Origin of the sequence: Flavobacterium sp. YO64 (genome assembly GCF_004119505.1) — a bacterium.
Classification (GTDB): Bacteria; Bacteroidota; Bacteroidia; order Flavobacteriales; family Flavobacteriaceae; genus Flavobacterium; species Flavobacterium oncorhynchi.
On sequence record NZ_NRQV01000030.1, the window covers coordinates 1 to 48,671 of the forward strand.

The window sequence follows — 48,671 nt, forward strand, 5'->3', positions numbered from 1 at the left end:
CCTTGTAAACCTTTTACATAAGCGGTTCCCATTTTTCCAGTTAGAAAAGGATCTTCTCCATAGGTTTCTTGTCCTCTTCCCCAACGCGGATCTCTAAAAATATTGATGTTTGGTGACCAGAAATTAAGTCCCATATATTGTAAACGACGATCTTTGGCTACAGCCATATTATTTTTGGCTCTGGCTTCGGTTGAAATGGCATTTGCTACCTCATTTAATAAATTATCATTAAAAGAGGCTGCCATTCCTAAAGCTTGCGGAAAAACAGTTGCTTTTCCTGCTCGTGCTACTCCATGCAGCGATTCATTCCACCAATTATACTGCGGAATATCTAATCGTTTAACGGCTTTGCTTTCAAATCCTAATAAAGAAATTTTCTCTTCAATCGTCAATTGTTTTAGTAAATCGTCTACTCTTTTATCTATCGATAAATTTTGATTTTTATAAGGATATGTTTTTTGCTGTGCAGAAGTAATTCCGACACAGAAACAAAAAAACAGTGCAAATCGGTAATTTTTTAAGCAATTCATTATTGAGATTTTAAATTTTATTATCGAGTTTCTTTTTTTACTAAATCGTTTTATCAATTAAAATAAATGACTGTACAATTCAGTCATGTCAATCGTTTTAAAAAACCATAACTTACTTTACTTCAAAGAATAAACATTCTTCTTTATTACTTAATTTGAAATATTTCAGAAATTTAAAGATAGAATATCTTTTTGATAAAATAATACTCCGATTTTATCTAAATTTAAGTTGCAATTGCCCTTACTTTAAATTAAAAAATAAAAAAAAAGATATCTCTTACGAAATATCTCACTTACATAAATACAATCCTAAATTAAGGTTCTATTAAATCCTACTCTATAAAAAAGGTGAAGTTGATAATTATCTTATCTACTTCACCTTTCTCTGATTTTATTATTTATTCAGATTTTCAAACATTACAATTGCGGTGTATAAAACTCCAGCCTCGCCTCTAAAAGTTCCTGATCCTCTTGGTTCATTTTTTATCGAATACCATTCGTAGAAACCGTTATTGTCTTTTACACGTTTCAGCATTGGCTGTACTTCTCTGTAAGCTTCTTCCACATATCCGTATTTAATTAATTGCTGAATTGTTCTTGCTCCAAACCAAGTCCAATCTCCGCCATTTTGATAGCTGTAAACTGGATTCATAATTTTGTTTACAAAAAAACCATTTGGATAAGGTGGATAAAGGGTTAAACCAATAGATGGTGCTCCCGCTTCTTTTACTCTTTTTACCATTTCGTCTAGCGAAGCTTTTACTTCTGCTTTACTCAATAATCCTGCTTCCATTGCTACAGTTGTCCCTCCGAAATAGAAGATATTATTCTCATCAAAATCTGCTGGAAATGGCGAGCCGTTTAAATACAAATGCGGAATGTATTTTTGATTTTTAGCATCCCAAAGATAAGTTCTTGTGTTTTTAGCAACGTCAGTTTTGATTTTTTGCCATTTGGCTTTAGTTGACGGAATCATTTCCATTAAATTGTTCAATGCCACAATAAACATTGCATTATCATAAATATCGCAAGCCATATGCGTATTTCCGTCAAGATCAACTCCGTAACCTTCTTCTGGCTGTACATCGCCCCAATCTGCTGTTGTTGCACCTGTAATTAAGCCGTATTTTGATGTATAGCGGTTTTTCATTAAAAAGTCCATAGACCATTCTAACCTTTTTGCAACGGTTTTATCTCCAACTTTTTCTGCTAAGATAGATTTATCGCCAGTTAACTGAATGTATTTGTAAACCGCTTGTACCAAAGATGTTTCCTGGTCAGTTTCAACTGTATTTTTATGAGCTGCATATCTTGGTTCTAATTTCGAATACGAAAAATCAGTTTCTCCAGCACCAATTTGTTCTTTAGGAGTATAACCGTCAATAATGTTTCCGTCATCGCCCTGCATTCTAAAAAACACTAGTAGATTCTCTTTTATATCTTCTTTTTTAGTGACTTGCGCGGCTAATTCGATAAAGGTATTATAATCGCGAATCCATACTTCACGGTAACCGTCACCAGCATTTACACCAGTTTTAATTACTTCTAAAGCTTTCTTTTTTACGAACGCCATATTTTGATCGTTCTTGATTTTCTCCGACATTTTTTTGTCAATCGGCATTTTTGGCTGTGCTGTAAGAGTCAGCATAAAAGCAAGTGCCGCTGCTGACGAAAGTATTTTTTTCATGTTTATTTAAATTGGAATTATTGTTTATTGTTTTTCGTTTATAGCATGTTGTTATTGTTGTAAACCAAACAATCTGATAGCTATCGAGATTGTAAATAATGAGTACAAAAAGAAATACATATTTTTCACATAATTGGTTTGTGAATTGTCACCCTCAGCGAAGTCGAAGGGCGTTCCAATTCGCACGTAGGCTTCGACTTCGCTCAGCCTGACAAATGATTATCAAAAAAGCTATGTTTCTATGTGTTTAAAAAAATTATGATCCAAATTCACTTGTACTCATTGACGGTGGCGGTGTCTTAATTCCCCATTTGGTATTTGGTTTTGCTCCCATTTCAAAAAATAAGGTTCCACCATCGGTTAGTTTTTTGCGATCAATCCAGGCATTTTCTATTTTTTCTCCATTGAAAGATGCTGACTGGATATATTTGTTTTTCTTCGAATTATTTTTGGTTTCGATTATCAGTTCTTCGCCTTTATAATATTTCGGATCGAGTTTAATGGTCACTTTATCAAATAATGGACTTCCAAACTGAAATGTTGGATTCATGGCTGCATGTCCCTGAACGTCAAACAATCCCATTGAAGCCATTACAAACCAAGCTCCTAATTGTCCCTGATCTTCGTCTTGTCCAAATCCGTAACCGTGAAGTGGTTCTGCTCCATAGAATTCTTCGCAAATAGCGCGCGACCATTTTTGTGTAAGCCAAGGTTTTCCAGAATAATTAAACAAAAAAGAATGATGGAGACATGGCTGATTTCCGTGATTGTACAACCTTTCCAAGCCTGAGAAACTGTCAATTCCTTTTCCTCCGCCAAAAGTCGATTTTTGACTTTCATTAAACGTGGTTTCCAAACGTTTGTTGAATAATTCCAAACCTAAAATTTTGATTAATCCTGCAGGATCTTGTGGTACGTACCAAGTATATTGATAGGCATTTGCTTCCTGAAATCCTCTCCAAGCTTCCATTGGATTAAAATTTTCTATGAATTTTCCGTTTTCATATTTTGGACGAATAAACTTGGTTTCAGGATCAAAAATATTCTTCCAGTTTCCTGCCTGTTTTGTTAGCTTTTTGTAATCTTCAGTCTTGCCTAAAGCTTTTGCAAATTGAGAAACTCCGTAAGAAGTATAGGCAAATTCCAGCGTGTGAGAGGCACCAAAATTAAATACCCAGCCATTTGCAAGCGTGGTATCTTTTGCAGGAATATATCCATCTTTTACAAAGTAAGCTAAGTCGTATTTTCCTGAACCAAACGGACGTTTGCTATAACCTGTTTCATTTTTATAGGCAATTTTATAAGCTTCTTCTACATCAAAATCTCGAATGCCACTATTATAAGCCGCTGCAATCATCAAACCAAAACAATTTGTTTGTACACCATTTGCGTGCGCTCCAGCTGCAATTCCATCGTGTAACCAGCCGGTTTCTTTTGCAAAATCAATATTCGATTGAAGGTATTCGCTCAAATAATCTGGATACGCCAAAGCCCAAAGCTGTCCTAAATTCCAGAATCCGCCCCAAATTCCGTCTGTATTGTAATGATTGTATTTTGGTTTTCCGTTTCCATCAAGCGGAATTTTACCAATTTTACCATCATGTCTCGGATAACTTCCGTTAGCATCACTGGCTAATCCACGTCCTAGAAGAGCGTGATATAAACCTGTGTAAAATTTTACTTTATTGATGCTGTCTTTTGTTTCTACTTTAATTCGTCCTAACTTTTCATTCCATTTTTCGTGAGCGGTTTCTTTTACAACATCAAAAGTTTGTCCAGTCGCTTCAGCTTTCAAATTCAATTTTGCGTTTTCAATACTTGTGTACGAAAGTCCCACTTGCATTTCGACAACTTCTCCTTTTTTAGTAGCGAAATTGATATACATTCCGTTTCCAATTCCTTTAGTTTCCTTTTGACCGTCAAATGTTTTATCCTCTACAAATGAGCCAAAGGATTGAGGTGTTTTACTAAGCTGAATTACAAAATACATTTTCACTCGTTTTTCTGGATCACAGAATTTTAAATACTCAGGAAACGTTTCGATCGTTCCTTCTAAAATATTCTTTCCAGAAAGTTTCATCGTAGCTTCAGTAACGCCACTACTTTCACCCTGACGATGTCCAATATCAAAAATAATATGTGATGCTCCAGATTCAGGAAAAGTATAACGATGAAAGCCTACTCTTTCTGTAGCTGTTAATTCTGCTTTGATTCCATATTCTTTTAAGAAAACGGAATAATAGCCTGGTTCAGCATATTCTTCTTCTTTATCAAATGTTGATCGATATCCTGTTTCTGGTTTTTCTAAAGTTCCTGGTGTAGTCTGCAATTTTCCCGTTATGGGCATTGCAACTAAACCGCCAATTTGAAACTCATGAAAATGTCCAAAGCCTTCAATCGAATTATGACGATCGTCGTAGCCGCAAGGCGCCCAGCTTCCGCCGCTTCCGTAAGCATTGGTGTGAGGAGCCAATTTTGCCATTCCAAAAGGCAATGAGGCTGGCGTATAAAAAAACCAACGTCCATGCACGGAACCTATCTGCGGATCGACCCAAGCTGTTGCATTAAAATCATCTTTTTTCTTTGAACAAGAGAAAAGCGAAATAAACATAGCAAACAATATTATTGTCTTTGAAATTGTTTTCATATATCTTAAATTTAATATCAAGGCATTTTTTTAAAATTGGAACTATAAATCTCTAACGCCGATTTTAACTGATTTTTACTTTATATTTTCAGTATAAATTCTGAAACTCCGCTTCCTGTCATATTAATTTCAGCTGAATTCGCTTTCTCAACTCCCGTTGTTTTATCTATAATTGCTTTTGGCTGCAAAGATTTCCATACAAATTTGGTTTTCTGTTCTGATTGTTCTGGATTGAACAAACGCATTAATATTGTACCATCTTGATTTGGTGTTAAACTAGTTACCACGATTCTAGAATTAGTCAATTCGAATAAATTTGCAGGCAGTTTTACATCTTCTTTTACCGTCATTGCAATCAGTGGCTGTGTAAACTCTGCGGCTTCTTTTTCCATTACTGCTCTATCTGTCGTTTCATGAGGTCGAAGTGCATATTTAAAGTTCACAATGCCGCTCTGATCCGCTTTGTAATTGGTGTGCCAATAATTGTTCATTACGTATGAGAACCATGTAGAAGTAGGTTTCTCTGTCTTTTTCCATTCTTTATAATTAGGTACAACCTCTTTTCGTTCGTCAACCATACTGTTTGGTTCGACCAAAGGAGATTCTAAAAGCATCCACTGTACTCCTTTATCTCCTGATGAAACATCAAGCCATCTTCTTCCATAAAGAAAATCCATATTTGATCCTGCCAATTGATCTTTCAAAAACTCAATGGTTCCATAACCCGCATCAAGGGTAGTTTTTGTTAATTGTGCATTAAATGGATATCCAAAATGAACGCCTTCTTTGGTACGAATGGCTTTCTTGTCTAAAATATTATGTATTAATACTTGATTACTTCCGCTGTAAAGCGAAATAATTCGTTCCAATTTATTGGCTCCCGGCGCATCAGATATAATTGAAACTGATGTTACTACAGGTCCGCTTTCCAACGTTTTTACTTGAACATTTTTATTTGTTTGAACTTCTTCTGGATTTAAACCGGGAACGTACCAATAACTATTTAAACCTTGTTTATTGAAATCACCCGCATAATTATAATCTGAAATCGTTTTTAGATTCGTAATACTTCCGTTGGTTTTATCCCAGCCAAATTCAATTTTTCCGTTCGACAAAGAATGATCTCCTAAAACAAACTGATTTGTAAAATCTGATTTTGTTTTATCTGTAATTTCATAAAATGCTGTTCCTAAAGCAGGAACATCGGTTGCGATAAAAGCATATTTTCCGTTGCTCAATTGCTGTAATGGTGTAATTTTTCCGTTTGCATCTTTTACCGATTTTCCTTTTACAGTTGTTTCAATAAGTACCAATCCAGTTCTTTTCCAAGATGATGTGTTGAAAACGGCAATTTTCTTAGATTTAGAATTACTTATGGTTTCAAATAGTTTTTTTTCTAATGCATTAATTTCAGTATCAGCATCAAGCATAAATTGTTTTTTTATGCGCCATTGTTCGGTTACAAAATGAGAATCTGGGTCAGATATACTATTGTGAGCTCCCCAAGTATGTTCATGAAACATTATAATATTTCTCCAAGCTTCATAAAAATTCTGTTGATCGTACTTTTTAGGCTGCAACATGGTATAAAGCGTCGTTAATTGCTGCAAACGCAAACTGTTAACTCTGTTTTTTCCTTCTTCATCAGCTGTCGAAAGTGCTCCATCTTCCCAATAAGGCGTCAAATCGCCTTTTACAGTGGGTATTTTATCGCCGTACTTTTTCTCAAATGCTTCAAACATTTTATCGGCAGTGTTGAGAATTAGTTTTGGAGAAGCATATTTTTCATTCCATTTCTTTACAAAATCAGAAGCATTAGGTTCTATTGGAGCATTGTCAGCAATAATATTAAAACGCCATTGCACCATATCATATGGATACTTATTGGCTGTTAATTCATTTAAATAATCTGCAATTTTCTTAGCTCCTCTTTCATAAATATCGCCCGGCTGCATACCGTGCCATGACGAATATCCTTTAGCTCCAGCCCAAAACAATACTTTATCTTGTCCAGATGGCGACGTCCACCAAACAGGTTTGTCTCCCCAGTTTTTAAGAAAATGACCCGCCCTATCTCCTCTATACGGATGATCTAATCCCATAAAATTAGAACCTATAGAGAAATATTTTACGCCTCCTTTTGAAAGTGCCGTTACGGTTGACCAAGCAAATCCAGGTACATCAGAAATCATTGCGCTGTTTATGGTAAAACCAAATTCTTTGCGCAGTTTAACAGCGTAATCTGTATAATGAAACATTTCTTCGGCCTGACTCATTCCGGTAAGCATATTTACATATAATGCCGAAAGCAGAATGTCGCCATTTTTTACTGCCGCTGTAAATTTCTCTTTTTGAGTCGGTGTTGCCACTTTCAAATAATTTTCGACTGCCCAGATGGATTCTATATTCCATTTAAATTTTGCTTCTTCTGGATATGATTTTGTCTTTTCGATCATTTCGAGTGCATCGTCAATATTTTTATTGTGCACTTTTACAATCTCTGGCTGTAAATGCGAATAACCAATATCTGTATGTGAATGATGCAGTAAGTGAAATTCTCTGTAAACAATAGGTTTAACAACAAAAAAGTCATCAATAAAAGTTTTACCAGCAAGTTTCACCTGAACTTTTATATTTTCGTCTTTTGTAACTGCCGCAATTGGAATATCAAAATTATTCATTCCGTCTTTTGCAGTATAAGTATAGTTTTCTTTTTCGTTGATTTTTACATTTACAGCTTCATCTTTACCAAAATGCAAAACACTTAAAGCCAGCGTTTGTGTGCCATTTTTTAAAAGAAAAGGCATTGGAGTAACTTTTACATTTTCTTCAAATGCAAATTTGAAAGTCATAAACCAATCGTTGCTGTTTTGCTTTTGACCAACAATTTTTATTCGAACAGCTTGTCCAGCTTTTACTTTATTGGCAGGAAGACGCAAGAATGCATATCCTTGAGAATCGCTTGCTCCATCTAATTTTATTTGCTGAAATGCCAATGCTGATCCGTCATTAGCTTTAAAAATCCAGTTTGTTTTTTGATTTTTAGGTAAAGTGGTAAAAGTCAGAATCTTTTTTCCATCCACATACAAATCAAAATTTCGGTCTCCGCTGCTAGATCCTGACGAATGTCCCGCAACCCAGCTAAAATATACATAATCGTCTTTTATTACTTTTGGAGCAGGAGCTGTTTCCCATTCTATTGTTTTATTTCCGTCTGTCGTTCTCGTTAAAAGTGCAACACTTGCATAATCCTGAAAAGCCGAATTATAGGTAATATTCTCTCCTGTAATTTCTTTTCCAAAACCATTAATCCAATTTATTTTTCCAAAAAAAGGAACTTCTTTTTGAGCAAAAAGAGATTGTGTTACGAAAAGCAGCAAAAAATAAAGAAATAGTCTGCTTATATTTTGTTTTCTTAAGTTCATATGTTTTAATCAATTATGGTCTTGTTATTTCCAATTCTTTGCTGGATTTTAGTAACGCTGAAAGATTTACTACGACATCAGGATATTGCGATGCTAAATTGTTTTTTTCTCCTATATCTTTACTCAAATCATACAACTGAGGCACCGGATCATTGCCTAATTCGATATTTACATCACGATCAATACGTGGGCCTTTTGAAGGCTCAATATATTTCCACTTTCCTTGAATGATCGATAACGGTCCGCCTTGTTCAATTAAATAAGGTCGGTCTTTTTTAGATTTACCTGTTAGTTGTGTTAGCATATCAAAACTATCTGGAGCGTCATCGTTTTGCAATGGCTGTCCTGTGAGTTTTGCTAAAGAAGAGAATAGATCTATATGACTTAACAATACAGATGTCTTTTTATCAGGCTGAACACTTGCCGGCCATTTTACAATAAACGGAACTCTGGTTCCTGCTTCAAACGCACTGTATTTTCCTCCGCGTAATGGTCCTGCTGGTTTATGACTTCCTAACATTTCAACCGCTTTATCCATATAGCCGTCATTTACCACAGGTCCATTGTCACTGCTGAAAATTATCAGCGTATTTTGGGTAAGTTTCAGACTTTCTAATGCCTTTACTATTTCGCCTACTGTCCAATCCAGTTGTAATATGGCATCACCTCTAAGTCCCATTCCGCTTTTGCCACGAAACATACTATGAGGATAACGAGGTACATGTATATCGCCAGTTGCGAAATACAGGAAAAAAGGATTTGAAGCATTTTTTGATATAAAACTGATGGCTTTTTTGGTTATGTCACCCGCTATATCAGCATCTTTCCAATAGGCACTATGACCGCCGCTCATATATCCAATTCGGCTGATACTGTCTACAATTGTTTCGTTATGTCCTTGATTTGGATCAGGTTTCATTCGCAAAAGCTCAGGATTTTCTTTACCCGTCGGATCATTGCCAACTTTTTCTTTATAGCTAACCGTTATAGGATCTTTCGAATCAAGATTTACTACTCTGCCGTTTTCTACATACACGCAGGGAACTCTATCTAAAGTCGCTGGCATAATAAAAGAGTAATCAAAACCAACTTCTTTTGGTCCGGGCTTAATTTCTTTATTCCAATCAATTCCGTTCTTTCCTAATCCCAAATGCCATTTACCAATTACAGCCGTTGTATAACCTGCCTTTTGAAGCAATGAAGGAAGAGTCGCTTTATGCGTGGGAATAATTAATGAGGCGTCTCCTGGAGCTATTCCAGTTCCTTTTTGTTTCCAAGGATATTTGCCTGTAAGCAATCCAAATCTTGAAGGTGTACAGGTTGCTGAAGTCGAATGCGCATTGGTAAACTGCAATCCTTGTTTCGCCAGTTTATCAATATTTGGAGTGCTGATTTTGGACATGCCGTAGCAGCTTAAATCACCATAACCCAAATCGTCTGCATAAATTACAATTATGTTGGGCTTTTGCTGCGCCCAAGTTGTAAGGTTAAAAACTAAAAAGATAAATAGTAGTACGTTCTTTTTCATACTATTTCGAATATTAAATAAGATTGTAAATAATGAAATTTATTGATTAAACTCGTTGCGTGTAATTATTCTAAACACATAGAAACATTTGAATTGCCTTCAGTTTTAACTGGAGGGTAAAATTGATTCCAGATTATGGCTTTAGCCTAACTTATACCTTTTGGCTAAAGCCAGCAATCTAAATCTTATTGTTTACATCCAGCTAAAGCTGGACGCTACACATTTTTATAAATACAATTTATGCTTTCTCAATTTCTTTGAGTCCTTCTGCTTTTACATCTAAATTCCAAGATTTCTCAATTTCTTCAAGGCTTTTTCCTTTGGTTTCAAATAGTTTCTTTTTGGCGTAAGCAAAAGAAAGAATACAGAAAAAGGAGAAGATGAAAAATGTAGCCGCAATACCTAATCCGTCTCGCATTATAGGAAACAACAAATTCACCAGCCAATCTGATACCCACATGGTCATAATACAGATAGACAAGGCTGTTCCTCGAATATGTGTTGGAAAAATTTCGGTTGAGATTACAAATTTTAATGGTCCAAGTGAGAAGGCAAAAAACAAAAGAAATAGAATGATGCAAAACAGCATTAACCAGCCTGTAATATTCATTAGGAAACAAAAACCTGTTAAAGCCAATGCAAAAGCTGCGCATAATGAACCTACAATATACAAAGGCCTGCGTCCCCAGCTGTCTACTTTTGAAATGGCAATAAAAGTAAAAAGTACATTCGCAGATCCTAATATTACTTGATAAAACAAAGCATCACTCGTTACGATACCCGCCGATTTCAAAATTGTCGGACCGTAAAAAATAACTCCATTAATTCCGCTGAACTGTGACAAAGCGGTAAGTACCATTGCCAAAATCAGTAGTTTGCGTAAAGGCAAACGAAGCAATTCCTGAATACCGCCAGATTTTTGACTTGCCATTTCTTTAATAGAATGCAGTTCTAATTGGGCTTTTTCGTTTCCATTTATTTTATTTAGTATTTTAAAAGCTTCTTCATCGAGTCCGAATTGCACCAGCCAGCGCGGGCTTTCTGGAACTATAAGCAATAACAAACAAAATGCTCCTGCAGGAATTACACCAACAATAAACATTCCGCGCCAAACATTTTCAACAAACAACCAATGAAGTAAACCATGACCTTCAGCTGAATGTGATACTGCATATTTTTGAAGGAAAAAATTGCTGATATATGCTGCTAAAACTCCAATGGTTATGGCAAGTTGATAAAATACAACTAATTGTCCGCGTTTATGAGAAGGCGCTACTTCTGAAATGTAAAGCGGTGAAACATTTGAAGCTACTCCTACTCCCATTCCAGCAAGAACACGGAATAAAATTAATATTGAATATTCTTCTGAAAATGCAAAACCTACAGCGCTGATTAAAAATAATATGGCTGAAACGAACAATACTTTTTTTCTTCCAATTTTATCACTTAAATAACCTGAAAAAGCTACGCCGACAATACAACCTAATAAAGCACAGGAAACAAACAATCCTTCTTGTGCTGATGATAAGCCGTACTGCATTTTTAATGGTTCGATAATTCCGCTGACAACAGCCATATCAAAACCGAATAAAAATCCTCCTAATGCTGCGATCAGCGTTATGAGCGATATGAAATAATTGGTTCCTTTGGTTTTCATAATAGTTTTGGTTCTTAGATAGTAGTTATAGTTAATTGTATTCCTATGGTTGTATTAGAAAAGGACTAAATGGTGGTTCATTTAATTTGTTGTCCTTACTGTTAACACCAGTTATCTTTTACATACGAAACCACTACAAAAGCTTTTTTACTGCCAATATGATTGATTTTGTATTTTGGAACATTTGCAGGAATAACAAAAGTTTCGGCATATTTGAATTTCTGGCTGTTTTGTCCTGCGCTTACATCAGCAATATCACCTTCTACAAGCATACAAATATGACATTGTCCTAAAGTTTCGATTTCTATTTCTCCAGTAAATTCGTATCGGTCAACAGCATAAAAATGTTCTTCATGAGTAGGCAGACTTACTTTTCTGCCATTCGGGAATTCTTTACTTACACTTGGTTTCGAAATAAACTCTCTTTCAATTCTTTCTCCTTTTCTATCAAAATAAACGTTTTTAAATCCGTGTTCTACATTGATCGGACGAGGTTTTCCGTCTAAACCGGGACGAACCCAATCGTACATTTTAAAAGTGAAAATATATGGCGTGCTGCTTATTTCCAACACCATATTATTCTTGCCAGAAGCATGAATGGTTCCGTTAGGAATTAAATACAAACCATGCTTTTCGGCTTTGAATTTTTGCACATATTTTACAATATCAATTTCTTCTGCTTTTTCTTGAGATTCTATTAATGCTTGTTTAAATTCGTCTGGATTAATATCTTCTTGAAAACCCAAATACACTTCGGCATCTTCTTCACAATCCAAAATATAATAAGTTTCGTCCTGTGTAAATTCTTCTCCAAAATTCTCTTTGATGTACTCTGGACGCGGATGACATTGTACGGAAAGATTCCCACCATCAAAAGTGTCTAGATAATCGAAACGAATTGGAAAATAATTCCCAAAACGGTCAGCAGCTTTTCCTAACACTTTTTTGTTATCCTGAAATAGAAGAAAATCAAAAGAAACTTCTAACAAATGGTTATTTCCCTCAAACACAATTCCGTTTTCTGGACTAATTAATTCAAAAGACCAAGCATAATTTACTTCGTCTTGATTTAGATCAGTAATATTCTTTTTCATCCAATCGCCGCCCCAAACTCCTGCTTCGAACCATGGACGCGCACGAAGCGGACTTTCGAGTATTAGATTCAAAGCGTTTCTAAAATCGCTGCCTTTCATCCAAGTGATTTCATCAATTCGCTGTTCGTCAATAATAATGTCGATTTTTGGAAGTAAATGTTCTTTGTGAATATTCAAAACTGGCCATTCTATAAAATACATTCTTTTATAAATCTGAGAATAAGCTAAAGTGTCGTTACTGCCCATATTTTTTGCAGAACCGGCTCTCATTCTATACTGAATTTCATTTTTTGGAACGTCAACATAAATCAGCTGTCCTTCCCAATTTGACAATGAAGCTCCAGTTCCGTAAACAATACATATATCAGCACTTGTGTCTGGCTTTAATTTATTTAATTTTTCGGCTTCAAAGAAATCAGAAAGTTCTCCTAAATATTTTTTTCCAAAAACAGGATCATTTCCATTAAGGTTTGGCTCAATCATTTTATTAATTTCTTCGCTTGATTTTAAGCAGGAATCAATATCGTACCAAAGCACATTTTTCTGTTTTTCGATCAAAGCCGAATTTAAATGATGTCTGAAATTTTCCCAAAGAACGCCCCCAAATCCATCAATAATAACAATCTTTTGTCCTGCTATTTGATTCGCCAAACTTTCAAATCCAACAAAAACTTCAGATTTCGAAGGAAAAGAAGGAAAAACATTGTATTCTCCATTTTCTTTAATAACAGCTTGTACAGGCAATAAAGGTTGTGTTGTTTTTCTTTTAGATTGAATAGATTTTTCCATTTGTATTTTATTTTTCTTATCTGCAATAATTGTCGCTCCTCTAAGAATACTCAGTTCGGCGTCATCACAGAAAATAATATTTACTTTTATTTTTAATTCTTTTAAGGCTTCTTCTAAAGCGGGCATAAATAGTGCTTTGGCTTTAGAAATATTACCGCCGATTACCAGTTCTTCGCATCGAAATTTTTCAAACCAAGGAAAAAGAAACGTTCCCATATTTCGACCGAAATTGGCAAAAACTGTTTTTGAAATTTCAGTATTTAAATTTGCAATTGCTTTTACCGATTTGATATTTTCGCCCGAAAGCCTTTTGTACTCTGCCAAAAGCCAGCGGACTGAGAAATAATCATCTGCTTTTTGTTCTAAAAAAGGCTGATTATAAAAAGCGCCGCCATCGGGAATGTCATGATGCTTTTTAATTAGCTCGCCATCTAACATTATAGCGGAACCAAATCCGGTTCCTAAAGTCACAAAAACAGTTCTTGCACTGCTTAAGTTGTGACGGAAATAGGCACCTTCGGCAAAACAATCTGCATCGTTTGCAAAAACAAAAGGAACATTTTTTAAACCTGTACTATTTTTTAGTGCCTGCTGAATATGGATTCCAAAAGTGGTTTCGAACTTTCCGCCAACTCCCAAAACTTCGCTCACCCCTTTTTCATAATTAAAAGGTCCAGGAAAAGCAATTCCAATCGTATCAATATTATTGGATTCAATCAAAGCTTCTTCGATAGAACTGCTAAGCACAGAAATAATACTGGATGCTTTTTCTTTTGAATTGATTTCTTTTCTAATTAAAGTCTGCGGCTGCTCATTAATAATATTCTCATAAATAATACTCACAGTAACATGACTCCCGCCAACATCAATTCCTAACTTTTTCATTCTATTTTAAATCGTACGTTTGATTTCGATTGTATAGGTAAACCAGTCGTTTCTATAGTAACAAATATTATATTCGATTGGTTTTCTGGCAGTGTCAAGAACAGCTCTTTTTCTTTCTAAAACTGGCTGATTCTTCTCGATTTTTAGTAAGCCCGCAATACGTTTACTTGCCGCAATAGCTTTTAGTTCTTCTTGCGAATACACAGGAACGACATTATACTTATTGCCCAATATCTCATATAACGGTGTTTCAAAATTTTCCTCGACAGAAAGTCCAATTCTTGGATGAAAATAAGATTCGAAATAAACCATTGGACTATCATCAATACTTCTTGTACGCTGTAGAAGTAAGACTTCATCACCTTCATTAATTTGAAGATATTTAGCAACTTTAGCGCTGGCTTTAACCATTTCTACATTCAAAGAAAGATTCTTAAACTCTAATCCCATATCCTCCATCTCGTGAGTAAAACTCATCCAATTGTTTAGATTGGTGGTAATTCGATTTTGAGAAACTCGCGTTCCTGAGCCTTTTTTTCGCACTAACAGCTTTTCATTTACCAAAATGGCGATTGCCTGACGAAGCGTATTACGAGAAATCCCCCAGCGTTTAGCCAAATCCACTTCTTTTGGAAATAACTCTCCATCTTTAAAATCGGGATGTTTGATCAATTCGCGCAGTAACTCCTCCACTTGTTTGTGCAGCGGAATTTTGCTGTCGTGATCTAATAACGGTATTTTGTTCATATGTTCATACATATAACAAATGTAATCGTTTTTTATTACGAACAAAATTATTTTTTAAAAAATGTAATTAATTGATTACTAAACATTTTTAGTAAAAACCTTTTTTTACTAAAACGATACAGTAAATTAACTGATTATCAAGTAATGAATCTAAAATTGAGCTATTTTTTACTAAAAAAAGTTAGTATGTTCCTATTAGAACCTAAAATTTTCTATCTTAGCTTTTGCGAAAAACGGTATACGTTTCAATTATACTTCTCTATTTTATAATTTTCAAAACACTATGAAACTGCATTTTAAATTCTGATTTCATCTTAGATTTGTAATTTTATTAAATCGATTTAGCAAATTGCCATATATTTGATTTTCAAACCAACCAATTTAGTTTCTTCAGGATTAAACCAGAAGTACAAATAAACCAAACAAACCATAACATGAAAAAAACATTATTTGCTTTCTTTATCTTTTGTACAACCACAATGTCTTTTGCTCAAAAAACAGCCAAAGCAATTAAAGTTACTTACCAAAGAAGCTACAACGGAAAAATCAGCGAAAACCAAGATGCTTTACTTTTGTTTGCTTCTAAAGACTTAAGTTTAGTAACATCTGATAAGATTACACAGCAAAAAGCAGATTTACCTTTTGAGCAGACTTTTGTAGATTTCAATTCCAAAACTATTTTGCAATGGGCGCAGCTTAAAGCAAATAAATCTATTCTTGGTCAGGACAGTGACGCTTTGGGAAAGCAAAAGTTTGAATTTAGTAATGAAACTAAAAAAATTCTGAATTATACCTGCAAAAAAGCTACTATATCTGTAAACTCAAATAAAATCGAAATTTGGTATACTAACGAATTGGGTTTAAAAGGGGGTCCAAGTATTCTTGGACAAGATTTAGGTTTAGTTCTAGAAACTAATCGTAATGGAAATTCTATTGTTTCGGCTTCAAAAATCGAGATTCTAAAAACGGTTCCTGCTATATTAAAAATACCTGCTGTACAAACTGTTGACCAGTTGACGTATAAAGACTTATTATGGAAAAGTCGTTTTACTAATATTTCAGTTTTCGAAAAAGAGCAAATTAACTTTTCATCTGATTCAAAATCAAATGACAGCATCCTCCGATTTGCAAGCGGTACTATTATTGTTCGAAAAGTGAAATTTCCTGAAATAAAAAACGGAAGCGCCATTTTTGTTGATGTAACACAGCAATCTAATGGTGATGCTTACGACAGAACCGGCTCTGTTTTTATGATTCCAATGGATAAAAAAAGTTCTTTTCTAGACGGACTAAAAAATGGTGCTAAAACGCTTCCTGTGTACGAAAACGGAAATGGTAAAAAATATCAAGGTGTTGCAGCAACAGACGAATATGCACCACTGTTAGAATTAATGCGCTTTTTTACTCCGTTTGGTGTAAAACATTTCAACTATTTACAGCTTAAAAATAAAGTTTGGCAAGACAGTGTTTTCTATCGTCAGGACATTTCATTATTACAGCCAAAATTGAGCAATCAGGAGGTTTATATTGGAATGTTTATTGGGAATTATGATGCAGGCGGACACAAAGCGAGTTTGAATATTTCTATTCATGAGGGTGAGGATAATAATGAAAAAGGCGATTTTATTTTGCCTTTATTCAATACCCTTAATGTAATGGAAATGGCGGGGCAAGATTATGCTACTATGTTTGATAACGAAAAAGGTCTGGAAATGACTTTTGAAGTACCGCAAGGATACAAAAACTTCAAGTTGAGCTATACTACAACTGGTCATGGAGGCTGGGAAAATGGTGATGAATTTTTACAGAAAAAGAATTCTATATTTATAGATGGCAAAGAAGTGTTTGCATTTACACCTTGGCGTACAGATTGCGGTTCGTACCGATTGAGTAATCCTGCTTCGGGCAATTTTGGAAATGGTTTATCATCATCAGATTTAAGCCGCTCTAACTGGTGTCCGGGAACAACAACGAATCCAAATTTAATTGATTTAGGAAATCTTACACCAGGAAAACATACTATTCGCGTTTCTATCCCAATGGGAAAACCAGAAGGAACCAGCAGCAGCGCTTGGAATGTTTCGGGATTTTTGGTTGGAGAAAGGTAATTGATAGTTAAACTTAGATAATATCGACTTATTGCTTAAAGAGAAGTCTTTATATATTTAAGTTTCAAAAAACTAAAATTAAATGAAGGATTTAGAATTATGACTTTTATTGGATACACTCTCTTTTAAATTGTCATTATTTTAAATCCTTCATTTAATTTTCACTATTAAAACTTTACTCTCAAACCACCTAACTTCAAAAAACATGAAAAAAATCACACTTTTCTTGCTGTTTTTCTCAATGAACTTGACGGCAATAATGGCTCAAACCTACTCTCCAACCGAAGGAAACCTCAAAAACAGAAAAGAATTTCAGGACGATAAATTTGGTATGTTTATTCACTTTGGTCCATACAGCGTTCTTGGCAACGGCGAATGGATTATGAACAATCAAAATATCAAAGTAACAGAATACGGCAGGTTGATTAATGTTTTTAATCCTCAGGATTTTGATGCCAAAAAATGGGTCGGTATTGCGAAAAGTGCAGGAATGAAATACATTACTTTTACTACGCGTCACCACGATGGTTTTAGCAATTTTGACACTAAATTATCGGATTGGAAAATTACAAATACGCATTTTAAAAGAGATTTACTAAAAGAACTGGCAGACGAATGCCATAAAGAAGGCATTAAATTATTCTGTTATTATTCGCTTTTAGACTGGACAAGATCTGATTACCAATACGAAACTGGAAAAACAGGAAAAGGAACTGGCAGAACTCAAAAAAGCGATTGGGAAAGCTATATTCGTTTTATGAAAGGTCAATTAACAGAATTGCTGACTAATTACGGAGAAATTGGCGGTATTTGGTTTGACGGTCATTGGGACCAATTGGATAATGATACGGATAAAACATTACAGTCAAAAGTAAACTGGCATTACGATGATATTTATAAACTGATTCATTCCTTACAGCCTAATTGTTTAATTTCAAACAATCATCATCTTACACCTATTCAGGGTGAAGATTTTCAAGCTTTTGAGAAAGACTTACCTGGAGGAAATTCTACTGGATTTGGCGGACAATCTGTTTCTCAACTGCCTTTAGAAACTTGCGAAACAATGAATAATTCTTGGGGATTTAATATCAATGACCGCAAATACAAATCGACTAAAGATTTGATTCATTACTTAATCAATGCCGCCAGTTTGAATGCTAATTTCCTTTTGAATGTTGGTCCAATGGCAGATGGAACTATTCAGCCTGAATTCGTAGAAACATTAAAAGAAATTGGAATTTGGATGAGTAAAAACGGACATACAATTTACGGAACGAGAGGCAATGTAATGAAGCCGCAGGATTGGGGTGTATTTACTGCTAAAGATAAAACTTGGTTTGCACACATTATCAAAGCTCCTAATCAAGCTGATTATATTTTTATTCCTGAAATGAAGCAAAAAATTAAAAAATGTTATTTGATGGACAGTAAAAAAGAACTGAAATTCAAACAGCAGCCTGAAGGAACATTTGTGTATTTAAATGGTGTCAAAACCGATGCAATTGATACTATAATCGAAATGCAGATACAATAATTCGATAAGCTCATAAGATCATTGAATTTTATGGGCTTATTTAAAATATCATAAAAATTAATTATTACAAACATGTTTAAAAAAGTTATTCTCTTTTCTGCAGTTGCTTTTATCGCAGCTGAAAAAGGAACTGCACAATCTACATTTTCTGCTGAGAAATTTCTTAAGCACGATACTTATTTGGCTTCAGATAAGCTGGAAGGTCGTCTTGCAGGAACAAAAGGCAACAATGAAGCTGCGGCTTACATTAAAAAATATTTCAAAAAATTTGGATTAAAAAAATTCAATAACAGCTATTATCAGCCTTTTAAAATATTCATGAAACCTGATATTAATAAAATAAAATCAGACAGTGTATCTACACAAAATGTTGTTGGATATCTCGAAGGTTCAGATCAAAATTTGAAAAACGAGTATATCGTTATTGGTGCGCACTACGACCATTGGGGATGGGGCGGAAAAGGTTCTGGCAGCAAGAAAAAAGACACGTTGGCCATTCACAATGGAGCCGATGATAATGCTTCTGGTGTTTCAGCTCTTTTGTCAATTATAGAAGAATTTCATCATAATAAAACTGCTCCTAAAAGAAGTATTATTTTTATTTCTTTCAGCGCTGAAGAAGAAGGTTTATTGGGCTCAAAATACTTTGTAAATCACTTACCTGTAGCTAAAAATGCTGTTAAAGTAATGATAAACATGGATATGGTTGGAAGATTAAACGACAAAAAAGAACTCTATATGGGCGGCGCAGGAACTTTTCCTAATGGAGTTGAACTAATGAAAAAACTAGGCGAAAGCAGCGGACTAAATCCAGTTGTTTTTGCTGGTGATGTTGGTGGTTCTGATCATGTTACATTCTACAAAAATGATATTTCGGCTATAGGTTTGCATACAGGCGGGCATCCACAATATCACACGCCAGAAGACGATACTGCTTTAATTAACAGCGAAGGTGGTGCTTTGGTCTCTAAGTACATTTATAATGCGCTTGTTTCGATTGCAAATTATGAACAGCCTTTGACTTTTATTAAGCAGAATTAAAACGCTTTAAACTTTATTTGACAGCCTATTTTTTTTAAACCGCTAAGAACGCTAAGATTTACGCAAGGTTCGCAAAGTTATAGTAAAACTTTGCGAACCTTGCGTTTTTTTTCTTTGTGTACTTTGCGGTTAAACTTTTGACTAATCCTTAACTTTTATACCTGACCTCCTATTTATGTTATGATTAAAAGAATCTAAAGGAAAACCATTTAAAACAAAAATCGGCGGACTATAGTTGAATTAACTACTAGTCCGCCGATTTTTTTTATAATAATATCTCCTTTGCAAAGATTTTTTCTCTTAAAAAAAGATTCATCTTAAAGTTAAAAACCCCAGAATCAAGAATATCCTGAATCTGGGGTTTACCAATTACTAACCAAACATTAAAAATGAAATTATTTTACGTCCCAGAAAATTTTGGTACTTAAATTATCTTTGTCTTTAACAGTATTGTAATTTGTTGTATTGTAAACACGCTCAGAGTTTGGATATGTCCAACGAGTTGGAGGTGTCTTTCTGATCGTACTTGTTTCATCTTCCATGAAACTAAGTGCTGGAAGTTTTAATCTTCTTTGTTCAGCCCAAGTTTCATCAGCCTGCATGATGTTGTAGTGAATGTACTTTTGGAAAGCAATCAATTGCAATTGAGCAGCAGCTGTTGTTGCTCCTGCAAAGTTAATTTTTGCAATATAAGCATCAATTTCAGCTGTTGTAGGTTCTGTAGCTGGCTTCCAAGTTAAAACATCAGCTTTATCTCCTAATCTTACATAATACTCAACAGATTGTCTAATCGCTTTTTCGAAAGACGTTTTTGCAGCACCACTATTACCGCTTCTTGAATAATACTCTGCAAGAAGTAAGTTTACTTCAGCAGCATTAATCAATGTTCCAGGAAGCCACTTGTTTCTACTAATTACAGATCTATTATAAATAGCTATTTTAGTATCAGCAATTAACTGATCTTGAGCTCCTGCTGCCATCAATGGATCAAGTCCTACATAACTTGTTGCACTTGCCCCTATTTCAAACAACCAAGGTTCACGTGGATCGCTGTTAGCATTCATATGATCAATCATTGGTTTTGGTGCAAGATTGTTATTTCCTGATTCTAAAGCATCAAAGAAACCAGAAGTATCTAAATCTGTATCTTGAGTATAAACTCTAAAGGCGATATTCTCTGAATTTTCATCCACAATTTTTGCTTCCGCAATGATTGCAGCTATTTCTGAATTTGCTCTAGCTGCAAAAGCCGGAACCGCAGAAACTCTGTTTAACAATTTCAATCGCAAAGAATTACAGTAGTTTTGCCACATTACCAAGTTTCCTTTGTTAATCAAGTCTTGGTTTTTGAATTCTACTACCACCTTAGGAGACAAAGTAATTGTATTCAATTCAGTAGAAAAAGCTTTTAATTCATCTAACATTTTGATGTAAAGCTCCGTTTGATTGTCATACTTAGCTGCTGCAGCGTCATAATTACCACCAGTAGTACTAATTTTACCTGCTTCAGAAAAAGGAATATCTCCAAAGTTATCAATCATTTTTGAAGTATGATCGTACAAATAAATTGTAGAAGTAACGGTATAAATTCTATTTTCTGCCTGCTCTGCTGGAGTTAAAGAAGCCATTACTTTTTCTAACTCTCTGTATTGAGTAATGAATTTATAATATCTATCCCATCTGTTCGTTACTGCTGCTCCAGGAACAAAACGTCCTGCTGCATTAACAATACCGTGAGCTTGAGTATAATTCAAAGAAGTTGTTCTAATCACCGTAAAGTAATTCCAATACGATGGGATAACATCCTCAAAGTTAATTTTCATGAACCCTGCAAACTGCTTAGGTACATTTGTTGCCGTTACAGTAGATGGATCTTTATACGCATTTTCAAAATCACTGTCTGAACAAGAGCCCAAAAAGATCGCTGCTGTCGTTAATGATATATATAATAATTTTCTCATGTTGTCTGTTTTTTAATTATAATTTACGTAATTAGAAAGATGCTCTTAACATTACTCCATAACTTCTTGTAGAAGGGCTTACTCCCGCATTGTTTACGTTTTTGTCCCATCTAGATCCAGATGTAGTTGCTTCAGCATCCATATCTTTAATAGTTCTGTAGATGTAGAATAAGTTACGTCCAAATAAAGAAAGACTTAATTTCGTAGCTCCAATTTTACTAGCGTAAGATGCTGGAACGTTGAATCCTAAAGATAATTCTCTTAACTTCACATAATCATTCTTTTGAACGTATAATTCGTAACGTGAGCTGCTGTATTGTGGTCCTCCCCAGTTATATGTAGTAACATAATACCCTGCTTGAGAAACCACATTTGTATTTGGAGTACCATCTACATTAACACCATCCATCAACATACCATCACGGAATACTGGTTGACCAGCAGGACCTGCAGTAGCACTGTTAGGAACCTGAACACCTTTTCCATTGTCCATGTAATACGTTAAACCACCACGCTCGTTTGTACTAGCATTCAATGATTCTTCCGTCAAACCTAAAGCTGTCATCCAGTTGATACCTGTTGGCATCAAAGAACCTCCGTAAGAATAATCGATATTTACGTCTAATGTGAAATTTTTATACGTGAATGTGTTTAACAAACCTCCAACACCTTTAGCCATTGCTGATCCGTATTTTTCCCATTTGTCACCATCAAGCATATAAAAACCATCAGAGTCCACCATTTTATTACCATTAGCATCTGTTTTAACTGGATGCGCATAAATACCTCCCATTGGATCACCTACAACAGATTTTAATTGAGCAGCAGATCCATCATAATCAGCATGTAATAATTCACTTGCACCGTTAGCTAATTTTACAATCTTGTTGATGTTTTTAGCCCAGTTTAAAGTTACATCCCAAGAAAAATCTTGAGTTCTAAAAGGAGAACCTGTTAAAGCAATCTCGAATCCTTTGTTATTTAATTCCCCAACGTTTGCTAAAATTTTACTAGCTCCCGTAGTTGGTGCTAAAGTCATGTCAAGAATTTGATCTTTAATTTTTGCATTGTAGTAAGAAAAATCTAACCCTAATCTTCTATCAAAGAACTTTGTTTCAAAACCAAGCTCGTACTCGTTTTTCATTTCAGGTTTAATTCCTTCATTTCCATAAATATCCTGAGAATTTGTAATCAAAACAGGATTTGCTGTACCTTGAGTTCCTAAAGTGTTTTGAATAAATGCAACGTTAGCTCTGTAACGATCTGGGTAGTTACCTACTATACCCCAAGAAGCTCTCATTTTTGCGTAACTAATAAATTCTGGTAATGCAACCGCATCAGACAATATAAAACTTGAGTTAACAGAAGGATAAGTAAAGGCATTGTTATTTGGATTCATTGTAGAAGTACGGTCTCTTCTGATCGTTCCTTCAATAAATAAATAGTTTCTAAAGCTACCGCTTAAAGTTCCAAAAATCGCATCTTTTACTGTCTCGTATCTTGTACTTTTACTAAGAGGTGTTCCTATAGATGAGTTCATATCATACCATCCTTCAACACTTAAACCTCCATTTGTATAACGAGATAATGTTCTTCCTGTTTCTTGAGTCCCTTGAAAACCAAGAACAGCATTTACACCAAAATCTTCATTAATTTTTTTATTGTATGTCAATAATACATCTCCATAAAGAATATTGTAATCTTGAGCATCCATTAAAAAAGATCCTGAAGCATCTCCATCTCCACCAAATTTATAAACTAAAGGAATTTCCACAGGGTTTTTATTCTCTGTATTTACTGAAGTCAAATCAGTCGAAAGACGGCCGCGTAATGTTAACTCATTTGTAATTGAAAGTGTTTCAGTAACGCTGGCAATTAAACGGTTTGTAATTTCCGATTGTCTTTTAGCATTTGTATTCCAAAAATAATCAGCAATATCATTTCTAAATCCATTGCGATAAATATTCTCACCCGGAGTTAAACTTTGAGTATCTTTACCCGTAACATATTTATATCCTAAGCTCGTTTTGTATCTTGCTTTGTACCAATCTCCATTAGAAAACGGACTAATCATACCAGTAAAATTATTAACCAAACGATCCATACCGTATGCACGGTTTGTAATGTTTTGATTCAAATAACTTACAATTACGTCTGTTTTTAATTTACCTGTTTTGAAAGATGCGTTTAAGTTAAAGTTGTTTTTCTTGTTGTTATTCCCCATACTTAAACCTTCCGATTCAATATGTGTGTAAGAAAAACGAGTGCTGCTGTTTTCTGTATTGTTTGTAAGCGCAATGTTTGTAGTCGCATCCCAAGCATTTTGAAACATATTTTTGTATCCATCTTTTTGAGGTGAATACGGACGAACTACTCCATCCCAAGTCATAACTGGTTGCCCGTCGAACCATGGACCGTAGTTATAACTACTATTAGAAACTCCTCTAGTGTCAGGTGTACCGTCTCCATTTGTATCATATTGCGTGAACCCATTTGGAGCTAAAAATCCTGTAGAAAAATTTGCATTCGACCATCCTGGTCCTCTCGCATATTGAAATCTTGGCAAGTATGCAATTTCGTTACCAGAGTAACTAGTACTAAAATCTACACCTAATCCTTTTTTTCCTTTACCTGATTTAGAAGTAATCAATACAACACCATTTACAGCTTCAGAACCATATAATGCAGCTGCAGATGCTCCTTTAAGAATAGAGATGTTCTCAATATCTTCAGGGTTAATATCTGCTAAACCATTGTTTTTTACACGTTGCTCATTCCAGTAATCACTATTGTTTACCTCACCATCACGAATAGGCACACCATCTAAAATGATAAGCGGCTGATTTCTACCTGTAATAGAGTTGATACCACGAATCTGGATATTGATTGCTCCAGCTCCTCCTGGTGTAGATGTAATACGAACACCCGGTGCTTTACCATATAAAGAGTTAGCAATTGTTGGAGATGCTGTTTTTGTGATCGCATCAGCTTTAATTATACTTGTTGCGTAACCAATTGCTTTATTCTTTTTAGTTTGTCCTAAAGCGGTAACTGTAACTCCTTCAAGTTCATTTGTTGCACTTGCCAGCTTAACTTCCATTCCATCAACAGCTTTTAATTCTGTTGTTTTAAACCCAATCGAACTTATGATGATTGTGGCACCCTCTTTTACTGAAATCTTGAATGCTCCATTCTCATCAGTAAGCGTTTCTTGTTTCGTTCCTTTTTCCTTAACTATAACTGAAGGAATAGGAAGATTTGCGTTGTCTGTAATTACACCGGAGATTGTTTTGTTTTGTGCACTAACTCCTTCGTAGCACAATACCATTAGAAAAACTAACAGTGATTTGTATAACAGTTTTCTCATAATTAATATTAGTTTGGTTTGGTTTTAATTTTTGTTTAAATTGAAAGGTTCTGAATTTTAAAAAAATAGTAAATACTAAAACCTTTAATTCTATATTACTTAATTTACCCTTTCAGCATTTAGTAATAATTTAAGTTTCCTGAATAACATTTTTCTATTTCTTTTACATCATAAGCGTCTTTGTTTTTATTTAATAATTTGTTTGGCTCTCTTGAGTTGCTTACTAATTCAACTATATCGTTTTAGTGATATTCTTTAAAAAAAAGGGTGCAATTTTTAAACCGATTCCCTTATTGTCAAACTTCCTTTTTTCTTTTCTTTTACAACCTTATAATTGCTGCCGTCACTCATTTGCTTCATCAACAATTTGATTGTTTTTTTTCCCATCTCTTCAATTGGTTGTGATAATACAGTTATGGATGGCGAATGAAGTCTAAAACTGTCATGATCATCAAAACTAATGACTGCCTTATCTACAGGAATTCTTAACCCAAGCTTGCTTAAAGATTGTAATCCAGCAAGAAGCAAATAATTTGCTCCAAACAAAACAGCATCTATATCACTTGTTTTATCCAAAAATTCAGAGATCTTTTCAATTCGTTCCTCCTCACTGATATGATACTCTAAGTCTAAAATTTTAGATTCATCATATAAGCCCACTTCTTTTAATGCTTTTGTATATCCTTGTTTTCTCAAATTCATCTGAATCAACTGCGAAGAGTTGGTCACAAATGCAATTTTTCGAAATCCTTTTTTTAATAAATAGTGTGTCGCCGTTTCTGCCCCCTCAAAATTATCAAGTACTACATGACTCACATCCTGCTCTTCAAAATAACGATCGACCAAAACAACCGGGCACTGTAACTCTACTAATCTATCTATAGTAGATTTCATATTCTCAGTTGGTGTTATAATAAAACCGTCAACATTTGCCTGAAGTAAACTATTAACCAACTCAACCGCACGTTCATCATTCCCGCCTGTACTGCAATAAAAAACTCTATAATTTAAATCTATTGCTTCTCTTTCTATTACTCTAGCTAAATCAGAAAAAAACTGATTTGAAATATCTTCTACAATTAGCCCAATCGATCTTGTTTTACCAGTTCTTAAACTGCTGGCGATCATATTGAGTTTAAATTTCATTTCTTCACTTACCTTAAAAACTTTTTTGATCACTTCCTTGCTTATCCCCATCTTCTCACCTTTATCATTAAGAACAAATGAAACCGTAGTTACCGATACATTTGCTGCCTTAGCGATATCTTTGATAGTGATCTTTTTTTTCATAAAACGTTAAGTTTATCTTAAACCTTAGTTAATTTATTAAAACAAATATATTTTAATAAAACGATTTACAAAAACGTTTTTAGTATTTTTTTTTGCAGCAAAATGACTTTTTTTAACATTTAAAAAAAGTATAACCCAATTTTACTCCTAATTGATCTCAAATAAAACAAACACAAGCAATTAAATGAATATTATTTTTCTGACAAACCTTTAAAAAGTACCAAAATTTGAGAAAAATTAAAACTTCAAAAAAATGAAGAAAAAAAACAGCGTTATTATAAATTATTTAACATAAATATATGTTAAGCTTAATTCTTTTTAATAAATAACAATTTTGTAATAAATGTAACTTTTTTCAACATTTTCATTTTCATCAATTTATTAACTTCATGAAATAATCTCCCCTTCATTTTAAAAATTTACTCTCATACTTTTTTTAATTTTAAAAGTTGTAAGCTTTTATTTGCATTTGTTTTTATAAACTGATGCTTTTCTCATAAAGCATTCCGTTTTTTAGTGAAAACTGCTTCTTGTAAACTCAAAAAAAAACTCTTTCTACCCTTTTTTACCAAAGCTCATAAACAACATAAGCACTTACCATCCAATGATTTGAAGTTCCATTTGCATTTTTTTGAGCTTCTGGAATACTAAAAACAGCTGTGTGTTTCCCTTCATTTAATTCTAATGGAACAATCATAGGTGGAACATTACTTCCAGGACACCAGTTTGAACGGCTTAAATCACTGCTAGCAATTGGTTCTTCAATTTCTTTTACTGCATAAGTTCCTTTATCATCCTGAATATAAGGTGCTTTTCTTTTCTTCAACCAGACTCCCGTTCCTGGATTGAATCGTCGGAAACTGGCGCAGTCATCTCGCCACGGAATAAAATCAATTACTTTTTTTCCGTCTATTTTTACAATATTCTGTTTCTTAACAAATTCATCTCCTTCGCCATGACCTCCATGACCTGTTGTGATATAATATAATTTTGGATTCTTAGCTCCTTTTGGCAGATTAAATTCTACCTGAAAATCTTTGTACGCGAATAATTCATCATTACCTTGATTAGTTCCAAATGGTTCTGTATTCAATATTGGAACAATGATTTTATTCTTTGGTAAATCGCAGCTTAACTCACTTGGAGTAAGATTAATAGATGCATTTACAATATGTCCGCCTTTAGTATAATTTCCTATATGAACTCCAACCCAAACTTCACCTTGAAGCAACGTTGAAAACTGCGAAATATCTTCTTTCCATCTCACCTCTTTTTCCCAATACGGAATATAAACGGGTTTGCGCTGCAATGAATCATTGCTAAAAAAGCCAATACCGAAAGTGGTCATAAAACGCATCAATTCTACTGTTGGTGCAAAGTTACCTTCTGGAGCTATCATTTTTATTTTAGTATATTCATTTGAAGCAAACTTTTTTCCTTTCACCACTTCTTCTAAAGAATTGTTCTTATCAACTGGAAGAACAAAAATTGACCCTGCTCTATCGTAACGATCGCCGCCCGAAATAACACTTACATTAATTTCGTATTTAGTATTTACTTTTTGCTTTGGAAAAGTCAGCTTTTTAAAAACATATTGACCACCGCCATAATAAACGTTTCCATTAGCATCAGTCGAAAAGTCTTTACATTTATCATCATGCTGTACTCTTACCTGATTAAATATTTCCAGTTTTTGCCCTGTAACCTGATTACTAAATAGTAATGTATTTAACAGTATTGCAAAAATTATTTTTTTCATATTCTATAAATTTCTTTTGTATTCTTTTTATTGTTTTTTTTTTATTCAGAGGTTTAAATCCTCTTAACTAAAAATCCTTAATTATTTGGTAACTGTAATAATTTCTCTTAATCGAATATCTCTGGAAGATGCACCAATCATAATTCTAAAATCCCCTGGTTCAACAACCCATTTCATATCTTCGTTTAGCATTTGTAATACTTCTTTATTAATATCAAACGAAACCTCTTTTGATTCTCCTGCTTTAAGCGAAATTCTCTCAAAACCTTTCATTTGTTTAATTGGCTGGGCAATTGATGATAAAAGATCTCTTACATACAGCTGAACCACTTCGTCACCATCAACTTTACTCGTATTTTTTATGGTGCAATACACTTTTGTAGTTTCCGATTTTCCGATTTGTTTTTTGTCGAATCGCAAATTGCTGTATTCAAAAGTCGAATAACTTAATCCGTAACCAAACGGAAATAAAGGCGCTCCGTTCAAATTTGTATAATCATCAGAACGTCCTGTTGGTTTATGATTGTAAACTAATGGTAATTGCCCTTCAAAAACAGGGAAAGTAATTGGTAAACGCCCCGCTGGATTTTTATCTCCAAACAAAATATTAGCTACAGCATGTCCGCCATCTTCACCTGGATACCAGACGTCTAGAATAGAAGGTACATTGTTAATCCATTTGTCCATTGTAATGGCACTACCACCTACTAAAACTACAACAACAGGTTTTCCTGTTGCAGCAACGGCGTTGATTAATTCTTCCTGATGTCCCAATAAACCTAAATACGCTCTATCATTAAATTCTCCTTCTTCAATTCCCGCAGCAATTACGGCAACATCAGATTTTTTAGCCGCTGCAACAGCTTCTTCAATCTTCTTTTGCCAATCATTATCAACTCCTACATTCCAAACTAATTTGAATTTAGCATAACCCTGCGATTCAAAAAACTCAATTTTAATTTCGTATTCTTTATCTTTCTCAAACTTGAAATCAACCAATTTTGTCGAATAGGTTTGGCTTTTCCAGTTGTCAATAATTAGTTTTCCATTCAAATACAAACGGTAACCATCATTACCTTCAAAACCTATTTTATAAATTCCTGATACTGGCGATTTAATTTTTCCTGTCCATTTTACAGAATAAAAATCATAATTTATTTTTTCTTGATCTGGAGAGTATAATGTCCAATCAAAACTAATTGCATTGTCTAATCTTGTCAAAGCAGGAGTTCCACTTAATTGTACATTGTTGAAATATTCTGCAGATAATCCATTTACGGTTTTCCCATTTTCAACGCTGAATAAATTAGCAGACGGAACAGCGGTATATTCTTTATTTCTTCTTGCACAGCCTTCAGCCAAATTAATTACAGCTGAAGAACCCAGCTTTGCTTTTATACCGTCAAGCATACTTACTTTTCCATTTCCGGGACCACTGTAACCGCCTAAACGTGCTTCGGTAATATCATTTCCTATTAAGGCAATTGATTGTATTGATTTTTTAAGAGGCAGTACATTGTTCTCATTTTTCAATAAAACCATTCCTTTTTCTGCCGCTTCTCTTGCTAATAATTTATGAGCTGGATTTCCATTCCATTTATTAGTTTCTCTTTCATCGGCATATGGATTTTCGAACAATCCTAACTCAAATTTTAATCTCAAAACTCTTGTTACGGCTTCGTCGATGTTTTTCATATCTATTCTTCCGTCTAAGAAAGGCGGTTGAAATAACTTATAGTGATCGTAAGCAGTTTGAAAAATAACATCTAAACCATTGTTGATCGCATTTGCACTAGATTCAGGGTAATCTTTTGCCGTATAATGCAATACATTTCCTCCGCCAACGGCATTTGCATCAGAAATAATGAATCCTTTAAAATTCATTTCGCCTTTTAGTTTCTTATTTAACAACCAGTCATTTGCTGTACAAGGACTTCCATTTATTGTATTGTATGAAGTCATAACGCTTCGGCTTCCGCCTTCATTAAAGCAGGCACGGAATGGAGGAAACTGATATTCTTCTAAATAACGTTCATTATAATCAATTGGATAACTGTCACGACCGCCGTCTCCGCTGTTTGCAAGGAAATGTTTTGGAGTTGTGATTACTCCTCTTTCTTCAAAAGACGACACATAAGCGACTCCCATTTTTGAAGAAAGAAAAGGATCTTCACCATACGTTTCCTCAACGCGCCCCCAGCGAACATCTGAAGCTAGATTTACTACAGGTGATAAAATTTGACGAATTCCACGACTTTTTGATTCTAATGCAATTGCGGTAGAAACTCTTTTCATTAATCCAGGATCAAATGTTGCAGCCAATGAAATAGATTGCGGGAATGCTGTTGCTCCATCTCTTACTAATCCGTGTAATGCTTCATCAAAAGCGATTATAGGAATTCCTAAACGTGTTTTTTCTACAAAATACTTCTGCATTTTATTGATTAATTTTACAGTTTCCTTTGCGTTACTTGCTGCGCTGTAATCTAAAATTTGATTGCTTGCATCGGTACTTCCTTTGGCACTTACCTGAAAGCCAAAAATTCCGTTTTTATAATTCTCTGCTCCATCAGACAAATCACCGGGAATCATAAACATCTGCCAAAATTTTTCCTCAACTGTCATTCGGGATAATAAGTCCTGAACGCGTTCGTCTATGGGTAATTTTGGATTTTTATACTTTGGAGTGTTTTGTGAAAAAATGGTTTGAACTCCAAGAAATAAAACGATTAAAAGTGTTTTTTTGTTCATGCTAATACTGCTCTTATGCTGAATGGATTGAATGTATTCTTTATAAAAAATGCCATCCTCAAAAAGATGAAGATGACATTTTTATTGTCTTTATTAATTTGTCAAGAAACCGCCTTGACCTCTGTACAATTTAATTGGCGCATCTAATGTTACTTTAATACAAGTCACATATTTGTCTGCTGTATTCTCTGGTAAATCGATATAAACCAATCCTGGAACTGCGCTCCAAGAAATTTTCCCAACTACTTTGTGCGTTAATTTTACATTTGATCCTAAAACTGTAATATCTTGAATTTTATTATCCAGACCTTTTAACATCAATTGTCCTGAAGTTTTTCCGTGTACAAATAAGTAAAGTGTTTTTGAGTCTTTAGAAAGCGTAGTTGGTCCATAAAAATGTCCTAACGGAATTCCTGGAATAGTTCCAAAAATACCTTCACCATTTCTTCTGTTCCAATCTCCAAGTTCTTTCAATGTTGAAACAACAGTATCCGGATAAGTTCCGTCAGGTTTTGGTCCTATGTCAAGTAATAAATTTCCACCGTTTGAAACTGCATCAACAAAAATAGTGATGATTTCGTAAGGCGTTTTCCAATTGTTATCGCTCACACGGTATCCCCAGTTTTCATTCATCGTCATGCATAATTCCCACCATTTGAATGCTGGACGCACAACTGGAAAGTTTTGCTCTGGAGTATCATAATCACCGTAACCCTGCAAACGTCCGTTAATGATTGTGTTTGGATTTCTATCTAACATCATTTTACGCGTTTTCTCAGCCTGCCATTCATCAGCACTATGTTCCCAATCACCATCAAACCACCATAAATCTGGATTGTACCAATCTGAAATTTCTTTAATTTGTCCTTGAAAGAACTTTTGAAAACGCTCCCAGCGAGCTGGTTCTTTTTTAATATCGTAACGTGCTTTATCTTTCAAGAAACCTGGATAATCGTTGTGTGTCCAATCGATTAAGGAAAAATAAGCACCGCATTTTATATCACGTTTACGCAATTCCTCAAAGAATGGTTTAATCATATCTTTTTTGGCAGGAGTAGTTTTTACTGAACTCAACTTACCTAATTTAGTATCGTACATAGCTACACCGTCGTGGTGTTTTGTTGTAATTACAGCGTACTTAGCACCTGAATCTTTAATCATATCAGCCCAAGCCGCAGGATCATATTTACTCAAAGTGTAGCTTTTTTGCTGTTTCATATAATCTTCTACTGAAATTTTTCCATTGTGAAAACTCCAAGATTCAGAAACATCAGCAACCGAATAAATTCCGGCATGAATAAAAATTCCAAGCTTAGCATCTTCAAACCATTTCATTTTTTCAGCAATATCTTTTGCAGCAATTTTGTTCTGCGCACTGCCCGCAATAGATGTTCCTACGAACAAAGCGGTTAAGATTATCTTTTTAATCATTTTAAGTTTATTTTGTTTGTTTATTATTTAATTCTGATTGTTGTTGAAGCACCTTGTAATCCAGCACTTTCTGCTTTTACTGTAAATTGTCCTTTTTGATCTTTTTTAGCTTTAACAATTACTAACACTTTACCATTAAAAGCAGGTCTTTCTGTACTTTGAAATGGCACAAAACTAGTAGCGTCTCCATTATCTGTAGCTACAATTTCTCCAGCTCCTTCAATTGAAAATTTCACTAATGGATTTGAACGCGGAACTACTAAACCACTATTATCAGTTACATCAACCGTTACAAAAACCAAATCAACATCGTCTGCAAGAACTTCTGTTCTATCTGCGGCCATTTTTAATTTTGCTTCTGTTCCAGTAGTTTTAACAATATCTGTCGCCCATACTTTACCGTTTTTATAACAAACCACTTTCAGCTCACCAGGTGTATAAACAACATCATCCCAAGTTAAACGGAAGTCTTTTCCGGTTTCCATTTTCTTTCTTCCAAGACTTTTTCCGTTTAAGAACAATTCGCCTTCGTTTCCAGAAGTGTAAACATGTACAGGAACTACTTTTCCAACTCTTTCACTCCAATTCCAATGAGGCAGAATGTGCGCAGTAGGAACATCTGGTCTCCAATGTGATTTGTAGCTGTAATAACGGTCTTTTGGAAATCCAGCCAAATCGATAATTCCAAAATAACTGCTTCTTGACGGCGGATTACTTTTTTGTAATTCTGCCAATTTTGCTTCTAATTCCTTTTGTTTAGAAGGATCTGTTCTAAAATTCAACAAATTTGTTTCATCTGAATTGTATGGTGTTGGTTCTCCCAAATAATCAAAACCTGTCCAAACATATTCTCCTAATAAATGCGGATATTTTGCGTTGGTACGAAATTGTGTATCTGGCGAACATCCCCAACCCGGAAAAGCATCATCATAAGAGGAAATCTGCCAAGATTTTTTATCGAATTTATCATCGAAAAAATATTCACCCCTTGAACTTACAGTCGAGGCTGTTTCGCTTCCAAGCGTTGGTTTATTTGCATATCTTGGATCAACATCCCATTTTGGCTGTTGGTCAAAAAAGTAATTTACTCCCATAATGTCAAGTGCCATAGCCGCTCCTGAACCTCTGCCGCCGTCAGGGTCATTATAACCGTTAGAAATTGGACGCGTTGGATCTTCTCTGCGCATAATATCAGCCAATTCTTTGGTTAATCTTACGTTTTGTTGATCTGGAACTTCATTTCCAATTGACCAAATAAATACCGAAGGATTGTTTCTATCTCTGCGAACCAATGCCATTAAATCTCTTTCATGCCATTCGTCGAAAATTACATTGTAATCAAACTTCTTTTTTCCGATTCTCCAAGCGTCAAAAGCTTCATCCCAAACTAAAAATCCCATTTTATCAGCCAATTCTAACAATTCTGGTGCAGGCGGATTATGAGAAGTTCTTAATGAATTACAACCCATTTCTTTCAACATTACTAATTGTCTTTTTAATGCCGATGTATTAATGGCAGCCCCCAGCGCTCCTAAGTCATGATGGTTGCAGGTTCCAAATATTTCAACTCTTTTCCCATTTAATAAAAACCCGTTTCTTGGTGTAAACTCAATGGTTCTAATACCAAAAGGAGTATTATATGTATCAACTACTTTTCCGTCAACGCTTATTTTAGTTTGCGCTACATAACGATTTGGTGTTTTTAAATCCCATAATTTAGGATTGTTCAAAACCGAATGTGTTTCTGCTTCTTCACTTCCGTTTGCTTTAATGTCAAGTGTTGAAGTAATTAATGAACCTACTTTTGCTTTGAGATTGTCATTGATATCAATTTCATATAAATCAGTTGTCACAACAGCTTTTACAGCTTTATTTGAAGCATTTTGTACGTTTACCAATACTTTGATATCAGCTGCTTCTTTGGTAATATTTGGTGTTGTCACAAAAGTTCCCCAATGTGCAACATGTACCGGACTCGTTTTTACCAGCCAAACATGACGATAAATTCCAGCACCTGGATACCAGCGGGAATCCCAATTTTCAGTATCTAAACGAACAGCTAAAATATTCTCTTGACCAAATTTTAAAAACGGTGTCAAGTTCATACGGAAGGAATTATAACCAAACGGCCATGTTCCTACATAATTTCCGTTTAAATAAATTTTAGCATTAGCCATAGCGCCGTCAAAATCAACAAAAATTTGTTTTCCAGAATCTGAAGCAGGAACCGTAAAATGCTTACGATACCATCCTATTCCTTTCCAAGGCAATTTTCCAGTTTCGCCTCTTAATTCGATTCTAAAAGGTCCTTTGATAGCCCAATCGTGCGGCAGATTTAATTTTTCCCAATTAGATTCGTTTAAAGAAACGGCTTCTAAATTTTTAGGTTCTTCTTTTACTAATCCGTCCGCTAGAGATCCGTATCTTGAAAAGAGCCAGTTATCATCAAAAGACTGTGTATCTGTTGATCCCATTCTCTTTATGGCTGCTTGCTGCGAAAACACAGACGATCCCATGATTAAACAAAGCACTACTACTAGGCTTTTGCTTATCGAAAACATCTTTTTGTTCATGTTTGGTTTATTTAGTTATTCTGTTTTTTGGTATTGTTAAAGCAAATGTGTTCCGCTACAAGGAACGGTCTAAATGTGTATATCCTCCGTCAACATATATCAGCTGCCCAGTTGTATGACTTGATTTATCAGACAACAAGAATACAGTCATATTTGCAATTTCTTCTACGGTCGTCATTCTGTTTTCTAACGGAATTTTAGCTGTAATATCTTTTAATTTTTGTTCTGGATTTTCAAGAGTGTTAATCCATGTTTCGTATAAAGGCGTATAACATTCAGCCACAATAACCGAGTTTACACGTATTCCATATTTTAATAATTCAACTGCCCACTCACGAGTCAAAGCATTACGACCACCATTTGACGCAGCATAAGCCGAAGTATTTCCCTGTCCAGTATCAGCAGTTTTTGAACCTATATTTACAATTGCCCCTTTTGTTTTTTTCAATTCTGGCAAAGCGTGCTGCGCAATTAAATAATAATGAGTCAGATTCTTATGAATCGATGCGATAAACTTTTCATAATTACCGCTTTCTAAACCAACGCCATCATTTACACCTGCATTATTCACCAATCCATCAATACGTCCGTATAAAGCAATAATCTGATCTATAGCAGTTTTGCAAGCCTCTGGATTCGTTAATTCTGCAACTACTGACAAGGCTTTTCCGTTTTCAGCTTCTATTTGTCTTATAGCTGCCTGATTATCATCATCGTCTCTTCCAATTATCACAGGAATAGCTCCTTCGCCAGCCAGAACCTTACAGATTCCAAGTCCAATTCCTTTTGCACCGCCGGTTACGATAATTATTTTGTCTTTTAAATTAAGGTTCATTTATTCTTTATTATGGTTAGATAGTTTTTTATGTTAAATGTTCTTAGCCAAGTTCTCAATTATCCCTGCAAATGATAAAATTGAACTGCATTACTGCTCCAAAATTTATCTTGATCTGCTCTCGAAAACTTCGAAAAATAATCTTCTACAATATCACAGGAAGACGAATACGAAGCTGCAAGCAAACTCACAGGCCAGTCACTGCCAAACATCAAGCGATCAATTCCAAATACTTCAGTAACTACATCTAAGCAATATGTAAAATCCTCGCGTGTCCAATTACTCCAATCCGCTTCAGTTACCAAACCTGAAACCTTACACATTACATTAGGAAATTTTGCAATTGCTCTAATTCCTTTCTCCCACTCGTTGAATTCTTTATTTTTGAAATCTGGTTTTGCCAAATGATCAATAACAAATTTTTGTTTTGGAAACTTCTCAACTAATTTTGCAGCATTTTCCAAATGTTTAGGAAAAATCAAAATATCATACGTAAAATTGTGTTTTACCAATTTCGAAATTCCATTTTGAAATTTTTCCTGAAGCATAAAATCAAGATCAGCTTCAGCTTGAACAATGTGTCTGAATCCCTTTAATTTTTCATACTGAGTATAATACTCTAAACGTTCATCAATATTTTCAGCGCATAAATCAACCCAGCCTACAACACCTTTTATAAAAACATTTTCTTTGGCAAGATCTAAAAGAAAACCTGTTTCCTCTTCACTCTGGTCTGCCTGAACTGCCACACATCCCTCAAACTGATTTTTTATCAATAAAGGCTCTAAATCTGAAGGCATAAAATCCTGCTGGATCACTTTCATATCGTCAGTAATCCAAGCGTCTTTTATAGGATGGTATTTCCAAAAATGCTGATGGCTATCTATTTTCATGCAAATCGAATATTTTATCCATCAACATCCATTTTTCACCCTCTTTTGCCCAAGGCAGTGCTTTTTGGTATTTCCACATCAATTCTTCCCATTTTTGCACTACAGGATTATTAGCATCCATTTCTCCTTTTCTTTCAAAAGTAAAAGTGTCATTCGCCTCAATAATCATAAACATTCTGTTACCAACGCAATAAATATCCAGATTCTCAATACCAGAATTGGTGATACTTTCTGTAATTTCCGGCCAGATCTTTTCGTGATACTTTTTGTATTCTGCCATTAAAACTGGGTCTTCATTTAAATCTAATGCGAGACAATATTTTTGCGTTACCATATACTTTATTTAAAACTTTAGATAAAATATCTAAATTCATTTATTTTCAATTAAAAACAATTAAAACAAAACTGCCAATTAAGCGCTTACTTTAATAACAATACCAGCTTGTTTAGCTAATTCTGCACGCTGCGATTTAGGAACCGAAACACTGATTCCACCGCTTACTTTTTTATAACTTAACTTTGTTTTACTTCCTAAAAGCATAACATTTAATTTGCCTTTTAAATCATTCTTGATAATAATTTCAGAAGGAATTTCTTTCTCATTTGCTGATGGAAGATAAATTCCAAAAACTGTTTTTTCTCCTTTTGAAGTGTAGTACAAATTACCTTCAGAATATGGAGCAATTGGTTTTGTAGCATAAATCGCTTCGCCGTTTACATCCAGCCATTTTCCAACTTCGGCTAATGCTTTTTGTATTTTAGGTTCAAAATCACCTTTTCCGTCAGGACCAACGCCAAGAAGTAAATTACCGCCTTTGGCAACAATTCCAGTTAATAACTGAATTACTTCTGTCCCTGATTTATACTTATCATTTGGCACCCAGCCCCAATCATTACCAAGTGTTACACAGCTTTCCCATGGCACCGCAATTGGTTTTTCAAGTACTTTGCGCTCAGGAGTTAGATAATCTTCATATTCACCCGGCACCCAACGGTCAACGACAATAAGTCCCGGCTGCTTTTTACGTGCCGTTTCGGCAATTAATTTCATATCGATATCTAAGTTCTGACGGTTCTTTTTTCCTTCAATTTGTTTTGCCGGACGAACCCATCCTCCGTCAAGCCAAAGAATATCAACTTTACCATAATCTGTTGTTAATTCGTTTAACTGATTTTGGGTATATTTTACAAAATTCTGCCATCTTTCAGGATGCGCTTTTATATCATAATTTGGATTTCGATCTTTTGGCGGATAATATTTCCACCAAAAATCTTGTGAAGTCCAGTCTGGTTTCGAAAAATAAATTCCTACTGATAATCCCTCTTTTCTAGAAGCATCCAAAACATTTCTTAACACGTCTGGTTTTGCATTTTTAGCACTAGGCAAATTCGGATTTGTGATTTTAAAGTCCGTAAATTTTGAATCGTACATACAAAATCCATCGTGGTGTTTTGATGTGAAAATCAAATATTTTGCGCCGGCACTTTTAAACATTTTTGCCCATTTCTCTGAATCTAAATTTACAGGATTCAAGCTAAATCGTGCTCCGCGATAATCTGAAGCAAAAGAATCATAATCGTCATAACCATTGCGAGTCACCCAATCTTCAGGAGCCAATCCCCACGATTCGCAAATTCCAAGCTGACTGTATAATCCCATATGAATAAGGACTCCAAACTTATAATCCTGCCATTTGGCCAAGTTTTCTTTTACAGCTTTATCCTTTGGAGCAATATAAGTATCTGCAGGTGTTTTTTCATTTTCCGGCATAATATCTCCTTGCGCCTGAGACAAAGTTCCTACGGCAAAACAACAAACGGATAATACTAGTTTTAATCTGCTTTTCATGTGCTATAATTATGTTTTTCTAAACTTATACCTTATTATAAAACAGAGTGTCCTTCTTTATAGTAAAAACTAACTTATTTACTAAATCGTTTTATATATTTTGACACTCCTTTTTGATGCAATCTCAAAAAAATAAAATTATCGTATTATTAAGTCTTATATTACTCCAAAATTATCATTAATTAAGCATTTATTATCTTTACAATTAATTTCATAAAAAAAAGAATAAAAAATAATGCAATCCCGATTTTTTTAGCCTTTTAAAAGAATATTTGCTTTTTATTCTTTATAAATCCAAACCGTTTATTTCTATTTTCTTGCAGAAATAAAGTCGTTTTAGTAAAATAGCACTGTATTTATCTTTTCAGATAAATATGACTTGTATTTATAAATAGAATAAAGAATCTAAAACTAGACTAATGCCTTTTTTCTATATTCCTTTGGTGTTGTTCCAATTAATTTTTTAAACAACTTATTGAAGTTTGAAGCTGTTTTATAACCGCACTCATAGGCAATCTCAGAAACGCCTAAATCTGTTTCGATTAAATATTTGCAAGCATTAGAAACTCTAATTTCATTAAGATATTCTACAAAAGGCTTTTTGGTTTTAGCCTTGAACATTCTACAAAAAGATGTAGGTGTTAAATTGGCAATTTTAGAAATTTCGTCGAGTGATATCTCTTCTTTAAAATTTGATTTTACATATTTGAAAACCTCTGCTAAACGGTCATTTTTATTATCATCATCTACCGAAACATATGAACTGTCATTGATAAATCTTAAATCTTTGCTTTTTGATAAAAGAAAAATGATTTCGATTAGTCCCATAACCACTTCAAAGCCTTTTTTCTTAAGCAGTTTTTCTAATTTTTTAGAAACAATAGCATTTGTCTGACCAGTAATCGAAACTCCTTTTATAGCCTGAGAGAAAAACTTTTTAATTTCCTGCGCTTCTGGCAGTTCATAAAAAGAGGTTCCAAATAGATCTCGGCTAAAATAGATTACAATCGCTTTCGCTTTTAAACTATTAATTCCTTTATAGAAAATTTCGTCATTAAGCCAAACATGTGGAATATCATCTCCTAGAAAAACCATATCTCCAGATTCAAACGATTCTACAGAATTTCCGATAATTCTTTTTCCGTGGCTTTCTAAAATATAGACCAACTCAAATTCTGGATGTGAATGAAAAGGCGACTGAAAAAAAGATTCTTCACGCGAGAATACAGACAGCGATGTATTGGTATAAGAAGCAATGTTAGTCTTTACAATTTTCATTTTCAGAATAGTAATGATAATTAATAATTAAATAAGGATAAAATCGAATTAATCACTTATTTTTTTAGATATAATTTTAAATTTCCCAAAAAACAAAAATAATAAAAAATTCATATGAGAATACTAAATCGATTTACTAAGTTTGAAAAATATAAAAATAAAAACGAAAATGAGTAATTAATTTTCATTTATTGCAAAAAAACAGCACTATTTTTTCTATGCTTTACCTTGATATATTGGCAGATTATGCAAATAATCTAAGATAAAATAGAGGTGATTATATGAAAAAAATGGACTTTATATTTAGGCAGAGATTTCTCAAAAACATTAAAAAAAACTAAAAAACAAATTAAAGAAAGGCTTTCTTTTAAAACAAAACCTTTCTAGAATACCATACAATTCATCGTTTTTTACTCCTCAAATTTAAATTTTTAGCAAAATTTATTTCGAAGTGATTGTGGAGTAAAACTGAAAAAACTAAAACTAAAAAAAATGAAAAAAGCCCTCGTGATTTTCCTTATTGGCTTAAGTGCAAATGCTATTGCACAAACCAAAACTACAGGTAATGTTGTTGAATATTTTGGAAAAGAAAAAATTGTTACAACCGCTGAGGGGAGCGTTTTACACAATTTCAGCACAGGCTTTACCCTTCCTGCTGATAAAAAATCGGGGACGCTTTTTAACGGGCAAGATCCTGTAGCTTGGCAGTATTCGGTTGGAAAATTTGTAAATCCGAACAAACAAAAAGGAGATTGGCAGCCTATTAAAGTTGATTCTGCAGGCGTCTTTAGCGGTAAGGATATGAGATCGGCTTTTTTATTTACGGAATATAATGCTCCAAAAGAACAAATCGTACTGCTTGAAACAACCGGCGGTACACGTACTTATATAAATGGTTTCCCGCATGAAGGTGATCATTATGATTTTGGGTACACATTGATTCCGTTTAAACTTCGCAAAGGCGTAAATGAATTTGTGTACACGAAAGGTCGTTTTGGACGCGTGAAATCAAAACTTGTAGTACCTTCAAAAAGTATACAGTTTACCAAACGTGACTTAACACTTCCGGATGTTATTAATGGTGAAAATGACGAAAAATGGGCTTCTGTTCGTATTATAAATGCAACGGAAAAAGAATTAAAAAACCTTGTTATCAAAGCCAAATTATCAAGCGGCGAAACTGCGAATTACACAACAGATGCTATTATTCCTTTGTTTGTTAGAAAAGTAAAATTTAAAGTTCCAGCAGCAAAAGCCAATTTTACAGGCGAATTGAAGATCGAATTAACGCTTACGGATAAAAGCGGAAAGATAATCGACAAAACCGAATTCCCGATTCAACAGCGATCTGCAACGGTGCATCATGAGCGTACTTTTATAAGTAAGGTCGACAACAGCGTACAATATTACAGTATCGCTCCTGCATTAGAAAGCGGTCCAAAAGCTTTAATACTTTCGGTTCATGGTGCTTCTGTTGAAGCCAGAAATCAAGCAAGAGCTTACAAACAAAAGGACTGGGCGCATATTGTTGCCGCAACAAACCGTCGCCCGTTTGGTTTTAACTGGGAAGATTGGGGAAGAATCGATGCAATGGAAGTTTTAGCAGAGGCTAAAAAAGTATTCAATACTATTCCCGCTCAAACTTACTTAACAGGTCACTCAATGGGTGGTCACGGAACTTGGTTTCTAGGAACTACTTATCCGAGTAAATTTGCTGCAATTGCACCTTGCGCCTCTTATCCTGATATTGCAACTTATGGGTTTGATAAAGGCGACGAAATGCATGATATGTTTAAAGCTTATGAACCAATCAAACGCTCTGCTAACTCAGGTCGCGTTCGAAGTCTTATTCAAAACTTAAAACAATCTGGTGTTTATATCCTGCATGGCGATGCCGATTCGACTGTTCCGATTTCGCAAGTGCGAGAAATGCGAGAAATTCTAGGAACTTTCCATCCCAACTTTTGTTATTATGAATATCCAGGCGGAGAACACTGGTATGGAGATCATTCTGTAGATTGGTTCCCTATTTTCGAGTTTTTCAAACGTCAGACCATTCCAGCAAATAAAGAAGTTAAAGAAATTGATTTTCATACCGCTTCTCCTGCCGTTTCTTCAACTGATTATTGGATAAAACTACAGCAACAGATTCTTCCATTTGATTTTTCAAATATTAATGCAAAAATAGAGAAAGAGCAAATTGCAATTAAAACGAAAAATGTTTCTATAATGGAACTTGACTTGGTTTCTTTAGATTTAAAAGGCGAAATCACAATCAATATCAACGATCAAATCTTAAAAGCAGCAACTGACAAGAAAGCAATTCTGGCTTTAAAAGATGAAAAATGGTCTTTGATTAACGAAATCAATACAAATCAAAAATATGGTGATCGTCAAGGCGGTTTCAAATTTGCTTTTAATAACAATGTGGTTTTTGTTTATGCTACTGGAGGATCAGCTTCTGAGCGCGAATGGTACTTAAACAGAGCTCGTTTTGATGCCGAAACTTTTTATTATAGAGGAAACGGAAGTATTGATGTGATTGCCGACAGCGAGTTTTCATTGGATAAATACAAAGATAGAAACGTAATTATTTATGGTAATGCTTCTAATAATAGCGCTTGGAAATTACTACTAAAAAATGCTCCTATTCAAATTGACAATCAGCAGGTAAAAATTGGCAGCAAAGTATTGAAAGGAACTGATTTAGCTGCTTACTTTGTGGTACCAAGAACCGACAGTAAAACTGCAATGATTGGTGTTGTTGCCGGAACTTCAGAAAAAGGAATGAAGGCAACTTGGGCAAATAATTATATTTCTGGAATTACTGGTTTTCCTGATGTAATGATCTTTAAAACTGATTTACTTTTGAATGGTTTGCCTAATATGAAAGTAAGCGGCTTCTTCGATAATGACTGGTCTGCAAAAACGCTTGAATTTTTTCAAAAATAAACAATTTAAAAACCGCAAAATCATGATTTTATATTCAAAAAAAACAGACTGGTATTTATTTACTAATACGATTTAGTATTTCGATAAAAAACAATTACTTTTAACGAAAATTTAAAGAATACAAAACAAACGGTAATCGTTTAACACAGAATAAACAACCTTTTGGCAACCCTGTTAATTAGTTTGTAATACTAGGACTGTAAATTAGTCTTCAGAAAATAACAAACAATTTCTAGAATGTCAATGCTTTTTGAGTATAAAAACTAAAACAAAAAATAACATAGAACAAAACTAAAAAAATGGAAAAAAGATTTGCAATAGCGATGGATGTCGGCGGTTCACATATTACTTCTGCAGTTGTTGATCTTAATGAGATGAAAGTTTTTAAAGAATCCCTTTTTAAGGTTTCTTTTGATTCCAATCTGCCTACCAATGAAGTAATGGATTTCTGGGAAAATGCCATTCGTGCAGTTTTAGAAAAACCACAATTAGAGAATTTATCTGGAATAGCCATGGCAATTCCTGGTCCGTTTGATTATGAAGAAGGAACCTGTTGGATTAAAGATCAAGATAAATATGAAAACTTTTATGGTCTAAATATAAAAGACCTTTTGAGAGAACGTTTTGATTTTGATCAAAACCTTCCTATTGTTTTTGAAAATGATGCTAAAAGCTTTGGCAAAGGAGAAGTTTACAAAAACATGGAAAATCTGCCAAAAAATGTTATGGCTGTTACTTTAGGAACTGGTCTTGGTGCATGTTTTATTAAAAAAGGAAAAATTGTAAGTACAGGTCACAAAGTTCCGCCTAATGGAGAAATATGGAACCTTGCCTACAAAAACGGAATGGCGGAAGACGCTGTTTCTCTAAGAGCATTGCTTTCTGGCTATCATAATTTAAGCGGTATTCAAATTAATAACGGGCTCGACTTATATCTTTTGGCTGTTGATGGAGATCAAAAAGCGATTCAGGCTTTTACTGAATTTGGAGAAGATCTAGCCGAAATTATAATTCCATGGTTAAAAAGCTTTAACGTCAATATGCTGGTTATTGGCGGGAAAATTGCAAATGCAGGAGACTTGTTTTTAAATGTTCTTAGAGAAAAATTAGAAGAATCAGGAATAGAAATTGAACTGGTTATTTCGACAGATAATGAAACTACTGCTTTATTAGGAGCTGCAAGCTTACTTTATGAAGCCTAAAAATAAACCCATTTCTGATTTTTAACAATCAGATTTAAAAAATAGATACTAATGACAAATCGTAGAAATTTTCTAAAAAAAACGGCAATGGCATCTGCTGCTGTTGCGTTTGGTTCTTTTGCCGGACGAGCGGGAGAACTTGAAGAACAAAATGAACTTCTTGACGGAAAAGTGAGAAAACCAATTGTACTTTCGACTTGGCGTTTTGGTCTGCAAGCCAATGAAGCTGCTTGGGAAGTATTGAAAAAAGGAGGACGCGCCTTAGATGCTGTAGAAGCAGGTGTAAAAGTTCCCGAAGCTGATCCAAAAGAAAGAAGTGTTGGTTACGGCGGAAGACCTGATCGTGACGGACGTGTAACTCTAGATGCTTGTATTATGGACGAAATGTCTAATATTGGTTCTGTTGGCTGTCTTGAGTATATAAAACACCCTATTTCTGTTGCTCGTGCCGTGATGGAAAAAACACCTCATGTTATGCTGGTTGGCGATGGAGCGCTTCAATTTGCTTTGTCACAAGGTTTTCCAAAAGAAAATTTATTACTTCCTGATTCAGAACGTGAATGGAAAGAATGGTTAAAAACATCCGAATATAAACCAATTGCCAATATCGAAAACCACGATACTATTGGTATGATCGCTCTTGATGCTGCAGGAAATCTATCTGGAGCTTGTACTACAAGCGGTATGGCGTTTAAAATGCACGGACGTTTAGGCGACTCTCCTATTATTGGCGCTGGTTTATATGTCGATAACGAAATTGGTGCTGCAACTGCAACTGGACATGGAGAAGAAGTAATTAGAATTTCGGGCTGCCACTTGGTTGTTGAATTAATGCGCCAAGGAAGATCACCACAAAAAGCTTGTGAAGAAGCGGTTTCAAGAGTTGTCAAATTAATGAAAAACCGAAATAAAAATCTGAAAGACATTCAGGTTGGTTTTATTGCCTTGAACAAAAAAGGAGATTACGGTTCGTATTGCGTTCAAAGCGGCTTTAACTACGCCGTTTATGACGAAACCGGGAATCGCTTAATCGATCCTGATTTTTATCTTAAATAGCATTTTACTTGTTATTGATTCGTTTCTAAGTATCTCTTCTACATAGTATAAATTTCTTCAACACATAGTCCCTAAACTTCGGCACTATGTGTTGAAATTAATAATATCCAACGAATATTAAATAAAAAACTATCTAACCAAATACAGATAAAACAAACAACCACAATGAAAAATAAATTTCAGTTATTATTTACTGCATTAGTCTGTGCTAGTACTTTCTCGCTGCATGCCCAAGGTGATTTCAGCATGGAAGCCAACAAATCTGAAGAAGCAGGTTATATTGCGCCAAAAGATCCATTGGTAAAAGCCAATCTTGACAAATGGCAGGGTTCCAAATTTGGTGTATTAATCCACATGGGGCTTTACACTCAGTTAGGAACGGTTGAATCTTGGGGATTAGCTCCTGAAGATTGGGTAAATAGAGATGGTTACAATGATTATTACAAATATGCTACTGATTATAGAAATACAAAATACAAACTGAATCCTACGAATCTTAATTCAGAAAAGTGGGCTAAAATGTTTAAAAATGCTGGAGCAAAATATATGATATTTACCTCCAAACATCATGACGGATTTTGTATGTACGATTCAAAATTTACCGATTTTAAAATCACAAATCCAGAATTACCATATAGCAAAAATGCAAAAGCCGATGTACTAAAAGATGTTTTAGATGCTTCAAGAAAAGAAGGTTTGGCTGTTGGTGTTTATTTCTCTAAACCTGACTGGACGACCGAAACTTTTTGGTGGCCGTATTATCCGCCAAAAGACAGAAATCCAACTTATGACATTACTAAATTTCCAGAAAGATGGAAAAGCTATGTACAATACACCCAAAATCAGCTGAACGAATTGACTACAAATTATGGTAAAGTTGATATTCTTTGGCTTGACGGCTGCTGGGTTAGACCACTTTCGACCATAAATAAGAAAGTAGAAGAGTTTTGCAAATATCCTTATGATATGGATATTGACATGAAATTAGTCTCAGAAACTGCCCGCAAAAAGCAACCGGGTATGCTCGTTGTAGACCGCTGGGTTCCGAGTGAATATGAAAACTATTTAACACCGGAACAAAAAACACCCGAAAAACCATTAAGCGTGCCTTGGGAAAGCTGCATTACTCTTGGCGGAGCTTGGGGATGGGTACCAAACGATCATTATAAATCATCAAAAGAAGTTATTCAATTAATGACAAGCATTGTTGTTAAAGGCGGAAACTTACTATTAGGCGTTGGTCCAGATGCCAAAGGAGAATTTGATCCAAAAATTGAGACAACTTTAGCTAATGTTGGAAAATGGTTAACTGCAAATGGCGAAGCTATCTACGACACTAAACCTGTTGCTCCATACTTAGACGGAAAAGTGGGTTATACTCAAAAAGGAAATGCTGTTTATGGCATCTACATGCCTTCAAAAGAGGAAAAAGAGTTACCAGCATCAATCACTATCAAAACGGACAAAAAAGGCGGTTTAAAAGTCTCTTTATTGGGTACTAAACAAAAACTAGCCAGTAAAAAAGTAAACGGTGGGATCGAAGTCACAATTCCGAAAGAACTTAGAACTTCTTTAGCGGCTCAAGAAGCTGTTGTAATTAAAGTGATTTAACAGCCTAAATAAATTTTAAAATCTAAAGATGAAAAAACAATTAATAACAATTTTGGGATGTCTTGCCTTTTTATCTGTGACAGCTCAAAGAATCAGCGCTCCTGCACCTTATGGTGCATTGCCAAGTGAACCGCAATTGCGCTGGCACGAAATCGAGCAATATGTTTTAGTCCATTTTACACCTACAACTTTTCAGAATAAAGAATGGGGATATGGCGATGCTGATCCTAAAATATTTAATCCAACAAAATTCGATGCCAGCCAAATTGTAAACGCAGCAAAATCTGGTGGTTTTAAGGGGGTTATTTTTGTGGCTAAACATCATGATGGATTTTGTTTATGGCCTACAAAAACAACAGCTTACAACATTAGCGCAAGTCCGTTTCGTAATGGAAAAGGCGATATGGTAAAAGAATTTGAAACCGCAACACGCAATGCAGGAATGAAATTCGGGCTTTATTGTTCGCCTTGGGACAGAAATAATGAAGATTATGGAAAACCTGAATACGTTACTAAATACCGAAATCAATTAAGAGAATTGTACACGAACTACGGCAAATTATTCATCACTTGGTTTGATGGTGCAAATGGCGGCGACGGCTATTACGGAGGTAAAAAAGAAAGCCGAAGTATTGACCGTGCTACTTATTATGATTGGGATAAAACATGGGCGATTTCTAAAGAATTGCAGCCAGAAGCTGTTATTTTCTCTGATAATGGTGAAGTGCGCTGGGTAGGAAACGAAAGGGGTTTTGCAGACGAAACTTCTTGGGCTACTTTTACTCCTGAACCAATAGCAGGTAAAACAGTAGCTGTGCCAGGAGAAACTAATTACGAAAAAGCACCAATGGGAACTCGAAATGGTAAATACTGGAAACCAGCTGAGTGTGATGTACCGCTTAGAAACGGATGGTTTTACCATGCTAATGAAGACAATCACGTAAAGTCAGTTTCGGAGTTGTTTGAGATTTATTGTAAATCTGTAGGCCGCGGTGCTGGTATGGATATTGGTCTTGCACCAACTACAGAAGGTATATTACATCCAAATGATGTAAAAGCGTTGAAAGATTTTGGAGATTTTTTAAAACAGACATTTTCAAATAATCTTGCACAATCTGCTGTGATTACGGCTTCGGAAGTTCGAGGTGAGAACCAAATCTTTTTCGGGACCAAAAATCTTACTGACAACGATCGTTACTCCTATTGGGCAACCAGTGATAATGTAAAAAAAGCGTTTATAACTTTAGAATGGGATAAAGAGCAAACCTTTAATATCATTCGTTTAAGAGAAAACATCAAATTAGGTCAACGTATTGAAAAAGTCGAAATTGAAGCTTTTGCTAATAAAAACTGGAAAAAAGTAGCCGAAGCTACAAGTATTGGCGCTAATCGATTGGTCCGTTTACCAAATTATATTACAACTTCAAAATTGAGAATCCGCATTGTAGAATCTCCTGTTTGTATTACTTTAAGCGATGTAGGTGTTTTTAAGGAACCGGAACAATTGCCTCTTCCAAAAATTAAAAGAGACAAAAATGGTACTGTTTCTATCACCACTGAAACAACTGTAAATCAGATTCATTACACAATTGACGGAACGGAACCTACTATTCACTCACCAATTTACAAAGAAGCTTTTTCGTTTTTAACTTCTGGTGATGTTAAAGCCAAATCATTTGGAACAGATATGAAATCTGGTGAAACTGCGATTCAATCCTTCAATATTTGCAAAAAAGACTGGAAAATAGTTACTGCTTCTTTCGAAAATGAACAAACATCAAATGCTATTGATGAAAATGCAGAAACTATCTGGAGTACCGCAGACAACACATCGTTAATGCCTTTGCCACAATTCATAGTTATTGACATGGGACAAGAATTGGAAATCAAATCTTTATCGTATTTGCCTCGTCAAAACGGAACTGGCGGAATTGTCAAAGACTACCAATGGCAGGTAAGCACCGATAATACAAATTGGACAACAATTGCTGAAGGTGAATTTGCCAATATCAAAAGTAATCTGGTTGAACAAAATATAACTTTAAAAGCATCGGCGAAAGCCAGATATATTAGATTTACAGGAAAAACAAGTGTAGACGGCAGATACATTACTGTCGCCGAAATTGGTGTAAAAACGAAATAATCCAGTTTTCTTTTAATAGATTAATAGAACAAAAAGAGTACTATA

28 protein-coding genes and 1 pseudogene are annotated in these 48,671 nt (G+C 34.7%); 9 read left to right on the forward strand and 20 right to left on the reverse strand.

Annotation, left to right across the window (positions count from 1 at the left end):
• The 6 genes from BOW57_RS17120 to BOW57_RS17145 all read right to left on the reverse strand — a co-directional run.
• The coding region (locus BOW57_RS17120) for a glycoside hydrolase family 3 N-terminal domain-containing protein (protein WP_305775276.1) at nucleotides 1-530 on the reverse strand (530 nt) is incomplete at its 3' end.
• A 394-nt stretch (nucleotides 531-924) separates the two neighbouring features.
• Nucleotides 925-2,217 (reverse strand): hypothetical protein, encoded by a 1,293-nt coding sequence (locus BOW57_RS17125; protein ID WP_129056001.1) that lies wholly within the window; start codon nucleotides 2,215-2,217, stop codon nucleotides 925-927.
• A gap of 256 nt (nucleotides 2,218-2,473) precedes the next feature.
• The gene (locus BOW57_RS17130) at nucleotides 2,474-4,864 is read right to left on the reverse strand and encodes a GH92 family glycosyl hydrolase (RefSeq protein ID WP_129056004.1); all 2,391 of its coding nucleotides are present in this window, start codon (nucleotides 4,862-4,864) and stop codon (nucleotides 2,474-2,476) included.
• A gap of 80 nt (nucleotides 4,865-4,944) precedes the next feature.
• Nucleotides 4,945-8,289: a glycoside hydrolase family 38 C-terminal domain-containing protein gene (locus tag BOW57_RS17135; RefSeq protein ID WP_129056006.1), complete on the reverse strand. Its 3,345-nt coding sequence runs from the start codon at nucleotides 8,287-8,289 to the stop codon at nucleotides 4,945-4,947.
• Nucleotides 8,290-8,302: 13 nt separating this feature from the next.
• Nucleotides 8,303-9,817: an arylsulfatase gene (locus BOW57_RS17140; RefSeq protein WP_129056008.1), complete on the reverse strand. Its 1,515-nt coding sequence runs from the start codon at nucleotides 9,815-9,817 to the stop codon at nucleotides 8,303-8,305.
• A gap of 238 nt (nucleotides 9,818-10,055) precedes the next feature.
• On the reverse strand, nucleotides 10,056-11,474 hold the full coding sequence (locus BOW57_RS17145) for a sugar porter family MFS transporter (protein ID WP_129056010.1): 1,419 nt from the start codon (nucleotides 11,472-11,474) through the stop codon (nucleotides 10,056-10,058).
• Nucleotides 11,475-11,563: 89 nt separating this feature from the next.
• On the opposite strand from BOW57_RS17145, the gene BOW57_RS21065 reads away from it, so the two are divergent.
• Complete coding sequence (locus tag BOW57_RS21065; RefSeq protein WP_371413531.1) at nucleotides 11,564-11,767, forward strand: hypothetical protein; 204 nt, start codon at nucleotides 11,564-11,566, stop codon at nucleotides 11,765-11,767.
• Nucleotides 11,768-13,783: 2,016 nt separating this feature from the next.
• Here BOW57_RS21065 and BOW57_RS21070 read toward each other — a convergent pair.
• A pseudogene (locus BOW57_RS21070) lies at nucleotides 13,784-14,242 on the reverse strand (ROK family protein); the annotation flags it as partial.
• Nucleotides 14,243-14,248: 6 nt separating this feature from the next.
• Nucleotides 14,249-14,989, reverse strand: a complete 741-nt coding sequence (locus BOW57_RS17160) for a GntR family transcriptional regulator (RefSeq protein WP_089055066.1) — start codon at nucleotides 14,987-14,989, stop codon at nucleotides 14,249-14,251.
• Nucleotides 14,990-15,423: 434 nt separating this feature from the next.
• On the opposite strand from BOW57_RS17160, the gene BOW57_RS17165 reads away from it, so the two are divergent.
• From BOW57_RS17165 to BOW57_RS17175, 3 genes are all read left to right on the forward strand, one after another.
• Nucleotides 15,424-17,097, forward strand: coding sequence for a GLPGLI family protein (locus BOW57_RS17165; RefSeq protein ID WP_129056016.1), 1,674 nt, complete (start codon nucleotides 15,424-15,426; stop codon nucleotides 17,095-17,097).
• A gap of 205 nt (nucleotides 17,098-17,302) precedes the next feature.
• Nucleotides 17,303-18,634 (forward strand): alpha-L-fucosidase, encoded by a 1,332-nt coding sequence (locus BOW57_RS17170; RefSeq protein ID WP_129056018.1) that lies wholly within the window; start codon nucleotides 17,303-17,305, stop codon nucleotides 18,632-18,634.
• Between the two features lie 72 nt (nucleotides 18,635-18,706).
• Nucleotides 18,707-19,675 (forward strand): M20/M25/M40 family metallo-hydrolase, encoded by a 969-nt coding sequence (locus tag BOW57_RS17175; protein WP_129056020.1) that lies wholly within the window; start codon nucleotides 18,707-18,709, stop codon nucleotides 19,673-19,675.
• Nucleotides 19,676-20,070: 395 nt separating this feature from the next.
• Here the strand turns inward: BOW57_RS17175 and BOW57_RS17180 are convergent, their stop codons facing one another.
• The 12 genes from BOW57_RS17180 to BOW57_RS17235 form a co-directional block, all read right to left on the reverse strand.
• The gene (locus BOW57_RS17180; protein WP_129056022.1) at nucleotides 20,071-21,636 is read right to left on the reverse strand and encodes a SusD/RagB family nutrient-binding outer membrane lipoprotein; all 1,566 of its coding nucleotides are present in this window, start codon (nucleotides 21,634-21,636) and stop codon (nucleotides 20,071-20,073) included.
• A gap of 31 nt (nucleotides 21,637-21,667) precedes the next feature.
• A complete protein-coding gene (locus BOW57_RS17185) occupies nucleotides 21,668-25,003 on the reverse strand; it encodes a SusC/RagA family TonB-linked outer membrane protein (RefSeq protein ID WP_129056024.1) in 3,336 nt (1,111 codons plus the stop codon).
• Between the two features lie 276 nt (nucleotides 25,004-25,279).
• Nucleotides 25,280-26,293, reverse strand: a complete 1,014-nt coding sequence (locus BOW57_RS17190; protein ID WP_129056026.1) for a LacI family DNA-binding transcriptional regulator — start codon at nucleotides 26,291-26,293, stop codon at nucleotides 25,280-25,282.
• 565 nt (nucleotides 26,294-26,858) lie between these two features.
• Nucleotides 26,859-28,052 carry a peptide-N-glycosidase F-related protein gene (locus BOW57_RS17195; protein ID WP_129056028.1) on the reverse strand — a complete coding sequence of 398 codons (1,194 nt, stop codon included), beginning with the start codon at nucleotides 28,050-28,052 and terminating at the stop codon, nucleotides 26,859-26,861.
• Nucleotides 28,053-28,133: 81 nt separating this feature from the next.
• Nucleotides 28,134-30,803, reverse strand: coding sequence for a glycoside hydrolase family 3 C-terminal domain-containing protein (locus BOW57_RS17200; RefSeq protein ID WP_129056030.1), 2,670 nt, complete (start codon nucleotides 30,801-30,803; stop codon nucleotides 28,134-28,136).
• A 93-nt stretch (nucleotides 30,804-30,896) separates the two neighbouring features.
• Nucleotides 30,897-32,234, reverse strand: coding sequence for an alpha-L-fucosidase (locus BOW57_RS17205; protein ID WP_089056364.1), 1,338 nt, complete (start codon nucleotides 32,232-32,234; stop codon nucleotides 30,897-30,899).
• A gap of 23 nt (nucleotides 32,235-32,257) precedes the next feature.
• Nucleotides 32,258-34,807: a beta-galactosidase GalB gene (galB, locus tag BOW57_RS17210; RefSeq protein WP_206734757.1), complete on the reverse strand. Its 2,550-nt coding sequence runs from the start codon at nucleotides 34,805-34,807 to the stop codon at nucleotides 32,258-32,260.
• A 55-nt stretch (nucleotides 34,808-34,862) separates the two neighbouring features.
• On the reverse strand, nucleotides 34,863-35,642 hold the full coding sequence (locus tag BOW57_RS17215) for an SDR family oxidoreductase (protein ID WP_129056032.1): 780 nt from the start codon (nucleotides 35,640-35,642) through the stop codon (nucleotides 34,863-34,865).
• Nucleotides 35,643-35,701: 59 nt separating this feature from the next.
• Nucleotides 35,702-36,535: an amidohydrolase gene (locus BOW57_RS17220; protein WP_129056034.1), complete on the reverse strand. Its 834-nt coding sequence runs from the start codon at nucleotides 36,533-36,535 to the stop codon at nucleotides 35,702-35,704.
• Nucleotides 36,522-36,869: an L-rhamnose mutarotase gene (locus tag BOW57_RS17225; protein ID WP_129056036.1), complete on the reverse strand. Its 348-nt coding sequence runs from the start codon at nucleotides 36,867-36,869 to the stop codon at nucleotides 36,522-36,524. Before BOW57_RS17225 ends, BOW57_RS17220 begins: the two co-directional genes overlap by 14 nt.
• A gap of 78 nt (nucleotides 36,870-36,947) precedes the next feature.
• Nucleotides 36,948-38,384 carry an alpha-L-fucosidase gene (locus BOW57_RS17230; protein WP_129056038.1) on the reverse strand — a complete coding sequence of 479 codons (1,437 nt, stop codon included), beginning with the start codon at nucleotides 38,382-38,384 and terminating at the stop codon, nucleotides 36,948-36,950.
• A 411-nt stretch (nucleotides 38,385-38,795) separates the two neighbouring features.
• On the reverse strand, nucleotides 38,796-39,662 hold the full coding sequence (locus BOW57_RS17235; RefSeq protein ID WP_129056040.1) for an AraC family transcriptional regulator: 867 nt from the start codon (nucleotides 39,660-39,662) through the stop codon (nucleotides 38,796-38,798).
• A gap of 492 nt (nucleotides 39,663-40,154) precedes the next feature.
• Here BOW57_RS17235 and BOW57_RS17240 point away from each other — a divergent pair, with 492 nt between their 5' ends.
• From BOW57_RS17240 to BOW57_RS17260, 5 genes are all read left to right on the forward strand, one after another.
• A complete protein-coding gene (locus tag BOW57_RS17240; protein WP_129056042.1) occupies nucleotides 40,155-42,614 on the forward strand; it encodes a prolyl oligopeptidase family serine peptidase in 2,460 nt (819 codons plus the stop codon).
• Nucleotides 42,615-42,913: 299 nt separating this feature from the next.
• Nucleotides 42,914-43,816: an ROK family protein gene (locus tag BOW57_RS17245; RefSeq protein WP_129056044.1), complete on the forward strand. Its 903-nt coding sequence runs from the start codon at nucleotides 42,914-42,916 to the stop codon at nucleotides 43,814-43,816.
• Nucleotides 43,817-43,867: 51 nt separating this feature from the next.
• Nucleotides 43,868-44,872, forward strand: coding sequence for an isoaspartyl peptidase/L-asparaginase (locus BOW57_RS17250; protein ID WP_129056047.1), 1,005 nt, complete (start codon nucleotides 43,868-43,870; stop codon nucleotides 44,870-44,872).
• 165 nt (nucleotides 44,873-45,037) lie between these two features.
• On the forward strand, nucleotides 45,038-46,483 hold the full coding sequence (locus BOW57_RS17255) for an alpha-L-fucosidase (protein WP_129056049.1): 1,446 nt from the start codon (nucleotides 45,038-45,040) through the stop codon (nucleotides 46,481-46,483).
• A gap of 28 nt (nucleotides 46,484-46,511) precedes the next feature.
• Nucleotides 46,512-48,626, forward strand: coding sequence for an alpha-L-fucosidase (locus tag BOW57_RS17260; RefSeq protein WP_129056051.1), 2,115 nt, complete (start codon nucleotides 46,512-46,514; stop codon nucleotides 48,624-48,626).
• The last annotated feature ends 45 nt before the right edge of the window (nucleotides 48,627-48,671 follow it).

Excerpts from the sequence above, each read along its gene's own strand:
- BOW57_RS17125 (WP_129056001.1), bottom strand. The coding sequence starts at position 2,217 with ATGAAAAAAATACTTTCGTCAGCAGCGGCACTTGCTTTTATGCTGACT.
- BOW57_RS17130 (WP_129056004.1), bottom strand. The coding sequence starts at position 4,864 with ATGAAAACAATTTCAAAGACAATAATATTGTTTGCTATGTTTATTTCG.
- BOW57_RS17135 (WP_129056006.1), bottom strand. The coding sequence starts at position 8,289 with ATGAACTTAAGAAAACAAAATATAAGCAGACTATTTCTTTATTTTTTG.
- BOW57_RS17140 (WP_129056008.1), bottom strand. The coding sequence starts at position 9,817 with ATGAAAAAGAACGTACTACTATTTATCTTTTTAGTTTTTAACCTTACA.
- BOW57_RS17145 (WP_129056010.1), bottom strand. The coding sequence starts at position 11,474 with ATGAAAACCAAAGGAACCAATTATTTCATATCGCTCATAACGCTGATC.
- BOW57_RS17160 (WP_089055066.1), bottom strand. The coding sequence starts at position 14,989 with ATGAACAAAATACCGTTATTAGATCACGACAGCAAAATTCCGCTGCAC.
- BOW57_RS17165 (WP_129056016.1), top strand. The coding sequence starts at position 15,424 with ATGAAAAAAACATTATTTGCTTTCTTTATCTTTTGTACAACCACAATG.
- BOW57_RS17170 (WP_129056018.1), top strand. The coding sequence starts at position 17,303 with ATGAAAAAAATCACACTTTTCTTGCTGTTTTTCTCAATGAACTTGACG.
- BOW57_RS17175 (WP_129056020.1), top strand. The coding sequence starts at position 18,707 with ATGTTTAAAAAAGTTATTCTCTTTTCTGCAGTTGCTTTTATCGCAGCT.
- BOW57_RS17180 (WP_129056022.1), bottom strand. The coding sequence starts at position 21,636 with ATGAGAAAATTATTATATATATCATTAACGACAGCAGCGATCTTTTTG.
- BOW57_RS17185 (WP_129056024.1), bottom strand. The coding sequence starts at position 25,003 with ATGAGAAAACTGTTATACAAATCACTGTTAGTTTTTCTAATGGTATTG.
- BOW57_RS17190 (WP_129056026.1), bottom strand. The coding sequence starts at position 26,293 with ATGAAAAAAAAGATCACTATCAAAGATATCGCTAAGGCAGCAAATGTA.
- BOW57_RS17195 (WP_129056028.1), bottom strand. The coding sequence starts at position 28,052 with ATGAAAAAAATAATTTTTGCAATACTGTTAAATACATTACTATTTAGT.
- BOW57_RS17200 (WP_129056030.1), bottom strand. The coding sequence starts at position 30,803 with ATGAACAAAAAAACACTTTTAATCGTTTTATTTCTTGGAGTTCAAACC.
- BOW57_RS17205 (WP_089056364.1), bottom strand. The coding sequence starts at position 32,234 with ATGATTAAAAAGATAATCTTAACCGCTTTGTTCGTAGGAACATCTATT.
- galB (WP_206734757.1), bottom strand. The coding sequence starts at position 34,807 with ATGAACAAAAAGATGTTTTCGATAAGCAAAAGCCTAGTAGTAGTGCTT.
- BOW57_RS17215 (WP_129056032.1), bottom strand. The coding sequence starts at position 35,642 with ATGAACCTTAATTTAAAAGACAAAATAATTATCGTAACCGGCGGTGCA.
- BOW57_RS17220 (WP_129056034.1), bottom strand. The coding sequence starts at position 36,535 with ATGAAAATAGATAGCCATCAGCATTTTTGGAAATACCATCCTATAAAA.
- BOW57_RS17225 (WP_129056036.1), bottom strand. The coding sequence starts at position 36,869 with ATGGTAACGCAAAAATATTGTCTCGCATTAGATTTAAATGAAGACCCA.
- BOW57_RS17230 (WP_129056038.1), bottom strand. The coding sequence starts at position 38,384 with ATGAAAAGCAGATTAAAACTAGTATTATCCGTTTGTTGTTTTGCCGTA.
- BOW57_RS17235 (WP_129056040.1), bottom strand. The coding sequence starts at position 39,662 with ATGAAAATTGTAAAGACTAACATTGCTTCTTATACCAATACATCGCTG.
- BOW57_RS17240 (WP_129056042.1), top strand. The coding sequence starts at position 40,155 with ATGAAAAAAGCCCTCGTGATTTTCCTTATTGGCTTAAGTGCAAATGCT.
- BOW57_RS17245 (WP_129056044.1), top strand. The coding sequence starts at position 42,914 with ATGGAAAAAAGATTTGCAATAGCGATGGATGTCGGCGGTTCACATATT.
- BOW57_RS17250 (WP_129056047.1), top strand. The coding sequence starts at position 43,868 with ATGACAAATCGTAGAAATTTTCTAAAAAAAACGGCAATGGCATCTGCT.
- BOW57_RS17255 (WP_129056049.1), top strand. The coding sequence starts at position 45,038 with ATGAAAAATAAATTTCAGTTATTATTTACTGCATTAGTCTGTGCTAGT.
- BOW57_RS17260 (WP_129056051.1), top strand. The coding sequence starts at position 46,512 with ATGAAAAAACAATTAATAACAATTTTGGGATGTCTTGCCTTTTTATCT.